The sequence below is a fragment of the Stenotrophomonas sp. 2694 genome (assembly GCF_040548715.1).
Classification (GTDB): domain Bacteria; phylum Pseudomonadota; class Gammaproteobacteria; order Xanthomonadales; family Xanthomonadaceae; genus Stenotrophomonas; species Stenotrophomonas indicatrix.
Genome location: NZ_JBEPSG010000022.1, coordinates 1 through 57,671, shown reverse-complemented (window position 1 = coordinate 57,671; position 57,671 = coordinate 1). Strand labels below are relative to the sequence as shown.

48 protein-coding genes and 1 tRNA gene (1 of these 49 running past the window's edge) are annotated in these 57,671 nt (G+C 65.0%); 20 read left to right on the top strand and 29 right to left on the bottom strand.

Annotated elements, in window-relative coordinates; all coding sequences use genetic code 11:
- Positions 1–815 carry the 3' portion of an outer membrane protein assembly factor BamD gene (locus tag ABIA73_RS18455; protein ID WP_025874301.1) on the top strand. Its footprint begins 70 nt before the window's first position, so the window shows 815 of its 885 coding nt (coding positions 71–885); the start codon falls outside the window, past its left edge; its stop codon occupies positions 813–815.
- 154 nt (positions 816–969) lie between these two features.
- Positions 970–2,169 carry a lipase family protein gene (locus tag ABIA73_RS18450; RefSeq protein ID WP_354276142.1) on the top strand — a complete coding sequence of 400 codons (1,200 nt, stop codon included), beginning with the start codon at positions 970–972 and terminating at the stop codon, positions 2,167–2,169.
- 110 nt (positions 2,170–2,279) lie between these two features.
- Here ABIA73_RS18450 and ABIA73_RS18445 read toward each other — a convergent pair whose 3' ends face one another.
- From ABIA73_RS18445 to sucC, 3 genes are all read right to left on the bottom strand, one after another.
- The gene (locus ABIA73_RS18445) at positions 2,280–3,914 is read right to left on the bottom strand and encodes an NAD+ synthase (RefSeq protein WP_033832222.1); all 1,635 of its coding nucleotides are present in this window, start codon (positions 3,912–3,914) and stop codon (positions 2,280–2,282) included.
- Between the two features lie 218 nt (positions 3,915–4,132).
- Complete coding sequence (gene sucD, locus ABIA73_RS18440; RefSeq protein WP_017356169.1) at positions 4,133–5,008, bottom strand: succinate--CoA ligase subunit alpha; 876 nt, start codon at positions 5,006–5,008, stop codon at positions 4,133–4,135.
- A 21-nt stretch (positions 5,009–5,029) separates the two neighbouring features.
- Positions 5,030–6,199 carry an ADP-forming succinate--CoA ligase subunit beta gene (gene sucC / locus ABIA73_RS18435; RefSeq protein WP_025874298.1) on the bottom strand — a complete coding sequence of 390 codons (1,170 nt, stop codon included), beginning with the start codon at positions 6,197–6,199 and terminating at the stop codon, positions 5,030–5,032.
- 376 nt (positions 6,200–6,575) lie between these two features.
- Between sucC and ABIA73_RS18430 the strand changes: the two genes are divergently transcribed.
- A complete protein-coding gene (locus ABIA73_RS18430) occupies positions 6,576–8,189 on the top strand; it encodes a sensor histidine kinase (RefSeq protein WP_354276141.1) in 1,614 nt (537 codons plus the stop codon).
- 54 nt (positions 8,190–8,243) lie between these two features.
- Positions 8,244–9,617, top strand: a complete 1,374-nt coding sequence (locus tag ABIA73_RS18425) for a sigma-54-dependent transcriptional regulator (RefSeq protein WP_025874296.1) — start codon at positions 8,244–8,246, stop codon at positions 9,615–9,617.
- 232 nt (positions 9,618–9,849) lie between these two features.
- Here ABIA73_RS18425 and pilB read toward each other — a convergent pair whose 3' ends face one another.
- Positions 9,850–11,577 (bottom strand): type IV-A pilus assembly ATPase PilB, encoded by a 1,728-nt coding sequence (pilB, locus tag ABIA73_RS18420; protein ID WP_354276140.1) that lies wholly within the window; start codon positions 11,575–11,577, stop codon positions 9,850–9,852.
- A 17-nt stretch (positions 11,578–11,594) separates the two neighbouring features.
- Positions 11,595–14,648: a fused MFS/spermidine synthase gene (locus ABIA73_RS18415; protein ID WP_354276139.1), complete on the bottom strand. Its 3,054-nt coding sequence runs from the start codon at positions 14,646–14,648 to the stop codon at positions 11,595–11,597.
- 517 nt (positions 14,649–15,165) lie between these two features.
- Here ABIA73_RS18415 and ABIA73_RS18410 point away from each other — a divergent pair.
- The 3 genes from ABIA73_RS18410 (at position 15,166) to ABIA73_RS18400 (ending at position 18,504) form a co-directional block, all read left to right on the top strand.
- The gene (locus ABIA73_RS18410) at positions 15,166–16,038 is read left to right on the top strand and encodes a glycosyltransferase family 2 protein (RefSeq protein ID WP_032975170.1); all 873 of its coding nucleotides are present in this window, start codon (positions 15,166–15,168) and stop codon (positions 16,036–16,038) included.
- 101 nt (positions 16,039–16,139) lie between these two features.
- Positions 16,140–17,264 (top strand): glycosyltransferase, encoded by a 1,125-nt coding sequence (locus ABIA73_RS18405; RefSeq protein WP_354276138.1) that lies wholly within the window; start codon positions 16,140–16,142, stop codon positions 17,262–17,264.
- Positions 17,254–18,504: a lipopolysaccharide biosynthesis protein gene (locus tag ABIA73_RS18400; protein ID WP_354276137.1), complete on the top strand. Its 1,251-nt coding sequence runs from the start codon at positions 17,254–17,256 to the stop codon at positions 18,502–18,504. Before ABIA73_RS18405 ends, ABIA73_RS18400 begins: the two co-directional genes overlap by 11 nt.
- Here ABIA73_RS18400 and ABIA73_RS18395 read toward each other — a convergent pair.
- On the bottom strand, positions 18,467–19,582 hold the full coding sequence (locus ABIA73_RS18395; RefSeq protein ID WP_032975173.1) for a glycosyltransferase: 1,116 nt from the start codon (positions 19,580–19,582) through the stop codon (positions 18,467–18,469). The two genes, ABIA73_RS18400 and ABIA73_RS18395, sit on opposite strands and share 38 nt — an antisense overlap.
- Positions 19,579–20,466 (bottom strand): FkbM family methyltransferase, encoded by an 888-nt coding sequence (locus tag ABIA73_RS18390; RefSeq protein ID WP_051584899.1) that lies wholly within the window; start codon positions 20,464–20,466, stop codon positions 19,579–19,581. The genes ABIA73_RS18395 and ABIA73_RS18390 overlap by 4 nt, the downstream gene beginning before the upstream one ends.
- An 81-nt stretch (positions 20,467–20,547) precedes the next feature.
- Here ABIA73_RS18390 and ABIA73_RS18385 point away from each other — a divergent pair, with 81 nt between their 5' ends.
- Positions 20,548–21,660: a glycosyltransferase family 4 protein gene (locus ABIA73_RS18385; RefSeq protein ID WP_354276136.1), complete on the top strand. Its 1,113-nt coding sequence runs from the start codon at positions 20,548–20,550 to the stop codon at positions 21,658–21,660.
- Here the strand turns inward: ABIA73_RS18385 and ABIA73_RS18380 are convergent.
- The 3 genes from ABIA73_RS18380 to ABIA73_RS18370 all read right to left on the bottom strand — a co-directional run bounded on the left by ABIA73_RS18380 (position 21,654) and on the right by ABIA73_RS18370 (position 24,469).
- On the bottom strand, positions 21,654–23,558 hold the full coding sequence (locus ABIA73_RS18380) for a hypothetical protein (RefSeq protein ID WP_354276135.1): 1,905 nt from the start codon (positions 23,556–23,558) through the stop codon (positions 21,654–21,656). The genes ABIA73_RS18385 and ABIA73_RS18380 overlap by 7 nt on opposite strands.
- Positions 23,558–23,962, bottom strand: a complete 405-nt coding sequence (locus ABIA73_RS18375) for a pilin (RefSeq protein ID WP_032975176.1) — start codon at positions 23,960–23,962, stop codon at positions 23,558–23,560. Before ABIA73_RS18375 ends, ABIA73_RS18380 begins: the two co-directional genes overlap by 1 nt.
- 93 nt (positions 23,963–24,055) lie before the next feature.
- Positions 24,056–24,469, bottom strand: coding sequence for a pilin (locus ABIA73_RS18370; RefSeq protein ID WP_032975177.1), 414 nt, complete (start codon positions 24,467–24,469; stop codon positions 24,056–24,058).
- A 351-nt stretch (positions 24,470–24,820) separates the two neighbouring features.
- Between ABIA73_RS18370 and ABIA73_RS18365 the strand changes: the two genes are divergently transcribed.
- The 3 genes from ABIA73_RS18365 to coaE are packed head-to-tail and all read left to right on the top strand — an operon-like array spanning position 24,821 to position 27,574.
- Positions 24,821–26,080 (top strand): type II secretion system F family protein, encoded by a 1,260-nt coding sequence (locus tag ABIA73_RS18365; protein ID WP_032975227.1) that lies wholly within the window; start codon positions 24,821–24,823, stop codon positions 26,078–26,080.
- Positions 26,081–26,087: 7 nt separating this feature from the next.
- A complete protein-coding gene (locus tag ABIA73_RS18360; RefSeq protein ID WP_025874291.1) occupies positions 26,088–26,951 on the top strand; it encodes a prepilin peptidase in 864 nt (287 codons plus the stop codon).
- Between the two features lie 11 nt (positions 26,952–26,962).
- Positions 26,963–27,574: a dephospho-CoA kinase gene (gene coaE, locus ABIA73_RS18355; protein ID WP_354276134.1), complete on the top strand. Its 612-nt coding sequence runs from the start codon at positions 26,963–26,965 to the stop codon at positions 27,572–27,574.
- A gap of 51 nt (positions 27,575–27,625) precedes the next feature.
- Here the strand turns inward: coaE and ABIA73_RS18350 are convergent, their stop codons facing one another.
- The 7 genes from ABIA73_RS18350 to ABIA73_RS18320 all read right to left on the bottom strand — a co-directional run bounded on the left by ABIA73_RS18350 (position 27,626) and on the right by ABIA73_RS18320 (position 33,054).
- Positions 27,626–28,012, bottom strand: a complete 387-nt coding sequence (locus ABIA73_RS18350) for a hypothetical protein (protein WP_025874288.1) — start codon at positions 28,010–28,012, stop codon at positions 27,626–27,628.
- Between the two features lie 513 nt (positions 28,013–28,525).
- Entirely contained in the window at positions 28,526–29,896 is a 1,371-nt protein-coding gene (locus ABIA73_RS18345; protein ID WP_080150572.1) for a sensor histidine kinase, read from the bottom strand.
- The gene (locus ABIA73_RS18340; protein WP_025874286.1) at positions 29,859–30,536 is read right to left on the bottom strand and encodes a response regulator transcription factor; all 678 of its coding nucleotides are present in this window, start codon (positions 30,534–30,536) and stop codon (positions 29,859–29,861) included. Before ABIA73_RS18340 ends, ABIA73_RS18345 begins: the two co-directional genes overlap by 38 nt.
- Before the next feature lie 8 nt (positions 30,537–30,544).
- Positions 30,545–31,018, bottom strand: coding sequence for a hypothetical protein (locus tag ABIA73_RS18335; protein ID WP_025874285.1), 474 nt, complete (start codon positions 31,016–31,018; stop codon positions 30,545–30,547).
- 89 nt (positions 31,019–31,107) lie between these two features.
- Positions 31,108–31,584 carry a hypothetical protein gene (locus ABIA73_RS18330; RefSeq protein WP_025874284.1) on the bottom strand — a complete coding sequence of 159 codons (477 nt, stop codon included), beginning with the start codon at positions 31,582–31,584 and terminating at the stop codon, positions 31,108–31,110.
- Between the two features lie 255 nt (positions 31,585–31,839).
- Complete coding sequence (gene rimK / locus ABIA73_RS18325; RefSeq protein WP_093818761.1) at positions 31,840–32,718, bottom strand: 30S ribosomal protein S6--L-glutamate ligase; 879 nt, start codon at positions 32,716–32,718, stop codon at positions 31,840–31,842.
- A 93-nt stretch (positions 32,719–32,811) separates the two neighbouring features.
- Positions 32,812–33,054 (bottom strand): hypothetical protein, encoded by a 243-nt coding sequence (locus ABIA73_RS18320; protein ID WP_025874282.1) that lies wholly within the window; start codon positions 33,052–33,054, stop codon positions 32,812–32,814.
- Between the two features lie 406 nt (positions 33,055–33,460).
- Here ABIA73_RS18320 and ABIA73_RS18315 point away from each other — a divergent pair, with 406 nt between their 5' ends.
- Complete coding sequence (locus tag ABIA73_RS18315) at positions 33,461–33,913, top strand: hypothetical protein (RefSeq protein ID WP_051562351.1); 453 nt, start codon at positions 33,461–33,463, stop codon at positions 33,911–33,913.
- 438 nt (positions 33,914–34,351) lie between these two features.
- Here ABIA73_RS18315 and ABIA73_RS18310 read toward each other — a convergent pair.
- Both ABIA73_RS18310 and ABIA73_RS18305 read right to left on the bottom strand, forming a co-directional pair.
- Positions 34,352–34,425 (bottom strand) — tRNA-Gly (locus ABIA73_RS18310).
- A gap of 106 nt (positions 34,426–34,531) precedes the next feature.
- Positions 34,532–36,364 (bottom strand): autotransporter domain-containing esterase, encoded by a 1,833-nt coding sequence (locus ABIA73_RS18305; protein WP_025874280.1) that lies wholly within the window; start codon positions 36,362–36,364, stop codon positions 34,532–34,534.
- A 207-nt stretch (positions 36,365–36,571) separates the two neighbouring features.
- Between ABIA73_RS18305 and thiS the strand changes: the two genes are divergently transcribed.
- From thiS to ABIA73_RS18285, 4 genes are all read left to right on the top strand, one after another.
- The gene (gene thiS / locus ABIA73_RS18300; protein WP_093818795.1) at positions 36,572–36,772 is read left to right on the top strand and encodes a sulfur carrier protein ThiS; all 201 of its coding nucleotides are present in this window, start codon (positions 36,572–36,574) and stop codon (positions 36,770–36,772) included.
- A gap of 132 nt (positions 36,773–36,904) precedes the next feature.
- The gene (locus ABIA73_RS18295) at positions 36,905–37,699 is read left to right on the top strand and encodes a thiazole synthase (RefSeq protein WP_032975186.1); all 795 of its coding nucleotides are present in this window, start codon (positions 36,905–36,907) and stop codon (positions 37,697–37,699) included.
- Positions 37,699–38,433 (top strand): tRNA (guanosine(46)-N7)-methyltransferase TrmB, encoded by a 735-nt coding sequence (gene trmB, locus ABIA73_RS18290; RefSeq protein WP_025874277.1) that lies wholly within the window; start codon positions 37,699–37,701, stop codon positions 38,431–38,433. The genes ABIA73_RS18295 and trmB overlap by 1 nt, the downstream gene beginning before the upstream one ends.
- A gap of 27 nt (positions 38,434–38,460) precedes the next feature.
- Positions 38,461–40,308 (top strand): SLC13 family permease, encoded by a 1,848-nt coding sequence (locus ABIA73_RS18285; RefSeq protein WP_354276133.1) that lies wholly within the window; start codon positions 38,461–38,463, stop codon positions 40,306–40,308.
- A 398-nt stretch (positions 40,309–40,706) separates the two neighbouring features.
- On the opposite strand, the gene ABIA73_RS18280 is transcribed toward ABIA73_RS18285, so the two are convergent.
- Positions 40,707–41,042, bottom strand: coding sequence for a Rieske (2Fe-2S) protein (locus ABIA73_RS18280; protein WP_049469607.1), 336 nt, complete (start codon positions 41,040–41,042; stop codon positions 40,707–40,709).
- A 178-nt stretch (positions 41,043–41,220) separates the two neighbouring features.
- Between ABIA73_RS18280 and ABIA73_RS18275 the strand changes: the two genes are divergently transcribed.
- From ABIA73_RS18275 to ABIA73_RS18260, 4 genes are all read left to right on the top strand, one after another.
- On the top strand, positions 41,221–41,502 hold the full coding sequence (locus tag ABIA73_RS18275) for a hypothetical protein (RefSeq protein ID WP_025874274.1): 282 nt from the start codon (positions 41,221–41,223) through the stop codon (positions 41,500–41,502).
- 70 nt (positions 41,503–41,572) lie between these two features.
- Entirely contained in the window at positions 41,573–42,289 is a 717-nt protein-coding gene (locus ABIA73_RS18270; RefSeq protein WP_025874273.1) for a fumarylacetoacetate hydrolase family protein, read from the top strand.
- A gap of 59 nt (positions 42,290–42,348) precedes the next feature.
- Positions 42,349–42,753 (top strand): large-conductance mechanosensitive channel protein MscL, encoded by a 405-nt coding sequence (mscL, locus tag ABIA73_RS18265; RefSeq protein WP_033831860.1) that lies wholly within the window; start codon positions 42,349–42,351, stop codon positions 42,751–42,753.
- A 224-nt stretch (positions 42,754–42,977) separates the two neighbouring features.
- Complete coding sequence (locus ABIA73_RS18260; protein WP_025874271.1) at positions 42,978–44,399, top strand: M28 family peptidase; 1,422 nt, start codon at positions 42,978–42,980, stop codon at positions 44,397–44,399.
- 78 nt (positions 44,400–44,477) lie between these two features.
- Here ABIA73_RS18260 and ABIA73_RS18255 read toward each other — a convergent pair whose 3' ends face one another.
- From ABIA73_RS18255 to ABIA73_RS18215, 9 genes are all read right to left on the bottom strand, one after another.
- Positions 44,478–45,929, bottom strand: a complete 1,452-nt coding sequence (locus ABIA73_RS18255) for an alanine/glycine:cation symporter family protein (protein ID WP_309911692.1) — start codon at positions 45,927–45,929, stop codon at positions 44,478–44,480.
- A 13-nt stretch (positions 45,930–45,942) separates the two neighbouring features.
- Positions 45,943–46,935 carry a hypothetical protein gene (locus tag ABIA73_RS18250; protein WP_025874269.1) on the bottom strand — a complete coding sequence of 331 codons (993 nt, stop codon included), beginning with the start codon at positions 46,933–46,935 and terminating at the stop codon, positions 45,943–45,945.
- A gap of 209 nt (positions 46,936–47,144) precedes the next feature.
- Positions 47,145–47,978 carry a TrmH family RNA methyltransferase gene (locus ABIA73_RS18245; RefSeq protein WP_354276132.1) on the bottom strand — a complete coding sequence of 278 codons (834 nt, stop codon included), beginning with the start codon at positions 47,976–47,978 and terminating at the stop codon, positions 47,145–47,147.
- The gene (locus ABIA73_RS18240) at positions 47,971–49,488 is read right to left on the bottom strand and encodes an alanine/glycine:cation symporter family protein (protein WP_025874267.1); all 1,518 of its coding nucleotides are present in this window, start codon (positions 49,486–49,488) and stop codon (positions 47,971–47,973) included. Before ABIA73_RS18240 ends, ABIA73_RS18245 begins: the two co-directional genes overlap by 8 nt.
- 236 nt (positions 49,489–49,724) lie before the next feature.
- A complete protein-coding gene (locus tag ABIA73_RS18235) occupies positions 49,725–50,264 on the bottom strand; it encodes a GNAT family N-acetyltransferase (RefSeq protein ID WP_025874266.1) in 540 nt (179 codons plus the stop codon).
- Positions 50,257–53,382 carry an efflux RND transporter permease subunit gene (locus ABIA73_RS18230; RefSeq protein ID WP_025874265.1) on the bottom strand — a complete coding sequence of 1,042 codons (3,126 nt, stop codon included), beginning with the start codon at positions 53,380–53,382 and terminating at the stop codon, positions 50,257–50,259. The genes ABIA73_RS18235 and ABIA73_RS18230 overlap by 8 nt, the downstream gene beginning before the upstream one ends.
- A complete protein-coding gene (locus tag ABIA73_RS18225; protein ID WP_313283563.1) occupies positions 53,379–54,485 on the bottom strand; it encodes an efflux RND transporter periplasmic adaptor subunit in 1,107 nt (368 codons plus the stop codon). Before ABIA73_RS18225 ends, ABIA73_RS18230 begins: the two co-directional genes overlap by 4 nt.
- Before the next feature lie 317 nt (positions 54,486–54,802).
- Complete coding sequence (locus tag ABIA73_RS18220) at positions 54,803–56,866, bottom strand: TonB-dependent copper receptor (RefSeq protein ID WP_354276131.1); 2,064 nt, start codon at positions 56,864–56,866, stop codon at positions 54,803–54,805.
- 72 nt (positions 56,867–56,938) lie between these two features.
- Positions 56,939–57,391 (bottom strand): DUF2946 family protein, encoded by a 453-nt coding sequence (locus tag ABIA73_RS18215; protein WP_425603228.1) that lies wholly within the window; start codon positions 57,389–57,391, stop codon positions 56,939–56,941.
- Positions 57,392–57,671 lie beyond the last annotated feature (280 nt).

The window sequence follows — 57,671 nt, the reverse complement described above, 5'->3', positions numbered from 1 at the left end:
TCGCCACTGGCTGCAACCGCGGCACCAAGGGCGATCGCCCTGATGAAGGCACCCCGGTCGAACAGCTCTACGAAAAGAGCCACAAGCTGATGCAAGGCGGCAACTGGAGTGGCGCTGAAGCCAGCTTCCGTCGCCTGGTGGCACAGTATCCCTACGGCCCGTACACCGAGCAGGCGATGATCGAATCGGCCTATGCCCAGTACAAGGCCGGCAAGCACGATGACGCGGTGTCCAGCATCGACCGCTTCATCCGTACCTACCCGACGCACCGCAACATCGCGTACCTGTACTACCTGCGCGGCCTGGCCAACTCCAACCGCAATACGGTTTTCCTGCGTCGCGTATGGTCGTTGGACGCAAGCCGCCGCGATCTGTCCACGCCGCATCAGGCGTATTCAGACTTCAACATCGTGGTCGATCGCTACCCCAACAGCCGCTACGCCGCCGATGCGCGCCAGCGGATGCTGGTGCTGCGTGACGTATTCGCCCAGCATGAGCTCGACAATGCCCTGTACTACGTGCGTCGCGGCGCCTGGGTCTCGGCTGCCGGCCGCGCCAACTACCTGCTGGAAAACTACCCGCAGAGCGCATTCCAGAACGATGCCGTGGCGGTGCTGGCCGAGTCCTACACCCACCTGGGCAACAAGACCCTGGCCGACGACGCCCGCCGCGTCCTGCAGTTGAACCAGCCGGATCACCCGTGGCTGGAAGGCAAGTGGCCGAAGTACCCGTGGATGATCCGCAAGCTGAACCCGTTTGCCGGCGAGAAGTCCGCCGCCACCGGCCAGCGCAACGCGCGAATGGAAAAGAAGTAAGAAAAGAGGCCCCGCACGGGGCCTTTTTTTTTGCCTGGCGTCACCGCTAGGAATGCTACGAACCGGCGATCACTGCGACTTCCATCGCAGTCGGCGCGCAGGACAGCTCCCAGAATGCGGCGCAAAGGCCATCCCGGCCTGCATGGAGCGCCACATGTCCTCATCGTCCCTGCGGTTCCGACCCCGCCCGACCCTGCTGGTCACTGCCCTGCTCGCGCTGGCCGCCAGTCCCCTTGTCGCGCTGGCGGCGGAGCCGGGTGACCTGCTCTCGGCCGCGCCCTACCGCGCCAGCTGGGTGCCCTCCAAGGCCGCCCAGGCCTACAAGCTGGCCTACCGCACCCCCGATCATCACGGACGCCTGGCCGAGGCGACCGGGCTGGTCTACCTGCCCGCCGGGCCTGCGCCGGCAGGTGGCTGGCCGGTCGTATCCTGGGCCCACGGCACCCAGGGCATCGCCGACCACTGCGCGCCTTCGGTATCCGGCCCCTATCAGCCCGAGCGCGATGGCCGCTTCCTCGACCAGTTCCTGGCACAGGGCTATGCCGTTCTCGCCGCCGACTACCAAGGCCTGGGCAGCCCGGGTGATCACGCCTACCTGCACGTGCGCACCTCCGCGCGCAACGCCATCGACCTCATCAAGGCCAGCCGCCATTTCCTCGGCAATGCCACGCTGTCACCGCGTTGGGTATCGGTGGGCCATTCGCAGGGCGGCGCTGCCGCGCTCACTGCCGGCCATCTGGCACCGTCCTATGGACCCTCGCTGCAGTACCGCGGCAGCTTCACCACCGGCACACCCACGGCCGTCGAACTGACTGCGCTGGTGATGAAGCCGGACAGCCGCACGCCGAATCCGGGCGCGCTCAATGCCTATCACGCCTACCTGCTCGATGGCCTGCTGCAGGTGGAGCCGCGTATCGCACGCGTGCTCAGCGATGAGGGCCATGCACGGGTCGCGCTGGCGCGCCAGCAGTGCCTGGGCCCGCTGGCAGCCACCCTGGAAGGGGCGAACACGGGAGAAATGTTCAGCGCACCGTTGACCTCGGTGCCGGGCATCTGGGCGCTGCTGCATGACTATCTGGGCGTGCCACGGCGGGGCTTCAGCCAACCGTTGATGCTGGGCCACGGCAGCGAGGATCGAGACGTGCCCTATCTCACCACCCTGCTGTATGCCGTCGGTCTGGCCCTGCGCGGCGAACCGGTGGCATTCCGCCGATACCCGGTCGACCATCGCGGCACGCTGGACGCAGCGGCGGCCGATGGCCTGGCATTCGTGCGTGCGCGGCTGGGGCACAGCCAATTTGACGAGGCCGCCGAAACCGCCAGCCTGGAGCAACTGCTCAACGAAGCCCGGTAGATCCACGCCATGCGTGGATGGGCGGTACACCCGGTTGCCGGCCAGCGGCCGGCACTACCGATGGATCCATCGAACATCGGTAGCGCCGGGCCATGCCCGGCGACCGGTCCTCAGCTCTTGTAGCCGTTGCTGATCGGGTAGCGGCGCTCACGCCCGAACGCGCGGCGCGAGACCTTCGGGCCCGGCGCGGCCTGGTGGCGCTTCCACTCGCTGATCCGCACCAGCCGCAGCACACGATCCACCACCGCCGCGTCATAGCCTGCAGCGACGATCTCCGTGCGCGACTGCTCTTGGTCGATGTAGCGGTACAGGATGCCGTCCAGCACGTCGTAGGCCGGCAGCGAATCCTGGTCGGTCTGGTTTTCGCGCAGTTCGGCCGAGGGCGGGCGGCTGATCACCGCCGGCGGGATCACCGGCGCACCGCCAACGGTGTTGCGCCACTTGGACAGGCCGAACACCTCGGTCTTGTACAGGTCCTTCAGCGGCGCGTACCCCCCGCACATGTCGCCATAGATGGTGGCGTAGCCGACTGCGTACTCGCTCTTGTTGCCGGTGGTCAGCAGCAGGCCGCCGAACTTGTTGGCCAATGCCATCAGGATCACGCCACGGCTGCGCGACTGCAGATTCTCCTCGGTCACATCCGGCGTGGTGCCCTCGAACATCGGCGCCAGCGCCTGCATCAGGCCCTGGAACGCCGGCTCGATGGAAACGGCTTCCAGCTTCACGCCCAGCGCCTCGCACTGCTCGGCGGCCAGGTCGTTGGACATGCCGGCGGTATAGCGCGACGGCAGGCGCACCGCCGTCACGTTCTCCGCGCCCAGTGCATCGACCGCCATGGCGAGCACGATCGCCGAGTCGATGCCACCGGACAGACCCAGCCACACCTTCTTGAAACCGTTCTTGCTGCAGTAGTCCTGGATGCCGCGGGTGACCGCGCGCCAGGCCAGCGCATCCATGCTCTCGTCGCCGTCGTCCATCCATACCTGCGGCAGGAAGCGGCGGGTAGCGCCGTCGTAGTCCACCACCAGCCACTGGTCGACGAAGGCCGCCGCGGCCGGGTGCACCGTGCCATCGCCATCGGCCACCACCGATGCACCATCGAACACCAGCGCGTCCTGGCCGCCCACCACGTTGAGGTAGGCGATCGCCGCGCCGCTTTCGCGGGTACGTGCAGCCAGCACGGCGTCACGCTGGGCATGCTTGCCACGCTCGTACGGCGAGGCATTGGGCACCACCACCAGCTGCGCGCCGGCACGCACCGTATCGGCCAGCGGCTCGGCGAACCACAGGTCCTCGCAGATCAGCAGGCCGACTGGGATGCCGTCGACCTCGAATACGCAGCTGCCACCGTCCGGGTCGACATCGAAGTAGCGGCGCTCGTCGAACACCGCGTAATTGGGCAGTTCGCGCTTGCGGTAGGTCTGCTCCACCAGGCCATCGCGCAGCACGCTGGCCGCGTTGTAGACCACCGCACCGGCGGCCTGTGGCCAGCCCACTACAGCGGTGATGCCACGGCACGCAGCAGCAATGCGGGTCATCGCCTGCTCGCACTCGTACAGGAAGCCCGGGCGCAGCAGCAGGTCCTCCGGCGGATAGCCGCTGACTGCCAGTTCGGGGAACATCACCAGCCCGGCGCCGTACTCATCGCGCGCCTGGCCGATCATCTCGATGATGCGCTCGGTGTTGCCGGCGACATCGCCAACCGGGAAGTCGAACTGCGCCATCGCGATGCGGATCGAAGCCATGAGGGTCCAGCCTGTGGTTGCAATGCGCACATTGTAGCGCCGCGACATGCGCTCGCCGGGCATGGCCCGGCGCTATCGCATGGACCATTCTGGTAGCGCCGGGCCATGCCCGGCGGGTGCCCAGACGCAGAAAGGCCGCCCTGAGGCGGCCTTTCTGTTTCAAGCAGCCGGCCAACGGCTCGGCTCTACAAACACGTAGCCGCTGCGCGGCTGCGGTCTTATTTCACCAGCTTGGCGATGGCAGCGCCCAGGTCGCCCGGCGAACGCACGGTGACGACGCCAGCAGCTTCCATGGCAGCAAACTTGCCTTCGGCAGTGCCCTTGCCGCCCGATGCGATCGCACCGGCGTGGCCCATGCGCTTGCCGGCCGGAGCCGAAGCACCCGCGATGAAACCGACGACCGGCTTCTTCACGTGGTTCTTGATGTACTCGGCACCGGCTTCTTCAGCGTCGCCGCCGATTTCGCCGACCATGATGATGCCTTCGGTCTGCGGGTCTTCGTTGAACAGCTTCAGGCAGTCGACGAAGTTCAGGCCGTTGATCGGGTCACCACCGATGCCGATGCAGGTGGACTGGCCCAGGCCGACTTCGGTGGTCTGCTTGACCGCTTCATAGGTCAGGGTGCCCGAACGCGACACGATGCCGATCTTGCCCGGCTTGTGGATGTGGCCCGGCATGATGCCGATCTTGCACTCACCCGGGGTGATGACGCCCGGGCAGTTCGGCCCGATCAGCACGGTGTCCGGATGCGAACGGGTCAGCACGTTCTTGACGCGCAGCATGTCCAGCACCGGGATGCCTTCGGTGATGCAGACAATGACCTTGATGCCGGCAGCAGCGGCTTCCAGGATCGCGTCAGCCGCGTACGGCGGCGGCACGTAGATGACCGAAGCGTTGGCGCCGGTGCTCTGCACGGCGTCGGCAACGGTGTTGAAGACCGGCAGGTCGATATGGGTGGTGCCACCCTTGCCCGGGGTCACGCCGCCAACAACCTGGGTGCCGTACTCGATCATCTGAGTGGCGTGGAAGGTGCCCTGCTGGCCGGTGAAGCCCTGCACGATCACCTTGGTGTTCTTATTGATCAAAACTGACATTGGATTTCCTTCGGTGTCGGATCAGGCGGCGTTCTTGACAGCTTCGACGACCTTCTTGGCACCGTCGTTGATGTTGTCGGCCGGGATGATGGCCATGCCGCTGTCACGCAGCAGCTGCTTGCCTTCTTCCACGTTGGTGCCTTCCAGACGCACCACGACCGGAACCTTGACGCCCACTTCCTTCACGGCGGCAATGATGCCTTCGGCAATCATGTCGCAGCGGACGATGCCGCCGAAGATGTTGACGAAGATGCCTTCGACCTTGTCCGAGGACAGGATCAGCTTGAACGCTTCGATGACGCGCTGCTTGTTGGCGCCGCCGCCCACGTCCAGGAAGTTCGCCGGCTCGCCGCCGTTGAGCTTGATGACGTCCATGGTGGCCATGGCCAGGCCTGCGCCGTTGACCATGCAGCCGATGTTGCCGTCCATGGTGACGTAGTTGATGTCCAGCTCCGAAGCGATCACTTCGGTCGGATCTTCCTGGGTCTTGTCGCGCATGGCGACCAGGGCCTTCTGGCGGAACGCGGCGTTGTCGTCGCTGTCGAACTTGCCGTCCAGCGCGTACAGGTTGCCGTCGTCCAGGATGGCCAGCGGGTTGATTTCAACCAGCGCCAGGTCCTTTTCGTTGAACAGGCGGTACAGGTTCACCATGATGTTGGCGAACTGGCCGGCCTGCTTGGCGGTCAGGCCCAGCTTGAAGCCGAAATCACGACCGTGGTAACCCTGCACGCCTTCGACGAAGTCGACGTTCAGCGAGTGGATCAGCTCCGGGGTTTCAGCGGCGACCTGCTCGATCTCCACGCCGCCTTCCGAAGAAGCGATGTAGGTGATGGTCTTGGTGCCACGGTCAACCAGCACCGACAGGTACAGTTCCTTGACGATCTCGCCAGCGGTGGTCACCAGCACCAGGTTGACCGGCAGTTCAACGCCAGCGGTCTGGTAGGTGGCCATCTTGGTGCCGAGCATCTTGGCCGCAGCGGCCTTCACGTCGTCGGTGGTCTTGCAGAACTTGACGCCGCCAGCCTTGCCGCGGCCGCCAGCGTGGATCTGCGCCTTGACCATCCAGGGGCCCTGGCCCAGGGAGTTGGCAGCGGCAACAGCTTCGTCCGGGGTCGCAGCGACCTTGCCGGCCGGGACCGGGATGCCGTACTCGGCAAGCAGTTGTTTTGACTGGTATTCGTGGAAATTCATGCGTCACCGTGGGAATAGGAACGACCGCACGCAATTCCTCAGGGCCCCGGCGGGGCGCCGGCATGGACCGCGGCGGGCCCACTATTGTGGCCGAGCCGGCGCCGGGGCGCAAAGAAGTATGGACAAAAGGCCGGAACCGGCCAGATTTCCATGGTCATTCAGGCAGTTGCGGCACGGGCTGGATCACGCCGCAAACGCCCGCCCGGGCCGACTGCGCAGCCCAGCCCGGTACAGGCGCCCTATACTGGCCCGGTAAATTCGACCCACGGTGCCGGCAACCGGGCAGCGAGCAGGTCCGACGATCGGGGGACGTCGGGCAGGTTCGGCCCACCGCCGTCATGACCCAGTTCCAGGCAGCCAGAAGGGGAGTTCCGGCGTGTCACCCAGTGCTTCATTGATCGACCGCATCGAATCGATACCGCGGCGTGAGCTGTATTTCTTCGCCCTGTACCGGGTGCTGATCGCCTCGGTCATCGCCGCCCTGCTGTACAGCCCGTTGTCGGCCATGGTCGGCGAAGCCCACCACCCGCGCCTGGCCTATTCGGTCGGCGCCACCTATCTGCTGCTGTCGCTGCTGCTGCTGGTAATCGGCCGCAACGAGCGCTGGCTGCGACCCATCGTGGTCGGCGGCGTGCTGTTGGACATCGTCGCCGCCAGCCTGCTGGCGCACGCCCTGCCCGGTGCCAGCGCCGGCATCTCGATGTCGCTGCTGTTCAACATCGCCGCCGCCGCCACCCTGCTGCCGCTCAGCTGGGGCCTGGTGCTGGCGCTGGCCGCCAGCGTCGCCACCGCCGCCGAATACCTGTGGAAGGTGCTGGAAGGCGGCGATCCCACCCGCACCCTGGCCGAACTGGCGATGTTCGCCACCAGCTACCTGGCCCTGGCCTTCATCAGCTACCAGGTCGGCAACCGTGCACGCCGCAACCAGCAGCTGGCCAACCAGCGTGGCGACGAAGTGGCCAACCTGTTCCAGATCAACGAACTGATCATCCGCCGCATGCGCACCGGCGTGGTGGTGGTGGATGCCGACAACCGCATCACCCTGGCCAACGAAGCTGCCTCGATCCTGCTGGGCGACCGCGATGGCAACAGTGATTCGGGCCGCCTCGACCTGGCCAGTGTCGCCCCCGAACTTGCCCGGCGTCTGCAACGCTGGCGCAACGGCTGGGCACAGGATGAAATGCCGCTGCAGCTCAACCCCGACCAGCCGGAAGTGCAACCGCGCTTCGCCCGCCTGCTGGCCGGCAGCGACCTGGTGCTGGTGTTCCTGGACGACTCCAGCGTGGTCTCGCGCCGCGCCGAATCGCTCACCCTGTCGGCGATGGGGCGCTTCTCGGCCAGCCTCGCGCACGAGATCCGCAACCCGCTGGCGGCCATCAACTACGCCGTGCAGCTGCTGGAGGAAGGCACCGGCTTCAACGAAAGCGACCGCCGCCTGCTGCAGATCATCCACCAGCAGTGCCAGCGCACCAACGGCATCGTTGAAAGCGTGCTGGGCCTGGCCCGACGCGAACGCGCCAACCCGGAAAACGTCGACCTGGCCGCCTTCGTGCGCCGCTTCGTGCTGGAGTACAAGCAGGGCCAGACGCTGGAAACCGACAGCATCGAACCGATCATCAACGACACCTCGGTGCCGGCCCAGGTCGACCCGCGCCACCTGTACCAGGTGCTGACCGTGCTGGTGCACAACGCCCTCAAGTACGGCCGCATCGGCGAGCAGCCCGCGCGCGTGCGGCTGCGCGTGGCCCAGCACGAGCGAAGTGCGGTGATCGACGTGATGGACCGTGGCCCCGGCATCCCCGAGACCGTCGCCGCGCAGCTGTTCCGCCCCTTCTTCACCACCTCCGAGCACGGCACCGGCCTGGGCCTGTATATCGCCCGCGAGCTGTGCAGGGCCAACCAGGCGCGGCTGGATTACATCCCCGTCCCCGCCGGCGGCTCCTGCTTCCGCCTGGTACTGCCCGGCCCGCACACCCTGCTTCCGCACTGATTCGGTGCGTCAAACATTTGTCGCCTTCCACACCCTCGGCTATCTTTCCCACCCATGAACGAAACCCGCAGCGCCCTCGTCGTCGACGATGAACGCGATATCCGCGAACTGCTGGTGTTGACCCTCGGCCGCATGGGCCTGCGCATCAGCACCGCCGCCAACCTCGCCGAAGCCCGCGAACTGCTGGCCAGCAATCCCTATGACCTGTGCATCACCGACATGCGCCTGCCCGATGGCAATGGCATCGAACTGGTCAGCGAGATCGCCCAGCACTACCCGCGCACGCCGGTGGCGATGATCACCGCCTTCGGCAGCATGGACCTGGCCGTGGAAGCGCTGAAAGCCGGTGCCTTCGATTTCGTCAGCAAGCCGGTGGACATCACCGTGCTGCGCGGCCTGGTCAAGCATGCGCTGGAACTCAACAACAGCGAACGCCCCGTTGCCGGCCCCGCCGCCGAACAGGCCGCACGCCTGCTCGGCGAATCGCCGGCGATGGACGTGCTGCGCGCCACCATCGGCAAGGTTGCGCGCAGCCAGGCGCCGGTCTACATCCTGGGAGAATCCGGGGTGGGCAAGGAACTGGTTGCACGCACCATCCATGCACAGGGTGCACGCGCCGCTGGGCCGTTCGTGCCGGTCAACTGTGGCGCCATTCCCACCGAGTTGATGGAGAGCGAGTTCTTCGGCCATCGCAAGGGCAGCTTCACCGGCGCCCATGCCGACAAGCCGGGACTGTTCCAGGCCGCACACGGCGGCACCCTGTTCCTGGATGAGGTGGCCGAGCTGCCGCTGCAGATGCAGGTGAAGCTGCTGCGTGCGATCCAGGAAAAATCGGTGCGCGCGGTGGGCGCCCCCAGCGAAGAACCGGTGGACGTGCGCATCCTCTCGGCCACCCACAAGGATCTGGCCGAGCTGGTCGAAGACGGGCGCTTCCGCCACGACCTCTACTACCGCATCAACGTCATCGAACTGCGCGTGCCGCCGCTGCGCGAGCGTCGCCAGGACCTGCCCGCGCTGGCCGCGTCGATCCTGGCGCGGCTGGCCCGCAGCCACGGCCGCGCCACCCCGCTGCTGGCGCCGTCGGCGCTGGACGCGTTGGCCCAGTACGGCTTCCCCGGCAACGTACGCGAGCTGGAGAACATCCTGGAACGCGCGCTGGCGCTGGCCGAGGAAGACCGTATCGGCGCCGACGACCTGCGCCTGCCGCAGCATGCCCCTCGCTCACCGGGCAGCGCTGCGCACGCTGAAGCCGTGGTCGATCTGCACCCGGGCAGTGCCGCCCTGCCCTCGTATATCGAACAGCTCGAGCGCAGTGCCATCCAGCGCGCGCTGGAAGAAAACCGCTGGAACAAGACCCGCACTGCCGCGCAGCTGGGCATCACCTTCCGTGCGCTGCGCTACAAGCTGAAGAAGCTGGGGATGGAATAAGGCTACCCCGTGGTGGTGCCGGCCGCTGGCCGGCGACCTCGTGCACCGCGCCATCCACGCATGGCGTGGATCTACTGGTTGCCCATCCACGCATGGCGTGGATCTACTGAGCGCTGACCGCCATCCAGGCACGGCCTGGATCAACCTGCCGTTCTGCGTCGAAATGGTAGTGCCGGCCGCTGGCCGGCAACCCCGTGCACCGCCCATCCACGCATGGCGTGGATCTACGGCATCAATCCTTGGTGACGCGATTGATCTCGGCCAAGCTGGTCACGCCCGCGGCCGCCTTCTTCAACGCCGACTGCCGCAGGTCATTCACGCCGATCGCCTGCGCGGCCTCGGCAATCTGCAGCGCGTTGCCGCCCGCCAGCACGATGGTCGCGATCTCGTCGGTCATCGGCATCACCTGGTAGAGGCCGGTACGGCCCTTGTAGCCCTCGGTGCATTCGTCGCAACCCACCGCCTCATACAGTTCGATGCCTGCATCCAGCTGCGCCTGGGTGAAGCCCTCGGCCAGCAGCGCATGCTCCGGCAGATTGGCCGGGCGCTTGCAGTTCGAACACAGGCGGCGCGCCAGGCGCTGGGCAATCACCAGCGTCACCGAGCTGGTGATGTTGTACGGCGCGATACCCATGTTCATAAGGCGCGCGATGGTCTGCGGCGCATCGTTGGTATGCAGCGTGGACAGCACCATGTGACCGGTCTGCGCAGCCTTGATCGCAATTTCCGCCGTTTCCAGATCGCGGATTTCGCCCACCATGATGATGTCCGGATCCTGTCGCAGGAACGAACGCAGCGCCGCGGCAAAGGTCATGCCACGCTTGTTGTTCTGCTGCACCTGGTTCACGCCCGGCAGGCGGATTTCCACCGGATCTTCCGCGGTGGAGATGTTGCGGGTCTCGTCGTTGAGGATGCCCAGCGCGGTATACAGCGACACCGTCTTGCCCGAACCGGTCGGGCCGGTCACCAGCACCATGCCGTACGGCTTGTGGATTGCCTCCAGGAACAGCTTCTGCTGGTCCGGCTCGTAACCCAGCTTGTCGATGCCCAGCTTGGCCGCGCTGCCATCGAGGATACGCAGCACCACCTTCTCACCGAACAGCGTAGGCAGCGTGCTGACGCGGAAGTCGATCTGCCGGGTCTTGGACAGGTTGAGCTTGATGCGCCCGTCCTGCGGCACACGCTTTTCGGCGATATCCAGCTGCGCCATCACCTTCAGGCGCGCGGCGATGCGCTGGTTGAGCTTGTTCGGCGCGCGCGCGACCATCTTCAGCAGGCCGTCGATGCGCAAACGCACGCGGTAGTCGTCTTCGTAGGGCTCGAAGTGGATGTCCGACGCGCCCTTGCGGATCGCGTCGACCAACACCTTATTCACGAACTTGACCACCGGGGTGTCGTCGCCCTTGGCGTCGATACCGCTGTCGGTGCTGGCCATGTCGTCGTCGCCACCGCCAACATCGAGGTTGGACATGCCATCGTCATCACCACCCAATGCATCACCGATGGTGTCGTGGCTTGCATGCCACTGCTCCAACGTGCGGCGAATCTGATCCTCATCCACCAGGATCGGCTCCACCACCAGATTGGTGTGGAACTTGATCTCGTCCAGAGAATGGGTGGGGTTGCTGGTGCCGACGAACAGCTTGCCGCCGCGTTTGAACAGCGGCAGCACGTTGTGCTTGCGCAGCAGCTCCTCGCTGACCAGGCTCATCGCGTTCTGGCTGCTGTCGAACGTGGAAACGTCAAACAGCGGCATGCCGAACTCGAGCGAATTGGCGGCAGCCAGTTGGGCAGCGCCGACAACCTTGTTCTGGGCGAACCAGGTCGGTAGTGGCTGGCGCGCAGCGGTGGCCTTGGCCATGGCATCACGGGCAGCGGCTTCGTCCAGCGCGCCATCCTGGACCAGGCGGCGGGCCAGCCCAGTGATGCCGACGAGGTTGGCAGTGATAACGGCGTTCATCTCAGCTACTCCAACTATTATTTGCTTCCAGACCGCAAGCTTACGCTCTCAGTCGGATCGGTTCCCATACCTGGGGCCGGACTCGCCGCTGGGGCTTCCTGCATCGAAAGGCGCGCGAGCAGCTGCAGGATCGGGTCACTTGAAGCGATAGGTGGCAGGTGCGGGGTATACGTCGAGTGAAGGATCTTCGCCAGTTCCGGCTGCTGCGTCGCCAGGGCCGCATAATGCAGGCTTCCCAGTACGTAATGGCTTGCGATTTCACTACTCAATACACCGCGCGCGCCCGGGCCGCCCAGCATCCGCTGCCCGATTGCCAGGACGGCTTCTTGGTCATCCTGCGAGGCTGCCGCAACCAAGGCGAAAGCATCCGCTACTGCAGAATCCTTTGGGGCACATTTGACCCACGTCGGCTTCTGCCACAAGTCCACCTGATCCCCAGCCGCCATGAACGGCACGGTTTCAATCGCAAGCGAATAGATCATGTCGGCAGAACCCACCGGATCCTTATCCAACGAGCAAGCCTCTGCACGCGACCGAAGCACCTCTGCATTCAGCGCATCGCTAGGCGTCACGTTGACCGTCAAGTTCCCCTTGCCATCAACGATAGCTCGGCGAAGCTCACGCGCAGCCCGATTCTTGGAGACAACACGTAATGGCAGCCCACTTCCGCCAGTCGCTTCATCATTGATCGGCCTCCTGGAATGACCGGCAAGAAGCTTCGTAATCGGCCACGGAGCAACGCTGATTCCACCGAAGTCGGCAACTTGGTCGTTGCGGAATCTGGCTTCAGGCGCCTTCAGTTGCAGGAGCGGGAAGTAGTCGGAGTTGGCGCGTGCGGGGTATTGCTGAGTGAAGGCAATCAAACCACGACGGTCCATCACGAAGCTGTCCTGAAGGTCGTGCAGCGTCTTCACTCCAACTCGAGCCAGGTCTGCCTGCAGGAGTTCGCTATTGAATGCATCGGCACCCAATGCCGGAATCCTGCCTTTCGGCGAAGCCACCAGGATCAGATCACTTTCATTGGCCAGATAGGCCCTTACGTCCGAAAAATTTGCCAGCATTCCAGTGATCACCGAGCTCACGAGCTGCGGGTTGATCTCGTACAGCTGTAGCCACTGAACGAACAAGCCGCCGGAATTCAGTTGTCCCGGGACGAATGAATAGAATTCCCTGCTGAAAAGGGACGCCGTCCCCCCCATCCACGGGTTGGAGGGTTCTGACACGATCAGATCGTATTTCGTCGGCGACGCGGAGAAATATGCCTTCGCATCATCAATGACGATGTTGGAACGAGGGTCTTCGTAGGCGCGCGCCACCTTGCTCCCGAAGTGACGGGCAGCCTCCACCATCGCCGGTTCGATTTCCACTGTATCCACACGGCCAACATTGCGACTGCCCAGCAACGAGTGGGTTGTCATGCCTGAGCCGAATCCAATGACACCAACATGTGGATACTCTGCTTTGAGCGAGAGAGGCAATGCAGCCAACAGGACCATGGTGGACTCGTCAATCGCAGGCGGCGCCGACGGATTGATCGTCAAGCCCGCGTCGACCTTTCCGTTAGTAGAAATCGAACGTGAGATCGCACCATCACCACGAGCGGGCTCCTCGTATACCGCTACCGTGGCCGTCTTGCCGTCCTTGGAGAAGATCACCTTGGTGCCCTCTGCCAGCATGGACCGACCATGTCTGTATACGGAAGAATTCAACATAAGCGGATCGAAGTGCACAAACATGAGGGCGCACGAAATGCCCGCTGCGGACAAGCCTGCCGCCCAAGCGATCTCCCTGCGCGCGCCAAACCCGGAAATCGAATAGCGCTTCAACAGAAGCATGCCCAACAGCAGATCAATCGCGGCCGCAACAGCCAGCGCCAGCTTGAGGCCCAAGCCAGGCAGCAGAAGGTGAGCCGCGAGAAGAATACCCACGATCGCGCCCAATGTATTGAAGGCGTACACCTGCCCGATTGCGCGCTCACCATGTCCCTGCCGCAGCAGCGCGAGGGTCAGCAATGGCAGCGTCATGCCGGCGAAGAACGCTGCGGGGAACATCACCAGTAGCGAGATGATTCCGCTGGCAACATTGTAGAGACCGTAGCCTTCACTGCCACGGACGATGACGCGCATGAGCCAGCCGACCCACTCGAACGAGTGGGCGTAGACGAACATGGACGCCAGTGCGGCCAGGCCCATCCACACCTGGACCCAGCCTGCAGTGCGCAGGGGAGAATCGAGGCTGTCCGCACGGGATCGCAGCCACAATCCGCCCATGGCGATGCCCGCGATGAACGCAGCCAGCATCAGTTCAAATGCATGGATGGTCGTGCCCAGGGCCAGCGAAAGCATGCGGACCCAGGTGATTTCGTACACGAATGACGACGCACCGGTCAGGGCGGCAACCAGCAGGACGAACATTGGCAGGCGACGCCTTCTGCTGCCCTGCGCTCCATGCGAGGTCGCAACAATTGCCGGCGATTCCGATTTCGTCAGCGGATAGATGAAGATCGCAATGAGGACATTGAGCAATCCAGCCGTCATCATCGCGCCGGGCAGGCCTACGCCGGGCAGGAGCAGATAAGTGGCCACCAGCGCACCCGCAGCAGCACCGATGCTGTTGGAGAAGTACAGACCGGAGAGCACCTCCCCCTGCGCCCCCTCCTTGATGCGGATGAAGCCCGCGCTCATCAGCGGGAATGTAGCCCCCAGCAGTATGCATTGCGGCAGCACTAGAGCAGTTGCCAGGCTCCAGCGCACAAGCTGGACACCTTCAACGCCTATCCCCGGGAAGACGCTCGTGTACGCCCAGCGGGTCAACGCACCGTAGGCTGGATCAAAGGCAAGCCCGAACAGACCGATGATCAGCTCAATAGCCGCATATGCCAGCAAGGGGCGGGCAAGCAGCTCACTGCGCCGGCTGACAAGCCAGGCGCCGCATGCCATGCCGCCCATGAAAAGCAACAGGACGAGAGATTGCGCGTAGGAGGAATGTCCGAGGAACAGTCCCAGGTAGTGGGTCCAGATTGACTGGTATACGAGGCCTGAAAAGCCCGAAAGGACGAACAGCCACAACAACAGCACGCCACTAGGCGACGACGAAGATCTCAAGCCGTTCTCCCCGAATATCGTTGAATATAGGGCGCCCATATCCCCACAGGCACCCTGGTGACATCGTAACAGTTGCGTGCACTACCAGCGGCAGACCTTTTAAGTGGCCCTAGCCAGACCCCGCCCCCATACACAGTGCGTGTCAGCCCTGCCGATGTATCGATGCCCCTTGAAGGCAACGAAATGGATCAACATCGGGGGAGTAAGGCTGCTTGACGGCGGCACCATCCAAGGACCATGCACCTTCAGCATTGCTGCGCAGTAGCAGCTCCTTGCCCACGCACACTCCGGCCCGGGGTCGCCCACCGCTTCCAGTCCGACAGGCACACTGTGGGCTCCCCCTGAGGTGATCGCTCTCCCAAGCCCCCCCCGGCCTGATCCGCGCACATGACGGCAATCAGCGACCGCATGAACTGCAACCGCCAGCAGCCCATTCAGGCACCATGGCGGAGTAAGATTGGACAGGGGAAAACGGGGACACGCATTGAATCAGCTCAGTATCATCCTGCCAGCAAAAAACGAAGCCGAAGGTCTTCTTCGCACGCTTCCGGCACTCCGGCAACTGTACGCTCACGCCGAGATCATCGTCGTGGATGACGGCTCCACTGACGCCACGGCAACCATAGCCCACGAGCAAGGCGCGCGGGTGCTTTCCAGCCCCTATTCCATGGGCAACGGCGCCTCGATCAAGCGAGGCGCGCGCATGGCCACCGGGGACATTTTGGTGTTCATGGATGCCGACGGGCAGCATAGCCCGAGCCACGTCGCCGTCCTGCTGGAAAAGCTGGAAGAGGGCTATGACATGGTCGTCGGTGCCCGCGACAGCAGCGGCCAGGCCAACGTGCACCGTGGCTTGGCCAACCGGTTCTACAACTGGCTAGCGAGCCACATGACGGGTTTTGAGGTCATGGATCTCACCTCCGGCTTCCGGGCCGTACGGGCAGGGCGTTTCCGCGAATTCCTGCACCTGTTGCCGAATGGGTTCAGCTACCCGACCACCAGCACGATGGCCTTCTTCCGCAGCGCCTACCCGGTAGCTTACGTCCCCATCCCCGTGGGCAAGCGAGTGGGCAATGGCAGCCACATCCGCCCCATCAAGGACGGCATCCGCTTTCTGCTGATCATCTTCAAGATCGCCACGCTCTATTCACCGCTCAAGCTGTTCGCACCCGTCGCAGCGGCGTTCTTCCTGCTGGGGCTGGGCTACTACGGCTATACCTTTACGACCATGCACCGCTTCACCAACATGAGCACTTTACTGTTCAGTGCGTCAGTGATCATCTTCCTGATCGGCCTGATCTCGGAACAGATCACCGGCCTGACTTACCTCGCGTCGCGCAAGGACTCCCAACCGTGACAGCAGGGGGCGGGGCCACTGCAGCCCTTCCAAAACTCCTGGTCGTGGCGTCCACCTATCCGCGCTGGCGAGGCGACCCGGAACCTGGATTCGTCCACGCCTTGAGCCGGGACCTGACCGCCCACTTCCAGGTCACAGTGTTATGCCCGCATGCCCCCGGTGCAGCCCACCGGGAGCATCTGGACGACGTACAAGTCATCCGCTACCGCTACGCACCCGAAGCGCTGGAACAGTTGGTCAACGGCGGAGGTATCGTTTCCAACCTGCGGCGGCGCCCGTGGACGCTGGCGCTGGTACCCAGCTTCCTGTTTGGCCAGTGGTGGGCCGTGCGACGCGAACTGCAGCGGCATCGCCACCACGCCCTCCACGTCCACTGGATCGTGCCACAGGGCTTGACCAGCGCCCTGCTTCCGAAACGGCTGCGGCCGCCGATGCTGGTCACTTCCCATGGCGGCGACCTGTTCTCGCTGCATGGCCGAATGTTCCAAGCGTTGAAGCGCTTCGCGCTTGCCCGCGCACAGGCGGCCAGCGTGGTCAGCGAAGCAATGATCGCGCCGATGCAAGCGCTGGCGCCGCACCTACCCCTGTTGGTCTCCCCAATGGGCGTGGATCTGCAGCATCACTTCACGCACTCCACGGCTGCACGCGCAAGCAATGAACTGCTTTTCGTCGGCCGCCTGGTCGAGAAGAAGGGCCTGGTCTATTTGCTGGACGCGCTGCCCACAGTTCTCGCCCACCACCCTTGCACAACACTTACCGTCATTGGGGATGGCCCGGAACGCGAGGCACGGCAATCCCAGGTGGAAGCCCTAGGACTGCAGGACCATGTGCACTTCCTTGGCGCCCTGTCGCAGAACGCTCTGCCGGCGCACTATCAGCGCGCAAGTGCTCTGGTCGCCCCTTTCGTGCAGGCCCGCAATGGCGACCAAGAAGGGCTGGGGCTGGTCTCCGTCGAGGCTCTCGGCTGCGGCTGCCCGGTGGTAACCACTGACGTCCCTGCGGTACGCGATGCGTTCCCGACCGCCCCCCCGCGCTATCTGGCCCCGCAGCGCGATGCTGAGGCCCTTGCGAGCGTGCTGGTGCAGTTGTTGGATGCGCCGGAAGAGGCCGAAGCTTGGGCCCGAGCTCAGCGCCCTGCCCTACTGGCGCGATTCGATCACGCCGAAGTCGCCGCCAGGTATGCCCGGCAATTGCAGACCATCATGGAGGCAGCGAGTGCCCCTTGAATTGCCGCGTCTTGGCAAGCTGGCCAGAACCTCGATCTTGGTGATGTTCTGGCAGAGCGTCCGCATGGTCTGCCTGGCCGCCTGGATCCTCGTCGGTGCGCGCGTGCTGGGCGCGGACAACTATGGCCTTTTCTCCGGCACGGTCGGAACCGCGTCGGCCCTAGCTGGTCTGGTGGGGCTGGGCGGCGGCATGCTGATGTACCAGTACGCTGCTGCAGACCGCGCACGCTTTGCCCGTTACTGGAAACAGTGCCTGCTGCTCTGCCTGATGAGCGCGCCACCCCTTTCCCTCGTCTTCTGCCTGCTCAGTGCCGGGCTACTGTCATGGCCTGCGCTCTGCCTGGTCGCGCTTTCGGAAATCGTCGCGTTTCCCTTCGTGACCAATGCCGCGTTCGCCTTCTCCGCAAATGATCGGATGGGATGGTCAGCCGCGCTGCCTGCGCTGAATGCAATGCTACGGCTGGCCGCGATCTGCATCTTCAGTGCCCTGCCATCGTCCGCAGCCCTGACCGGTTATCTTCTGCTGCATCTGGCATCGGCCGCCTGCAGCGCATTATTCGCATTGCTGGCGGTGCGCCACCTACTGAAGCCAGGACCGGCGCAGCTGCAGATCAACCGTAGCGACCTGATCCATGGCACCGGCCATGCCGCCGCATGGAGCTCATCCGTGGGGGTAACCACCCTGGACAAATCCTTCGTGCTGCACACCAGCGGCAGCATGATTGCTGGCCAGTATTCGGCCGCCTACCGCATCGCCATGGTCCTGGCGATGCCACTAGATGCCATGGTGATGTCCGCCATGCCGCGTCTGTTCCGCGCCCAGCAGGACAATGTCCGTTACCGCCGTCTGGTCACCTCGATGGTACTGGCAGCGCTTGGTTACGGCGCCATCGCCAGCCTGGTTCTGGCCTATTGCGCCCACCTGCTGCCGCATCTGCTCGGCGGCGAGTTCACTGCCGCCATACCGGCCCTGCAATGGATGGGGCTGTTCGTCGCCGGCTACAGCCTGCGGCAGATCGGCTGCAACACGCTTGTAGGTCGAGGCTGGAAGATGCGCAGGTTCCTCATCGAAGCCCTCGGACTGATGCTGATGGCGGTGCTTTCGGCTCTATGGATACCGGCACATGGACTGCAGGGCGCAGTATGGATGATCATCACCGCCGAAGCCGTGATGGCCTCCCTTGCATGGCTGACCGTCCCCTTCAGCCCCGCGCCTGCATACGCACACGCGCAGCACTGAACAGGTCAAGGTACGCGCGGCAGGCGGCGTCGATGGAAAAAGCACTGCTGTGTGCCCGCAGTACCTCCGCAGGAACCTCACAGCGCCCGTCGACAACATTGCGCAGTGCCTGGGTCAGTGCAAACACATCCCCTACCGGCACCAGTTGCCCGTACTTTCCTGCACCGAGCACCTCGGCCGGGCCATGCGGACAGTCGGTGGACACCACCTGGACGCCGCAGTGCATGGCCTCAACCAAAACGTTGCCAAAGCCTTCGTAATCCGAACACAGCACCAGCGCCCTGCCTCGCGCTATCCACGGCAGTACGTCCGCTACACGCCCGGGCATCGCGACGTCCTTCTGCAAGGTGCTGGCCGCCACCCAAGCTGAAAGATGACGCCCCTCCTCGCCCTGCCCCAGTACCAGCAGGCGTGCCCGATGAGTCTGTCGCAACCGCGTGAACGCCTCCCACAACAGGTCCAGGCGCTTTTCCGCTGACAGACGCCCGGCATAGATCAACACCGGAACGCCATCATCGGGGAACGGCCACAGCTGCTTGGGCAAGGCTTGAGCGCGGCGAGATGCGCGCGTGATCGGATTGTGGATGACCTGCACCCTGGAAGCAGGAACGCCAAGCTCCCCTTCCATATCCCTGGCCAAGGCGGCGGAAACCGCGATCATTCCCTGTGCGGCTGGCATTACGATGCGCATCAGCCAGCGGATGATCTCCCGCTTGCAACGCGCGTAGCCACGCGCCGCCTTCCGCGGAGCGGACAGTGAAAGATGCTGGGCAATCACCACGGCTGTTGTGGGATACAGTAGTCGGCGCCAGAAAACGACCCAGATGGCCACATCATTGGCAGTGGTGACGACGACGAGGGGACGCTGCTTGCGAATCAGCCACGGCAGCCGCAGCAGCAGCTGCCAGGCACCGGCAGGTGCGATGAAGTCAACCTCGCCAGCATCTCCCGGCCCACCCAGATCGCGGCCCGCAATGATGCGCGCCGCCTCCCCTTGCTTCTTGAAGCCACGCAGCAGATTCAGCTGCACTCGCTCCAAGCCACCAGGCTCCCAGCGGCTGGCCAACAACCAGATCATGCCGCTTCGACCGCTCTGAGCGGCCCAGCGATACAGATGACATCCTGGTAGTCACGCAGGTCTGCAATTTCGATCCTGACCAATCGACCTTGGGCTTCCAGCCGGTGGAAGCGATATCCCAACGGCTGCAGAAACGTGAGGATGTCCCGGCTCTGATAACCCGCTGCCACGCAGGCCTGTTCCTGTACCTCAACGGCAATGACCGGGAGAAACCGACGCACGATGTTCAACCCACCCTGCAGGCACGGGAGCTCACCGCCTTCGATATCGATCTTCAGCAAATCCAGACGGGTCAGCCCGACGCGATGGGCGACGTCCTCCAGCGTAGTAATGTCGGCCACACCGACACAGCGATCCACGCTGGCATTTCCATACAGGCTGCCAAGGCCCTGGTTGAACTCCACTCCGTCGGTCTGCCCACAGGATGCGTATATCGGCAACTGACCAGCCTGGGCCGCGAGTCCTTGCCGGTGAACCTGTACTGTTTCCTGCAGACCATTGATCTGTACGTTGCGCTGCAACTGATCAGCGATCCCGGCGATGGGCTCGATGGCTATCACGCAGCCGCTTGGCCCCACGCGATTTGCGCAAACCAGGCTTATCTCGCCGATGTTGGCTCCGACATCGATCACGGTCATGCCAGGTTCGAGAATTCGATCCAGGAGTGAGACCAGGTGGATGTTGTAGTAGCCCATCCAGAACATGCGCCGTTGCATGTGCTCGGCAAGATCCAGTGACACGGTAAACCGGCCGTCGAAGTCATCAATGATCTGCCGCCCGCGCAAATGCCGGAACAGCCTGCGCAACGCACTCTGGGCCACGCCGGGCCGCTCGCCAACGCGCAGGCTGTTGCCCATCTGCCGAAGCACCGTCATCAGCCCCATCGCTTTTCCCCAAGGTGACTTTCCACCTGCAACTGCCCATCATGAGGTACTGCCCGCAAGAATAGCCCTACAGGTCCGTCCATGCATGTCCTCATGCTCTGCAAACGGCAGTACACCGGAAGGGATCTGCTTGATGACCAATACGGAAGGCTGTACGAACTGCCGGAGGGTCTAGCCCGCCATGGTTTCGCGGTCAGCGGCGTCACCCTGAGCTATCGCCCCCGGGCAGAACGGGAGCATCGATCCCCAGCGGGTGTGCATTGGAAATCGCTCAACGTCAGGCCCAAGGGTCTTCTTGCCCTGCCTGCTTCCATTCGGGACATCCACCGACGCAGACCCGTGGATGTCGTGCTGGCAGGCTCGGACGCCCCCTGCTGTATTCTCGGCAGTAAGATCGCAGAACGTCTCGGCGTGCCCTATGTGCTTGATCTGTACGACAACTACGAGAGCTTCGGACTGAGCCGTATCCCCGGCGTCACCACCGCCTTCAGGAACGCATGCGCATCGGCAGACGGGATCAGCGCCGTCACTCACACGCTGGCCGCCTACCTCCGCACCATCGTCAACCCATGGTTGCCCATTGAGGTGATTGGAAATGCGGTGCGAACCGATATCTTTCGCGCGCTCGACAAACAGGAATGCCGCAAGGCGATGGGCCTGCCAGCGCACGCGCGCTTGATCGGTTGTGCTGGTGCCATTGATGAAAGCCGGGGCATCGCCGACTTGTTCCAGGCATTCCAACAGCTGGCGGAACACGATCCCGACCTCCACCTGGTGGTTGCCGGGCCCGGGGACGGAACAGCCGTGCGCTTCGCGCACCCCCGCCTGCTGGATCTGGGTGTACTGGACTGGAAGCGCGTACCGATCCTTCTCAATGCGCTGGACGTAGCCATCACCTGCAATCGGGACTCGGCCTTCGGTCGGTACTGCTACCCGCTCAAGCTCGCCGAGAGCCTGGCGTGCCGGACGCCGGTGGTCGCCGCCGCTATAGGAGACGCCGGCGCACTGGTGGACAATGCGCCCGCCTGTCTCTATACGCCCGGAGATACCCGTGGCCTGGCTGGGGCCATCAGCGATCAATTGTTCAGCCCAAAGTACCCCGACTCAGTAGAAATATACGACTGGAGTCATCGGGCAACGGCACTGGCGGACCTACTCATCCGAGCAGTGGCGACGACAGGCACCGCTCACTGAGGAGGCTTCGCGGGAGAAGCCACCGGCGGAGCAGTTTCGATTCCCAGCTGCTTCGCGGTCTGTCTGGCCACTGCGGCCTGCTGAAGGTGGCCTTGGCGTTCCATCGTAGAGATCATCTTCTGCACATAATCAGGCGAACCCAAGCTTTGCTCTACTGCCTTGGCGAACGCCCAATCGGCCATTGCTGGATTACCAGCACGGGTCAGGGCGTAGTCACCGAACTGAGCGTAACTGCTGGGCGGCAACGTGGTGCGATCAAACAATACACCAAAGGCTTCCATCAGTCGGCCATCATCCAATTCAAAACCTTCGTAACGACTGTTCATGAGCGAAAACAGTGCGCCTCTTACTTCTGGGGCAATAGGCTGTCGTCGCAACTTGCCAATCAGGCGCTGCCACCAGGCATCCGGGACCGGACGCCTCGCCTGGGTGGCCGCGAGGATCAATCCCTGGTCGCTGATGACCGAGCTCCCCGGCAGAGCGGCAGAGCGCTCGAACTGGCTGATGGCCAAGTCTACAAACGGAGAATCCAGATATCCGTCAGACATCTCCAGATAGATCGCACCCAGGTCGTTGGCCGCACGCGCCGAGCGCGGATTCTCCACCGCAAGGTCAGAAGCAAGCAGCAGAGGATCGCCCCATATGCTGGAACGGATCAACGATGCGCCTGACAGCAGTACGACAATCGCAGCCACGACCGCCCGGCGAACGAGAGGCGATCCAACACGGATGTTGACCATGATCGCCGCCACAGCCCAGAGGATACCCAACAGCGCAAGATAGTTGCGATGCTCGAAAATCAACTCAAGACCGATGACATTGCTGGTCAACAGATGGGAAACAAAGAACCAGAGCACCCCCAGACAGAGCAGTGGCGCCCTGCGTCTCAAAACAGAAACTCCCAGCACAAGCGTCAACAACACCAGGCCGGAGAGCAGGGTCGAAGCCGGATGCAACCAATCATGCGAGGGCTGGAAGTCGTCGTAATAGAAAGTCAGCGAGGTCGGTAGCGGCAGGAGTACTTGGGTCAGGTACATGCACAGGACGCGCAGCTGACTCAGCAGGCGCTCATAGGTTCCGAAATCGCGCCCGGGGTAATTGTCAACCCAGTAGGTCGGGACCACGACGAAGAGGAACCCCACTATCGCCACGATCAAGGCAACAGCGCAGAGCGACTTCCAAAAACGGATCACGTGCGGCGAGCGCGCCCTGAAATGCAGTACTCCCCACTCCAACAACACGCCATAGGCAGCGACCAGAACGCCCGATTCCTTGGCGAGCACCCCCAGCAAAGCGAGCGGCAGACATGCAACGAACCAAGGCCATGCGCGGCGCTCCTGCATCTGCTGAGTACGTGCCTGCAGGTAGCACAGCAGCGTACCGAGCATGAAGGTCGCCGCAAGCGTCTCCATCCGCTGCACGACATACAGCACGCTCGAGATCTGCAGGGGGTGAATGGCCCATATGAATGCCACGACAAAACTGATGCGCAGCGCCACAGTCGGCGTTGCGGTCTCCAGGAGGATCAGTATCCGGCGGGTCAGCAGCAGCACGAGCACAACGTTGACCAGGTGCACTAGCACGCCGATCAGTTTGTAACCCCAAGGGTCCAGCCCTCCCAAAGCGTGATTCAGCGCGAAGCCAGCCATCGACAGCGGCCGGGCGCCCAACAGACCGCCGGGCTCGAACGAGGTTGCCGCCTGCAGGATCGCCTGCCATGTCAACGAATCTGCATGGATAGCCCTGTTTTCAACGATGGTGCCGAAATCGTCAAAGAGGAAGGGGCCACGCATGCCGGGCCAGTAGATGCCGGCAACCAGCAGCAGGACAACCGCCAACCACAGGTAAGACGATGCGAACAGGCGCTTCGCGCGTGTGTCATTCGGAGGCAGCGCCATCAGTTGCAGTCGCGAGGCCGGGCGTAGGAGGGTATATCCGCATCGACCTTGCACTGCCAGACGCCTGACGAATTGCGTGCAATCTGCACCGTCTTGCCATTGATGATCGGATTGCCCTTGAGGCGGCAGCGGATGCTGCCGGTCTCCGACGAATCCATGCTCATGGTGCAGCGTGCGGTGCTGGACTGAAGGCCGATATCAGACAACTGAAAAGTGGTGATGTTATTGGCAAGTATCTGTGATTCGAACATGGTACGGCCGCCGGCCACCTCGGCCAGCCCCGCAGTTACCTGCGATTTCGCCACGAACATCTGGTACGCAGGCACGGCAATGGCCGCCAGAACCGCAATGATCGCAACCACGATCATCAGCTCAATCAACGTAAAACCACGCTCCCCAAGCATGGCGCCTCCCCTTGGATACTCTTGATTTTCCATGATGAAAAACGAAGAAGGGGGCGAATTCGCCCCCTTCTTCAAACACCTGCGAGCCCGCTATCAGCAGCCGGCCGGCTTGTAATCAGCCAGCTTGGCCGATGCGGTGCAGTTCCAGGCACCGGAAGCGTTGCGGGTGAGGGTGACGGTCTCGCCGACGACCTTCGGGTTACCCTTCAGGGTGCAGACGATCTTCTGGCCAGAAGCATCGCTCCAAGCGCCGCTCGGGGCAATGCCGCAACGCGGGGTGTTGGAGTTCAGACCAAGGTCAGCAGCCACCGGGCTACCAGTTTTGGTGCCCGACTGGATGCCTTCTTCGAAGGCAGTCACGCCGCCGCGGATGTCGGCCAGGCCGGCAGTGACCTGCGACTTGGCGACGTAGTTCTGGTAAGCCGGCAGCGCAATGGCGGCCAGGATCGCGATGATCGCGACGACGATCATCAGTTCGATAAGGGTGAAGCCCTTCTGGTTCTTCATAGTCGTACATCCCCAAGATAGTGGTGGTTGAGTCAGTGCACAGGATCGGTCCGACCTTCGGCCGGCTGAGCGGGTCCTGCACCTGCGGGTGGATCAACGCAGGTTGCGTGCCAACCCCGGCACGCCTCCCCCTGGATTTCCCCGCGCCCATGATGGCAGCAATTTCGTGGATGGGAACCCCCCGTATGCGAATCTGCGATGGACGCGGCAATGTGACGCAGTGCGTCACCTTTGGTCGGCGGCCGGCACGAAATTGCATTCCGGCCCGCTCGGCAACTGCCCAGACGGCAATGAACCCGCTACCATCGGCAACTGGATGCCCGTCTGGGGATGGCGGGCCGGGGAGCCAACATGTCTGTCAGTCGCAGTGCGATCAAGAAAGAACCGGTGGCGCGCGCCACCATGGAGCTGCAGCCGTTTGTCTGGGAGGGGACCGACAAGCGGGGCGTGAAGATGAAGGGCGAGCAGCTGGCCAAGAATGCCAACCTGCTTAGGGCCGAACTACGCCGCCAAGGCATCAATCCGGGAACGGTGAAAACGAAGCCGAAGCCATTGTTCGGCGCCGCTGGTAGTGCGATCAAGCCCAAGGACATCGCCTTCTTCAGCCGTCAGATGGCGACAATGATGAAATCCGGTGTGCCCATTGTTGGCGCCTTGGACATCATCGCGAGCGGGCATAAGAACCCGCGCATGAAAAAAATGGTTGACTCCGTGCGTACCGACATCGAGGGCGGATCCTCCTTGTATGAGGCGGTCAGCAAGCATCCGGTGCAGTTCGACGAGCTCTACCGCAACTTGGTGCGGGCGGGCGAAGGGGCGGGTGTACTTGAAACGGTGCTGGACACCGTTGCTACTTACAAAGAGAACATCGAAGCCCTGAAAGGCAAGATTCGCAAGGCACTCTTCTATCCCGTCATGGTGATGGCAGTAGCGCTCTTGGTCAGCAGCATTCTGCTCGTTTGGGTGGTCCCGCAGTTCGAAGATGTATTTAAGGGCTTCGGCGCCGAACTGCCTGCCTTCACTCAGATGATTGTCAACCTATCCAGATTTATGGTGTCTTGGTGGTGGTTGATACTGATCGCTTTAGTTGGAGGCATTGTTGGGCTGATCGCCGCCTACAAGCGCTCACCAAAGATGCAGCACGGAATGGATCGCCTGATCCTGAAGGTGCCAGTGATCGGCCAGATCATGCACAACAGCGCCATTGCGCGCTTCGCCCGCACCACGGCAGTGACCTTCAAGGCCGGTGTACCGCTAGTGGAGGCGCTCGGCATCGTGGCTGGCGCTACCGGCAACACTGTGTACGAAGAGGCGGTGCTGCGGATGCGCGATGACGTGTCTGTCGGCTATCCGGTCAACGTATCCATGAAGCAGACCAACCTGTTCCCGCACATGGTCATCCAGATGACCGGTATCGGCGAAGAGGCTGGCGCCCTGGACGCCATGCTGTTCAAAGTGGCTGAATACTATGAACAGGAGGTCAACAATGCTGTTGACGCCCTGAGCAGTCTGCTGGAACCGATGATCATGGTATTCATTGGTACCATCGTCGGCGGCATGGTCATCGGCATGTACCTGCCGATTTTCAAGCTCGCTTCCGTCGTCGGATAAAACATACATGGCATTTCTTGACCAGCATCCCGGCCTCGGCTATCCCGCCGCGGCCGGCCTGGGACTGCTTCTGGGCAGCTTCCTGAACGTCGTCATCCTGCGCCTGCCCAAGCGGCTGGAATGGCAGTGGAAGCGCGATGCGCGCGAGGTTCTGGAGGAGCCGGACTTCTACGAGCCGCCCCCACCGGGCATCGTGGTCGAGCCTTCGCACTGCCCGCACTGCAAGCACAAGCTGGCCTGGTACGAGAACATCCCGCTGTTCAGCTGGATGATCCAGGGCGGCAAGTGCCGCCACTGCAAGGCGCCCATCTCCATCCAGTACCCGCTGGTGGAGGCCCTGACCGCGGTGATGGTGCTGGCCTGTGTGTGGCAGTTCGGCTTCGGCTGGCAGGGCTTCGGTGCGATCGTGCTGACCTGCTTCCTGATCGCCCTGTCCGGCATCGACCTGCGCACCCAACTGCTCCCGGACCAATTGACCCTGCCGCTGATGTGGCTGGGGTTGATCGGTAGCATCGACAACCTGTACATGCCGGCCAAGCCTGCCCTGCTGGGGGCTCTGCTGGGCTACCTGTCGCTGTGGTCGGTGTGGTGGCTGTTCAAGCAGCTGACCGGCAAGGAGGGCATGGGCCACGGCGACTTCAAGCTGCTGGCCGCGCTGGGCGCGTGGTGCGGCATGAAGGGCATCCTGCCGATCATCCTGATGTCGTCGGTGCTGGGCGCCCTCATCGGCTCGATCTGGCTGTACAGCCGCGGCCGTGACCGGGCGACACCGATTCCGTTCGGCCCCTACCTGGCACTGGCCGGCTGGCTGTTCTTCATGTGGGGCGAGCCCCTGCTGAACCAGTATCTGGTGATGAGCGGGCTGCGCTGAGGGGAGTCCCCATGAGCCAGTATGTGGTGGGTCTGACCGGCGGCATTGCCTCGGGCAAGAGTGAGGTAACCCGGCGCTTCGAGGCGCTGGGTATTGTCGTGGCCGACGCCGACCTGGCCGCGCGCGCGGTGGTGGCGGTGGGCAGCCCTGCCCTCGCCCTGATTGCCGAGCGCTTCGGTGCAGACATGCTGCTCACCGACGGCGCCCTGGACCGGGCGCGCCTGCGTGCCCACATCTTTGCCGACCCGGCCGAGCGGACGGCGCTGGAAGCAATCACCCACCCGGCCATCCGCCGGCTGATGCAGCAGCAGTGCGAGCAGGCCGCCAGCCCCTATGCGCTGGCGGCGATCCCGCTGCTGACCGAAGTGGGCGGTCGCCAGGCCTATCCGTGGCTGGACCGGGTGCTGCTGGTGGATGCCCCGGAAGCCGTGCAGCACGCCCGGCTGATGCAGCGCGACGGCATCGACGCCGCGCTGGCGGACCAGATGATCGCCGCCCAGGCCACCCGCGCGCAGCGCCTGGCGCTGGCTGATGACGTGGTCGTCAATGATGGCCATCCGGATGACCTGCAGGCGCAGGTCGAGCAGTTGCACGCGCGGTACCTGGTGTTGGCGGCAGGGTAATCCTGCAGGTCTATCGGCACCGCGCGAACGCGCATCCACGCATGCGTGGATCTACTCCAGCTGCTGGCGGGCGTAGCGCGCCAGTTCGCGGGCGGCCAGCAACAGACCTTCCACTACATCCGGCGGCAGTTGCTGGCCTGCGCTGCCCTGCACGCGTGCCGCTTCGGCGGCGTGCAGCATCTGGATCAGCGCATTGAGACCGGCCAGGGTACGGCTGAGGCTGGCCAGGGTTACGGCCTGCGACGGACTAAGACCGGTGCCCTTCCGGGTCTGGCCATCGGCGTTGTCGCGGCCATCCATGCGTGCCATCAGCGCGGGCAGCAGGTCGCTGGGTTCGGCCAGTACGTCTTCGATGCGTTCGGCGATGTCGGCCGGCAACTGATCGGCGGATTCGCCAACCAGGCGGCGCAGGTTCGGATAGGTAGTGCGTGCAGACATGGCAATGCTCCTCGCAGACGGCAAGGCCACCCGCGGATGCGGGGTGGCGGACGGTGCGGGTTGGCGTACCGGAGACCCAACAACTCGAAAGCAAGGAAAAAGACTCCAGCGGACTCTTGCGAGTCCCCACGCACCGCCCGCCGAAGCAGAAGGCATGCGATGCATTTTCCACGATGGCCAAAGCGCATCTGGAGCTTTCAAGTTGTCGGGTTTATTCAGGACGCCAATCCCGGCCGGGGCGATGACCCCGACCGTGCCATCTCGCCAGCTGCATGCATTGCGGTCATGAGGCGAAAACGCCATGCGGGCCAACCGTCTGCGGAACCGTGCGGTGCGACACGCGCAGGGCGCGGAATGCATCACGCAGGTGTCGTACTGGACCAGATACGCCGCACCTTCGCGGAAGCTGCATTGGCGTTGCATGCGACATTTCGCGCCGAGTGGGAGATTTTGGCGACGAATGGATTCGTGCCGACCAAGGTCGGCACCCAGCAAAGCAGCAGCCAGAATGGGTTACAGCGGCTTCGGCGAGAACGTCAGCGTGGCGATCACGCCGCGGGCGCCGCCCGGGCGCACGCTCACCTGCCAGCCGTACAGATCGCACAGGCGACTGACGATCGACAGGCCGATACCGCCACCCTGCGAGTGGCCGGCATGGGTACCGCGGTAGCCGCGCTGGAACAGCTTGGCGGCATCTTCCTCGCTCAGGCCTGGCCCGCTGTCGGTCACCGACACAGCGTTGGTGCCCACATGTACGCGCACCTCGCCATCCTGCGAGTACTTCACCGCATTGCCGATCAGGTTGCCCAGCGCCACCGACAACGCCGCTTCGGGGGCATCGATGACCAGATCGCGTTCGCCATCCAGGTGCAGCTCCAGCGGCTTGCCACCCAACTGGGCGCGGTGCGCGTCCAGCAGCTGTTCGGCCACCCGGGCTACATTGCTGCTGCCCTGCCCGCGTTCGTTGCGCGACAGCAGCAGCAGCGCGCCGATCAGATCGCTGCACTGCTGCTCGGCGCGCTGGATGCGCTGCAGGCGCTGCAGCACCTTTTCGTCCAGGCCGGGGCGGGTCAGCAGAAGCTCGGTGGCGCCACGGATCACCGCCAACGGCGTGCGCAGCTCGTGGCTGACATCGGCATTGAACTCACGGTCGCGCTGCACCACTTCGGTCAGCCGCGAGGAATAGTCATCCAACGCCTGTGCCAACTGGCCCACTTCGTCATCCGGGAAGCGCGGCGCCAACGGCTCGGGCTCACTGGTACCGCCACGGTACGCACGCAGGCGCGCGGCCAGATCCGAGACCGGCTTCATCACCTTGGAGGCCGACCACCAGCCCAGCACCAGCGACAGCAGGCTGAATACCAGCACCGACAGGAACAGCGCGCGGTTGAGCTGCTGCCCACCGCGGACGCTGTCGGTCATGTCGTAGGCCAGGAACGCCCAGGCATCGGGAGTCTTGCGCACGGCCAGCTTGTAGGAATAGCGCTCGCCGCGCTCGTCCACACCGCCCATGTTGTACAGGCCGTCCTTGAACTCGTACCAGTCCGGCTCCTCCTCGCGCAGGGCTTCGAACTTGTCCGGCTTGATCAGGCGCGCGCGCATCTGCTGCACCGGCAGGTCGGGGTTGCGGTCCGGGCTTTCGTAATAACGCCGCACGTACTCGCTGATGTTGCGGTTCATCACGTCTTCCACCAGCTGGTTTTCCACCCGCATGCGGGCCCAGTTGGTGGCGAACGCGAACAGTGTCGTCAGGCAGAAGCCCAACAACACGAACGAGACGATGATGCGGCTGCGCAGGCGCCGCCGATAAGGCGTGCGCCGGCGCTCCCCCTTGCTTGCCACAGAATCAGGCTTCCGGCGTAGCGATGCGGTATCCGATGCCATGGCGGGTCTGGATCATCGGCACTTCAAAGGGCTTGTCCACCACGGCGCGCAGGCCGTGGATGTGCACGCGCAGCGAATCGGAGTCCGGCAGCTCTTCGCCCCAGACACGGGTTTCCAGCTCCTGCCGGGTGACCACGGCCGGGGCCGCTTCCATCAGCGCCTGCAGGATCTTCAATGCGGTCGGGTTGAGCTGCAGCAGCTTGCCCTGGCGGCGCACTTCCAGCGTGTCCAGGTTGTATTCCAGGTCACCGGTTTCCAGCACGCGGGTCTGCACGCCCTTGCCGCGACGCGACAGGGCGTTCAGACGCACTTCCACTTCCTGCAGCGCGAACGGCTTGATCAGGTAGTCGTCAGCACCGGAATCGAAGCCGGCCAGCTTGTTGTCCAGCGAATCGCGCGCGGTCAGCATCAGCACCGGGGTCTGCTTGCGCGCTTCATTGCGAAGCTTGCGGCAGACTTCGATGCCGTCCATGCCGGGCAGGTTGAGGTCCAGGACAATCGCGTCGAACTCGTGCACGACAGCCAGATGCAACCCGGTCACTCCGTCGGCAGCGAAGTCCACGGTGTGGCCCCGGTCCTCCAGGTAGTCGCCCAGATTGGCCGCAATGTCGCTGTTGTCTTCGATTACCAGGATTCTCACTGTCACCTCTAATTGACGAATTTACCGACGCGCTGGGCCTGGCCCATGTCGCGCTGTGCCTTGTCCTTCTGCCGAGCACGCTCGGCGACGGTCATGCATTGCGTGGACGACATGTTGGAACCAATGGTCTTCTCACGTCGGCATATTAGACGACTATCTTCACGCGCCTGTGTCAAAACGGTGTTCACGACCTGCTGATCGTTGAAGACCTCAGTTCGTACCGATTCAGGCATCGCGTCCTTGGTCGGGTACTGCTCGGCGGCGGCACGGATGCGAACCAGGGTCTCGCGGACCTTGCCGCGCTCTTCCTGACGCAGCTCGGAATAGGTTTCGCCATCGTTGAGCTCGATCTCGATGCGCTCTACCTGCTGCAGCAGCGGCTTGCCCGGCAGGAATACCTCTTCGGCACTCTTGGCCCCTGCCGAGGCAGCGACCAGGGCCAACGCCGAAACCAGAACCGCTGATATCACTGGATGCTTCATGACAAACGAATCCCTGTCTGAGGTGAACGCCGACTGTATGCGGATGCCCGCTCTGCCAGCAAGTGCTGGCCGGCAGGGTGCAGGCGGCCTTAAAGCTTGGAGTCCGGGTTCAAGTTGCTGTAGGTGCGCTGGTCGTTGAGCAGGGCCTTGCCCTTCTCTTCGATGCGGCGCCGTTCGGCCACGGTCATGCAACGGCTCTTGGGCATGTTGCTGCCCGTGGTGCGCTGGTACGAGCAGATCTGGCGGCTGTCGTCGTGGGCGCGCGTCAGGATGCTGTTGACCCGCTCCTGATCGTTGAAGACGTCGTTCTGCACCTGCGGTGGCAGCTCCTGGACGGTCTGCCGGTCGCCCATCCGCTGGGTGATCCGCGCCAATGCCTGCTGGACCTGACTGCGGTCCTCGGCGGAGATTTCGTTGTAGTCGCCCTGCTGCAGGGCTTTTTCGACCTGGCGGACCTGCTCGGCCACCGGGGTCTGGCGGTCCATCTGCACAGCCGCCTTTTCCGGCTTGGCCAGTGCAACGCCAGGCAGGCACAGCAACAGCACGATCATCGTGGTGCGGTACATCGCCAACCTCCCGATCCTTCGGAACGAAGGCCCAACTCTACGAGTGTCCCCACGTGCCCACAAGGGCCCCTTGGCAGGGGGACACAGGGCATAAAAAAGACCCAGGCGGTGCACCCGCCTGGGCCTGAAGTTGTATCCCGATACCGATCCTGCTGAGAGGCAGAGCTGCGGTTCGTTGAAGGCTACGCCCGGGGCGATTAAAGCAGTGTTAAACCCGCCAACCTCGCCTGAATTTAATTTCAAGCCACTGAAATATCAGGTTTTTTTGATCTTCTCGACATGTTCGATGATGCGTGCGGCCACATCCACCCCGCAGGCGGCCTCGATCCCTTCCAGGCCCGGGGTGGAGTTCACCTCCAGCACCAGCGGGCCGCGCTCGGAGCGGATCAGGTCCACCCCGCAGACGCCCAGCCCCAGCGCCTTGGCCGAACGCACCGCCACCTGCTGTTCGGCCCGGCTGGCCTTGGACGCCACCGCCGTGCCGCCGGCATGCAGGTTCGAGCGGAAATCCCCCTCCGGCGCCTGGCGCTGCATCGACGCCACCACCTGATCGCCGACCACGAAGCAACGCAGGTCGGCGCCCTTGGCCTCGCCGATGAACTCCTGCATCAGGAAGTTGGCATACAGGCCACGCAGGGCTTCGACGATGCCGCGCGAGGCGCTGGCCTTCTCGGTGAGGATCACGCCACGGCCCTGGGTGCCTTCATTGAGCTTCACCACATGCGGCGGCGGGCCGAGCATGGACAACAGGTCGACGGTGTCATCCGGGTTGTCACCAAAGACGGTGACCGGCATGTCGATGCCCTTGGCCGCCAGCAGCTGGTGCGCCCGCAGCTTGTCGCGCGAGCGCAGGATCGCGTCGGACGGATTGGGCGTGCGTGCGCCCATCAGTTCGAACTGGCGCAGCACGGCGGTGCCATAGCGGGTGACCGAAGCACCGATGCGCGGGATGACCGCATCCACGCCGGTCATCGGCCGCCCCTTGTAGTGCATGGAAAAGCCGTCCGCGGCGATGCGCATGTAGCAGCGCAGCGGATCCAGGATGCGCACGGTATGGCCGCGCGCGCGCGCGGCCTCGACCAGCCGACGGGTGGAGTACAGCCGGGTGTTGCGGGACAGGATGGCGAGCTTCATCGCAGTGGGATCGGTCGGCAGGCGCGAAGCATAGCGTGGCAGCGTTGCGTCTGGATGATGCTGCCTGGCCCGCGCGCAGCCGCGCTGCCCAGTTCACTCCGTGCCTGGCAACACCGGTGGACAGGTGCGTGCCGCTTCGCCCAGCGCGGCGATGCAGGCCATCTGGATGGCCGACCCACTGAAGGCGTCCTGGTAGATCTGCCCGATCAACCGCGCCGCCTCCGGGCCACCGGCACGCCCGAGTGCTCGAACCGCTTCGACCTGTTTGGCCGAGCCGATGCCGGCCGAAAGAAAGATCCTGTGCAGCCGTGTGACAACGTCATCCCTGCTTTCCACGCGCATGTTTCCACTTGAAAGGAGTCTGGACGCTACCGCGCACTGCCTGCACGGGAAATGCGGATTGTTGGAAACGAACGCCCCGCGCTCGGCCTGAATCAGGCCCGACAGAATCTAGCCGATGCGAACGAAGCGGGCCCATCTGAATCGCTCGCCCAAGCGACTTTTGAGTGTGCGAGGTCAGGAGGGCGCTCCAGCCAGCTCGACGCCGTAGGGCGCCGTAGGGCAATGCCGCGACAGCACTTGGCCATTCCCCTACCCAGCATCTTGCACGCATGGAAAGGCCACCGTTCACCTTCGCCGACTGGAATTACCTGCAATAGACGGGGAGTTACCTGACTTCAAACGACGCGATCATTGTTGATAACCTCGGACGCAGGGGATCCATCAGCAAAGGAGGTGCATGATGCCTGTTACGCAACGTGGGAGATTGGCTTGTATCGTCGCAGGGCTGGCACTTTCTGTAGCACTCGCCGCCAATGCAAGCACGCAACAAATACAGCCTCAGCAGCAACAGCGACTTCCCTCTGTGGCGGAAAGCATGTCGATTTTCCGACAGCTGGAGCCTGAACTGCAGCGTTTTGTGGATCAGCAGACGCGGCTACCGGGCCAAGAAGAGCATGTACTTGTCCGGATCACTCCTGAGCCGTCTACAGGCATAGTCTGGATTGATCTGGATTCAGGCTATTTGCCTAAAGGGGCGACGGAGCTGAGTGAGAGTTTCGGCGAAAAGATCGGCGAGATCGAGGCGGAGCTTTACGAGTACCTCTCCGGAACTGTCGGATTCAAGTACGTTATTGCACGAATCGGGGGTAAAACGATCAATGAAATCCTTCCCCCAGGGCGTCCAAGGTTGTGACCTGCGCTCCGGATTACCGCTGCAGCCAGAGTTGCCGCCAGTGCATAACTCCAAACAGTACGGCAGGTGCGCTGAGTGTAGTTGCCAACAAGGTCACCTGAAGTTGAGGCAGGCCACTCATCTTTCCACGTGATTCGCTACACCCGACCGAAGACCTGCAAGAACCTGCCGAACGAGCAGCGAAGACTCACAACTCGCGGCCGATCGCGAATGAAGCGAGTCTTCCCTTGAAGGGCGCGCATCGCGCTGAGGATTCGATAAGACCCGCGAGGCGGCGGACATTCACGAGGCGCTGGCCCAGCCGAGCATCCATCAGTCACCACGACCGGGATCCACGCGCGAAAGAAAAGAGAGTCCAAAACCACTTCGGCGCAGTGAATTGCGAAGCGCTTCGGTTATTGCGGAGCGCCTCGATCTGGCGCAAACCGCTGGAAGACATGGAGCGGGCGAAGGGAATCGAACCCTCGTCAGTAGCTTGGGAAGCTACAGCTCTACCATTGAGCTACGCCCGCGTTGCCCGACAAGTCTATGCGGGGCACGTGTTCAAACGCAACGGGCAGGCCCTTGCAGCCTGCCCGTGGCGGTGACGGCAGGCCCGCAGGCCTGCCGTCGTTTGCATCAGAAGCTGCCGCTGAAGCTGGCAAACAGCGTCGCGTCCTGCGCACGCTTCTGCAGGGTGGTGGCGCTCAGGCCGATGTTGCTCTGCAGGCCGAACAGCTCCATGCGCGCGCCCAGGATGGCGGTTGCATAGTTCTTGTCGAAGTCCATGCCCGGCACGCGGTACATGCCGACGTCCGGCAGGCTCTGCACCCAGGCGCTGGCCTGCTTGGTGTCTTCGAACTCGTGGTCGTAGGTCACCTGCACGTACGGCTTGACGGTGCCGCCGTCGAAGCGGGCCTGCCAACCGATACGGCCGACGGTGGAATCGACATCCTGCTTGCCGTAACCCAGCGCGGTGGCCAGGGTGCCGGCATCGGCGCTTTCGGTGTAACCGTCGATCTTGACCTGCTGCCAGATCACCGAGGCGATCGGGCCGTGGCGGAAGCCACCTTCGGTGCCGAACTCGTAACCGGCGTTCAGGGCGGCGGTCAGGTTGCTGCCGTCCGGCGAGCCACCGTGTTCGCGGGTGGCCGGGCCGAGCTGGACCTTGCGGTTCACGTCATAGGACAGCCAGGTGTAGCTGACCTGGCCATTGACCCAGATGCGGTCGCCGTACCAGCCGGCGAACAGACCGGCCGTGGTGTCCTTCTGGGTGAAATCGCCACGGCTGTTGCCGAAGTCGGCATTCAGGCGGCCAAAGCCGGCGAAGCCGCCGAAGACCATGCCGTCACGTGCCCAGTCGACACCGAACAGGCCGGCCGGGGCCAGGCCGTCGTACAGATCGGCGTGGTCGTAGCGCTGCATGTCACCGCGCACGCCGCCCCACCAGGACATCCCGTCGGCCGGACGGCCGGCCTGGTGCAGGCTGACCTGGTCGGCACGCGAGCGGCCGATGGTCTGCGCCGAGTGGCTCAGCACCTGCTGCAGGCGCGGGCCTTCCAGGATCGAGATGGCGTACTGGCCCAGCATCTGGTGCGCGGCCGTGGTCGGGTGCACGTCATCGGCGAACAGGTAGGTACTTGCCGCATCCGGACGCACATAGGCCAAGGGGCTGCAGGTCAGCGACGACGGCACGGTGCAGGCCCGGCCGGTGACGTTGCTGAAGCCGTACATGCCCGGGCTGGCGATGATTTCGCGCAGCAGCGTGTAGGTGTCCAGCGGAATGAAATCGATGCCGGCCTGCTTGAGACCGCCATAAAGCGCGCTGTTGTAGGCGTTGGACAGCGCCGTCCCCTGCACGCGCGCGGCAGCGCCGCGATCGATGAAGCCCGGAGTGGAGCCGATATCGGGCAGGTTCGGAACCAGCACGTACTCGGCACCGGCCTGCTTCAGGCTGGCCACGATACCGATCTGGTCAGTGACCGCCGAGCCGATGACTGCCGGCGCCTGGGCCGGGTTGGTGATCTGGAACAGGTCGTTTGCGCCACCCCAGACGGTGTACAGCGCGCGCGGATCCGCCTTGCCACCGTTGGCGGCCAGGTAGTTGGCGGTCTGCGTCTTCAACGACGGCACCAGCACGTTGCCCAGCTGCGGGTTGCGGAAGTCGGTGCCGACCCGGGCGCCGCCGACAGCGTAGTTGTCGCCGGTCTGGCCGTTGCCGTTCGGGCTGGCGTTGGTGCCGTAGTAATCGGCCACCCACTGTGCCCACTCCCAACCGGGGTTGGTGGTGGACTGGCCGGTGACCGGACGCACGTCGGCCGGCAGCAGCGGACGGAAGTAGCCGCTGTCGGTCAGGCTGTCACCGATGAACACGGTGCGGGTGAACGGGGATTCGCCTGCCATGGCCGGCAGCGCGGCCAGCGCGATCGCGGCCGCCATGAGGGAGCGGATCGGGCGTTTGCTGAGCAGCATGTAAAAACTCCTGTGGGGATATCGTTTGAGGATCCGACGCACGTACGCCGGCGCACGGTGAATGGTTTCACTGCGCCGCCAATTGCTCACGCTGCGCCGCCGCATGGATTGTCGCCCGAGCCAGGCCTGGCGGGCTTTGCCGGTGCGGGCGTAGCGCACAACTTGCAACGGTTCCGATGCGAACCGGCGATCAGCGACAATGGCCCCATGAACATCCAGCTCAATGGCGAACCCCGCACCCTGCCCGCTTCGGCGACCCTCCTGGACCTGCTTGCGGCCGAGCAGTTGCTGCAACGCCGGGTGGCGGTGGAGGTGAACGGCGAGATCGTCAGTCGCAGCCTCCATGCCGAGCATGTGCTGGCCGAGGGCGATGTGGTGGAGATCGTGCATGCCCTGGGTGGCGGCTGAAGCATCCCGCGCTCCGCGCTCGCCGGGCATGGCCCGGCGCTACCCTGCGCATACGTTCCGGTAGCGCCGGGCCATGCCCGGCGGCGTCGAAGTGACGACCCCATCTTCGGGCGGATAAGCGATAATCGCGTCATGAACGCTCATGTCTCCCCCGATTCGCTGGTGATCGCCGGCAAGACCTACAGCTCGCGGCTGCTTACCGGCACCGGCAAGTTCAAGGATCTGGAAGAAACCCGCCTGGCCACCGAGGCCGCGGGCGCCCGGATCGTCACCGTGGCCATCCGCCGTACCAACATCGGCCAGAACCCGGGCGAACCGAACCTGCTCGACGTGCTGCCGCCGGACCGTTACACCATCCTGCCCAACACCGCCGGCTGCTACACCGCCGAGGATGCCGTGCGCACCTGCCGCCTGGCCCGCGAACTGCTGGACGGCCACAACCTGACCAAGCTGGAAGTACTGGGCGACCAGAAGTCGCTGTACCCGGACGTGGTGCAGACCCTCAAGGCCGCCGAGCAGCTGGTCAAGGACGGTTTCGAGGTGATGGTCTATACCTCCGACGACCCGATCCTGGCCAAGCGCCTGGAAGAGATCGGCTGCGCTGCGGTGATGCCGCTGGCCGCGCCGATCGGCTCGGGCCTGGGCATCCAGAACAAGTACAACCTGCTGCAGATCATCGAAGACGCCAAGGTGCCGATCATCGTCGACGCCGGCGTGGGCACCGCGTCGGATGCGGCGATCGCGATGGAGCTGGGCTGCGACGGCGTGCTGATGAACACCGCCATCGCCGGCGCGCGCAACCCGGTGTTGATGGCCAGCGCCATGCGCAAGGCCGTGGAAGCCGGCCGCGAGGCGTTCCTGGCTGGCCGCATTCCGCGCAAGCGCTATGCCAGTGCGTCCTCGCCGATCGATGGGTTGATCGGCTGATGACCAATCCATTCGACAGCGCCGGTTCGAAGGCACCGCCCAAGCCGTTCACGGTCAACGAAGGCCGCCGTGAAGTGCGCAGCTTCGTGCTGCGTCAGGGCCGTTTCACCCCGGCCCAGCAGCGCGCGTTCGACGAGCGCTGGCCGCGTTTCGGCCTGGATTTCAGCGGTGAACCGCGTGATCTGGATGCCACCTTCGGCCGCGATGCGCACAAGGTGCTGGAAATCGGCTTCGGCAACGGCGCCGCGCTGCGCTTCGCCGCGCAGCAGGACCCCAGCCGCGACTACATCGGCCTGGAAGTGCACGCGCCCGGCGTGGGCCGCCTGCTGAACGCGCTGGCCGACGACAACGCCGACCACGTGCGCCTGTACCACCACGACGCAGTGGAAGTGCTGGAAAAGGAAATCGCCGATGGCGCGCTGGACGAAGTGCGCATCTACTTCCCCGACCCGTGGCACAAGAAGCGCCACAACAAGCGTCGCCTGATCCAGCCGGGTTTTGCCGAGCTGCTGGTGCGCAAGCTGCGCCCCGGTGGCCGCCTGCACTGTGCCACCGACTGGGAGGATTACGCCGAGCAGATGTGGGACGTGCTCGATGCCACCCCCGGCCTGGTCAACCGTGCCGGTCCGCGTGGCAGCGTGCCGCGCCCGGACTGGCGCCCGCAGACCCACTTCGAGACCCGCGGCCAGAAGCTCGGCCATGGCGTCTGGGACCTGTTGTACGACCGCACCTGATGAACGCCTGAGGACGCCGCGCCCCACATGGATACCGCGCTGACGCTGACCACTGACATGAAGCTCGTGCTCGGGCTGGTCGGCTTCACAATGGCGATGTTCCTGTTCGAGCGCATCCGCGCCGACGTGGTCGCGCTGGTGGTGCTGGTGGTGCTGGGCGTGACCGGCCTGATCGCGCCGGAGGAGATCTTCGGCGGCTTCTCCGGCAACGCGGTGATGAGCATCATCGCCACCACCATCCTCGGCGCGGGCCTGGACCGCACCGGTGCCTTGAACCGGCTCGCGGCCTGGCTGCTGCGGCGCGGCCATGGCGTGGAGCAGCGGCTGCTGATGATGACCACGGCCATCGCCGGCCTGAACTCGTCCTTCATGCAGAACCCGTCGGTGATGGCGCTGTACCTGCCGGTTGCCTCGCGTCTGGCCGCGCGCACCGGGCTGACCATGCAACGCCTGCTGCTGCCGATCTCGGCGGCGATCGTGATGGGTGGCGCGCTGACCATGGTCGGCAACTCGCCGCTGATCCTGCTGAACGATCTGCTGGCCTCGGCCAACAACAACCTGCCCTCCGGCCTGGCCACCATCGAGCCGCTGCGCATGTTCGCGCCGCTGCCGATCGGCATCGCCCTGCTGATCGCCTCGCTGCTGTATTTCCGCTACTACGGCGACCGCAAGCTGGTGGAAGAGGAAAGCCTGGTCAACGACGGCACCACGCCGGCCCGCACCGAGAGCTACTTCGCCAAGACCTACGGCATCGAAGGCGACGTGTTCGAGCTGGTGGTCACCGCCGAGAGCCCGCTGGTCGGCATGACCCTGGGCGAGGCCGAGAACCTGCATGACGCGCCGCTGCTGCTGGCACTGAAGACTGGCAATGACACCCGCCTGGCACCGCCGGCGGAAATGCGCATCTGGGTGGGCAGCGTGCTCGGCGCGATGGGACCGCGCCAGCAGATCCACGATTTCGCGCAGAACCAGTTCCTGCGCATGTCCTTGCGCCTGAAACACCTGGGCGACTTGTTCAATCCCAGCCGCGCTGGCATTTCCGAGGCGGTGGTGCCGCCGACCTCCGGCGTCATCGGCAAGACCGCAGGCGAGCTGCGCCTGCGCAAGGAACGCGGCATCAGCCTGCTGGCGATCAACCGCGACAAGCAGGTGATCCGCGAGGATGTGCGCGATGTGCAGCTGCGCGCCGGCGACATGCTGGTCTTCCACAGCATCTGGACCGACCTCGCGCAGGCCGCCAAGAGCCGCGACTTCGTGGTGGTCACCGATTACCCCACCGGCGAGCAGCGCCCGCACAAGTTCAAGATTGCCATGGCGATCTTCGCCCTGACCATCCTGATCGCGCTGACCAGCAAACTGCCGGTGGCGCTGACGCTGATGACCGGTGTGGCCGGAATGCTGTTGACCGGCGTGCTGCGCATGGACGAGGCCTATGCCTCGATCAACTGGAAGACGGTGTTCATGATGGCCGGGCTGATTCCGCTCGGCTGGGCGATGGATTCCAGCGGCGCAGCGGCATGGGTGGCCGGCCATACCATCGACAAGCTGCCCACCGGCATTCCGATCTGGGTGCTGGAACTGGCGCTGGCGCTGCTGACCACGGTGTTCTCGCTGGTGATCAGCCATGTGGGCGCGACCATCGTGATGGTGCCGATCGCGGTGAACCTGGCGCTGGCGGCCGGCGGCAATCCCACGGCATTCGCGCTGATCGTGGCGCTGTCGGCGTCCAACAACCTGATGACGGCGTCGAACCCGGTGATTTCGATGATCACCGGCCCGGCCAACTACACCCCGCGCGAGATGTGGCGGGTCGGCGGCCCGCTGTCGCTGATCTACACCTGCGTGGTGGTGGTGATGATCAACCTGATGTTCTGAGGGTTGGGTTTGTTGGCAGGGCTGCGCCCTGCACCCGCAGAGGCAACGACAACGGCACGGCAACGGCAACGGCAACGGCAATGGCAACAGCCTGCATTCCTTGGGATGGCGGGGTGGGTCCGGTTGCGGGGGACGCTGCAAGTACATCCATGTAAGCTCGGTCGCCGCATCCATGCGGCTCACGCCCCCGCAACCGGACCCACCCCGCCTTCGACAGATTTCCGCGCGCTGTGGAAACGGCGTTCTGTGCTGCTGTTGGTAGGTGTCGACCTTAGTCGGCACGGTAGATCCACGCCATGCGTGGATGGATTCCTGGATGTTTCGCTGATGTGGTGGGTTCTGAACTTGGTGGGTTCTGAACTCGGTGGGTGCGGACCGTTGGTCCGCACACCGATGCCTCAGGCCAGGTAGACCTGTCCATCCCGCACATCCACCGGCACTGCGCGCAGGCGGTCGCCCTTGCAGGGGCCGGCGATGCAGTCGCCACTGTCCAGCGCGAACGAGGCGCCGTGGGCGGCGCAGACCAGATGGCCTTCGCGGCTCTTCAGGAACTGGCCGGGCGCCCAATCTAGGCGGCGGCCCGCGTGCGGGCAGATGTTCAGGAACGCGCGCACCTGTTCACCGTCGCGGTACAGCAGCAGCGACTCGGCATCGCCATCGACCACCGCTTCAACCTCGGCAAACGCACCATCGGCAATGGCATCCAGGGTGATCAGGGCAACAGCGGCAGTCATGGCGAAGGCTCGGACGGAATCGCGCATTGTCGCACGCCTGGTCATGTGACTAGCTGCGACATGAACACAAGTCATTGATCCGTAATAAGCCAAGGCTATATTTAACGAGTTTTTCACTCAATGACAGTGGCACCTGCCGATACTCATGGCTCGCTGATTTCCAGCCTATCGAGCCACCATGTTCAATCGCGATTTCGCCTTCAACCAGTTCCGCACCCTGTTTGCCCCGCGCAAGCCGCGCCATCCGCTGGTGCGCGTTGCCGTGGGCCTGCTCGGCCTGGCGATCCTGGCCGCGATGGTGTTCATCGGCGTATTCGTCGGTGCAGCCATGATCCTGGTGGGCCTGGCGTGGAAGCTGCTGGCTTCGCGCAAGCCCGGCCCGAGCCGCCCGGTCGACCCGAACGTGGTCGAGGGCGAGTACCACGTGGTGCGCAAGTCGGCGCTGCCGTCGTCGCGCTGATCGACGCTGCCCGCTGACGGCGGGCCTTGCTGCGTTCTAGACTGCGGGCACTCCCTTCCTGGATGCCCGCATGTCCGATGTCTCCGATGTGATCCCTGCTGCAGCCACGCCGCGTGTACCGGTGGTTGGTGGCGGCAGCTTTCCCGTGCACCGCATCTACTGCGTCGGCCGCAACTTCGCCGACCACGCGCGTGAGATGGGTGCTGCCGTGCCCGCAGCAGATGATCGCGGCCGCCCGATGTTCTTCACCAAGCCGGCCGACGCCATCGTGGTCGGCCACGACGATGTGATCCCCTACCCGCCTGCCACCAGCAACCTGCATCACGAGGTGGAACTGGTGGTGGCGATCGGCCGTGACGCGCCCACCGGCGTGCTGGCCGTGGCCGACGCCGAGGCCCTGGTCTATGGCTATGCCGTGGGCCTGGACCTGACCCGCCGCGACCTGCAGGCGGCCGCCAAGGAGAAGGGCCACCCGTGGGATTCGGCCAAGGGTTTCGATGCCTCTGCACCGATCAGCGAGATCGTGCACGCCGGTGAAGTCGGCGATCTGGCCGCGCTCAATCTGTCGCTGGAGATCAATGGCGAAGTCCGCCAGCAGTCCCTGCTCGACCAGATGATCTGGAACGTGCCGGAGATCCTGCACGAGCTGTCCAAGCTGTGGCAGCTGCGCGCCGGCGACCTGGTGTTCATGGGCACGCCGTCCGGCGTGGCCGCGCTGAAGCCCGGCGACCGTTTCAGTGCACGCCTTGAGAACGTGGCCGAACGCCACGGCGTGATCGCCGGCTGACATCACCTGCGCTACCCTTCGCGCTGCCCCCCCCCCTCGCCCTCAGGAGAAAAACAACAATGGGAATGCTCACCGAGTTCAAGGAATTCGCGATGCGCGGCAACGTCATCGACCTCGCCGTCGGCGTGGTGATTGGCGCTGCCTTCGGCAAGATCGTCACCGCGCTGGTGGAGAAGATCATCATGCCGCCGCTGGGCTACCTGATTGGCCGGGTGGATTTCTCGCACCTGGCGTGGACGCTGTCGCCGGCCAGCATCGGGCCTGATGGCAAGGAAATCCCGGCCGTGGTGATCGGCTACGGTGATTTCATCAACACGCTGATCCAGTTCGTGATCGTGGCGTTCGCCATCTTCCTGGTGATCAAGGTGATCAACCGCCTGTCGCGCAAGAAGGAAGCGGCACCGGCAGCGCCGGCCGAGGAAGTGGTGCTGCTGCGCGAGATCCGCGACAGCCTGAAGAAATAAGGTGGGTGGCGCCGGGCCATGCCTGGCGGAACGCCATCTTGCCGCTGCGCTCGCCGGGCATGCCCGGCGCTACCGCAGAGGCATGCGAAAGCCCCGCTCCGGCGGGGCTTTCGCTTTGCTGCATCTGGCGGAAAACAGCATCCGCGCCGGCCATGACCTCCCGCCCATGCGCGGCGCTGAACGACTGTTAAGCTCCAAGGCTTACACCCTTCCCGGAGCTGTCCATGCGTCGCCGCGTCCTTGCCATCGCATCCTCCCTCGCCCTGCTGGCCGCGCCGGCCTTCGCGGCGCCGCGTGCCACCACCCTGCCGCCGGCTTCGCTGGCCACCGCCGCGCAGCTGCGCGACCAGGCGCTGGCCGATGACACCGGCTGGAAGGTGGTCGAATCGTTGACCACCGAGATCGGCCCTCGCATCGCCGGCAGCGAGGCCGACGCCCGTGCCGTGGCCTGGGCCGAAGCCAAGTTCAAGGCACTGGGTTTTGACAAGGTGTGGAAGGAACCGGTGACCTTCCCGAAATGGGAGCGCCGCAGTGAACACGCCGCCGTGACCGGCAGGAACCCGCAACCGCTGCAGATCACCGCGCTGGGTGGCAGCCCGGGCGGTACGGTCGAAGCCGAGGTAGTGCGGTTTGCCGATCTGGCCGCGCTGCAGGCCGCACCGGCGGGTTCGCTGAAGGGCAAGATCGCCTTCGTCGATTACCAGATGCTGCCGTTCCGCGATGGCCGCGACTATGGCCGTGGCGGCGCGATCCGCAGCAAGGGCCCGTCCGAGGCCATCCGCAAGGGCGCGATCGGTTTCCTGATGCGCTCGGCCGGTACCGATTCGCACCGCGTGCCGCACACCGGCATCACCCGCTTTGATGACGGCCTGACCCCGGTGCCGTCGGCGGCGCTGTCGGTGCCCGACGCCGACCAGCTGGCGCGCCTGCTTGCCCGTGGCGCAACCACGGTGAAGGTCGCACTGGACTGCGGTTGGGATGGCACGGCGACTTCGTACAACGTGATCGGTGAGATCACCGGCCGCACGCTGCCGAAGGAAGTGGTGGTGATCGGTGGACACCTGGACTCGTGGGACCTGGGCACCGGCGCGGTCGATGACGGCGCAGGCGTGGGCATCACCATGGCCGCCGGTCATCTGATCGGCCAGCTGAAGCAGGCGCCGAAGCGCACCATCCGCGTGGTCGCCTTCGCCAACGAAGAACAGGGCCTGTATGGCGGCAAGGCCTACGCCGAGGCGCACGCCAAGGACGTAGCCCTGCACCAGCTGGCCGCCGAGAGCGATTTCGGTGCTGGCCGCATCTACGCCTTCAACACCGGTTCGCCGAACCCGGAAGGCTCGCGCGAGGCAACCAGGCAGATTGCCGAGGTGATGAAGCCGCTGGGCATCGAGTACGCCGCCGACAAGGGCGGCCCGGGGCCCGATGTCGGTCCGCTGGCCGCCAAGGGTGGCGCATGGGCGTGGCTGGCGCAGGATGGCTCGGATTACTTCCACCTGCACCACACCGCCGACGACACCCTCGACAAGATCGATCCGAAGGCGCTGGCGCAGAACGTGGCGGCCTATACCGTGTTTGCCTACCTGGCGGCCGAGGCCGATGGCAACTTCGGTAGCGAAGCCAAGGCAACCACGCCGCCCAACGAGTGAGTCCACTTCCACGCTGTGCGTGGAGTGACTCATGACCGGGTAGCGCCGGGCCATGCCCGGCGCTACCGGCCTGGGTGCTTACTGCGCCCACACGCTGGTATTGCGAACCCCCAGCAGCTTCGGGTTGAACAACGGGTCACGCCCGTGACGCCGGTGATCTTCGTAGTCGCGCAACGCGGCCAGCGCGGGCCTCTGCAGCAGCAGGATGGCGATGATGTTCAGCCAGCTCATCATGCCTACGCCGATGTCGCCCAGCGCCCACGCCACTGTCGCACTGTTCATCGCCGAGTAGCCCGTAGCGGCCAGGAACAGCAGCTGGAAGGTGCCCATCACCCATCCTCGGGGACGATCGCGGCAGAGATAACTGACGTTGGTTTCGGCCATGTAGTACAGGGCCAGGATGGTGGTGAACGCGAATGGCAGGATCGCCAGCGCGACGAACGACTTGCCGAAGCCGGGCAAGGCCGACTCCACCGCGTGCTGTACGAAGCGTGGCCCTGCTTCCACGCCGGGAAGGTTGCCCAGCAGCAGGCGCGCCTCGTCCGGTACACCGTTCACCGACGGGTCGTAGACGTTGTAGAGCCCGGTGGAGAGAATCAGGAAGGCCGTCGCGCTGCACACGACCATGGTGTCGATGTACACCGAGAACGACTGCACCAGCCCCTGCTTCACCGGGTGCGACACTTCTGCTGCAGCGGCAGGATGCGCGCCACTGCCCATGCCAGCTTCGTTGGACAGCACGCCACGACGCACCCCCCATTGGATCGCGGTCCCGATCATCGCGCCGAATGCGGCGTCAACACCGAAGGCGCTGCGCAGCACCAGGGCGATGACCTCAGGCACGCGCTCGACGTTGAGTACCATCACCACCGCAGTGACCAGCAGATAGGCCACGGCCATCACCGGCACCACCCATTCGGCGACGCGCGCGATGCGACGCACGCCGCCGAGCAGAATCGCCGCCAACACCACCAGCAGCACACCGGTGGTGACCATCACCGGAACATCCCACGCTTCGTTCACCGCACTGGTGATGGCGTTGGACTGCGTGCCCGCCAGCATCGCCCCCGCCAGCACCGTGACCAGCGCGAACAGCACGGCGTACCAGCGCTGGCCCAGCCCCTTCTCGATGTAGTACGCCGGGCCACCGCGATACTGCCCCTTGGCGTCGCGATCCTTGTAGATCTGCGCCAGGGTGGACTCGATGAACGCGCTGGAGGCACCGAGGAAGGCGACGATCCACATCCAGAAGATCGCGCCCGGACCGCCGAAGGCAATGGCCATGGCGACACCGGCGATGTTGCCCACGCCCACCCGGCTGGACAGCGACAGTGACAACGCCTGGAACGGCGAGACACCGGCATCGGAGCGCTCGTGACGGAACATCAGGCGCAGCATGTCCGGCAGCGCGCGCAACTGCACGAAGCGGGTACGCACGCTGAAGTACAGGCCCGTTGCCAGGCACAGCACTACCAGGTACGGGCTCCAGACAACGGCAAGCACGGCATTGACGATCGATTCGACATTCATCGCAGGGCCCCCATCAGAAGAACATGCCCAGGGCGACCTGGGGACTGATGATGCGGCCGGTATTGCGGCCGGCAACGGTGAATTCGACGCCGGCGATCAGCCCCAGCGACGGGCTGAAGTGGTACTCGACAGCGGGCGCGAAGGTCAGGTTGCGACTGGCCGGGCGGTGTTCGTTGATGGGCCGGACGCCACCTGCAGCGTCGGGCGCGAAACCGGTCAGGCGCTGGCCGGTCTCGCGGCTGGCGGCAACTTCCATCACGCCGACCCAGCGTTCGTTGAAGCTGTATTCGGCGCCCACGGAAAGACCCAGTACCGAGCCCCGCGCGATATGGCCCTGGAAGCCGTCCTCGGTGCCGTACACGCTGGTGCCGGAGATGGCCGTTCGCGATGGCGCCGGCCCCGCGCTGAACTGCGCCCGCCAGCGCAGCGGCCGATCGTTGCCCAGCCACAGCACCTGCTGCACGGCCAACGCGGCGACGGTGCGCTGCACGCCATCACCCTGCGCATCCAGCGGATTGCCGGTGATGCGGTCGTGGCTGCCGGTGCTGAAGCGCTGTACCAGGGCAATCGACACCGCCGGCGTGGTGCCATCGGCGCTGGGGGCCTGCAACAGGTATTGCAGGCGCGCGGTGGTATCACCGGCGCGGAAGCCTCGGCTGCGTGCGTTGCCGGATTCGGCGCGTGATGCACTCAGGTTGACCTGGCCGGTCACCCGTTCGCTGAAGCCGTATGCGATGGGCACCACCATCGCCCACGCGCCGCTGCGTTCGCTGCTGCGCTGGCGGTCGCCGTTGTGGTCGAAGGACGAGGAACTGTCGACCCGCACCAGATAGGGTTCGACGTACCAGTGACCCGCCGGCATGCCGGCAGGATTGGGCGTGATCAGCGGGCCGGTGAAGTTGACGCCGTCGAGCGTGCGCTCGTTGGCCTGCGCGGAAACGGCGGCAAGCGCACTGAGTGCCAGTACCAGGCAGACACGCACCGCACTGCGAGGAGGATGATGCATGGGAACCGCTCCTGTACGACGTTGGATGGACTTCCACCCTGCGTCGCCGGGAACGGCACACCAATAAGGAAACTTTCAATTCGTCATGCCTGCTTTGCGCATGGCACTGCCAGGAAAACCGCCAGACGTTGCCCGGCTGCCGGGAAGTCCCGTTCGGCCTGGAACTGCGCTGTGCGGGCACCGGTTTGCGGTGCCCGCAGACACGCCCATCAGCCGCGCTGGCTGACCCACTGCGCCAGCAACACGGCCGTGGCGGAAGCGACATTCAGGCTTTCAACCGCGCCACTGCCGGGAATCGACAGCTGCTGGTCACACTGGCTGGCCAGGCCGCGATCCATGCCTTCGCTTTCCGCGCCCATCACGTAGACCAGGCGGGCCGGCAACGAGGCGCGGAACACGTCATCGCCACCCTCGACCAGGGTCGCGGCGAGGCCGAAACCGGCCGCGCGCAGCTGCGCCATCGCTTCTGCATCCTCAGGCAACTGCACCAGCGGCACCGACTCTGCGCCGCCCTCGGCCACGCGTGCGGCCGCGCCGGACAACGCCAGCGTACTGCTGGCCGGCAGCAGCAGCGCCTTGGCGCCGAAGTGCGCGGCAGAGCGCAGGATCGCACCGAAGTTGTGCGGATTACCGACGCCATCCAGCCACAGTGCCAGCGCCCGGCCTTCGCCCAGTTCGGCCAGCCACTGCGCCAGCGGCAACACCGGCGCGCGCAGCACGTCGGCCACCAGGCCTTCATGGTGGGTGGTGGCAGCCAGCTTGTTGAGGTCGCCCTCCTCCACCACGCGATAGCCCACGCGGTTGGCCACGCACCACTTCAGCACCGGCTGCATGCGCGGAATCAGCGATTCCACCAGGTACAGCTTGCGCAGCGCCTGCGGACGCTTGGCGAACAACGCCTGCACCGCGTTCCATCCGTACAGGCGAAGTTCGTCGTTGCCCCGCCCCGGCGGTGGCGGGGTGCCGCCCTCACGCGGTGGCAGCGGGGTGGCCCGCGGCGGTCGCGACGACGGGCGGCGGGCATTCTTCCAGGGATCATTCACTACGGGACAACTCCAGCTTGCGTTGACGCCAGAAATCGGCGTTCTTGATGCCCAGGGCATCGGGGTCGAAGATCGGGTCGAGACCGAGCTTCTTCTGTCGTTCGTAATCGCGCAGGGCCAGCATGGCCGGCTTCTGCACGATGAGGATGGCGATGATGTTCAGCCAGGCCATCAGGCCCACGCCGATATCACCCAGCGCCCAGGCCAGGGTGGCGTTGTGGAAGGCACCGAACACCACCATGCCGATGATGCCCAGGCGCAGCAGCAGCACGGTGAGCGGCCGGCGCTTGTTGTGGTTGACGTAGGTCAGGTTGGTTTCGGCCATGTAGTAATAGGCCATGATCGTGGTGAAGGCGAAGAAGAAGATCGCCACCGACACGAAGGCCGAGCCCCAGCCCGGCAGCACCGCTTCCACACCCGCCTGCGCGTAGCCCGCACCTTCGGGAATGCCGGCCAGGCCCTGGAAGATCGGCGCAGCGCCGGCGACCGGCGAATACACGTTGTAGGTGCCGCTGGCCAGGATCAGGAAGGCGGTGGCAGTGCACACCATCATGGTGTCGAAGTAGATGGCGAACGCCTGCACATAGCCCTGCTTGGCCGGGTGCGAGACCTCCGAGGCCGCCGCAGCGTGCGGACCCGAGCCCTGGCCCGCCTCGTTGGCGTAGATGCCGCGCTTGATGCCCCACTCCACCGCCAGGCCCATCATCGCGCCGAACGCGGCGTGGGTACCGAAGGCGCTCTTGAAGATGATGCCGAACATTTCCGGCACGCGATCGTAGTTGATGATCATGATGACGATGGCCATCAGGATGAAGCCGGCGGCCATGAACGGCACCACCACTTCGGCGAAGTTGGCGATGCGCTTGACGCCACCGAAGATCACCACGCCCAGCAGCAGGGCGACGACGATGCCGATGCCCAGCTTCAGCGCCTGCGCCGATTCCATGCCGAAGGCCTGGCCATCGAGCGGACCGCACAGCGCGGTACCACGGCAGGCGTTGATGACGCTGTCGGCGATCGCATTGGCCTGCACGCCGGGCATCAGGAAGCCGGCGGCGATGATCGTGGCGATGGCGAAGGCCATGGCATACCACTTCAGGCCCATCGCCTTTTCGATGTAGTAGGCCGGGCCACCGCGGTAGCGGCCTTCGGCATCCTTGGTCTTGTAGATCTGCGCCAGGGTGCATTCCACATACGAGGTGGAGGCGCCGAGGAAGCCCATCACCCACATCCAGAAGATCGCGCCGGGGCCGCCGAAGGCGATGGCGGTGGCCACGCCGGCAATGTTGCCGATGCCCATGCGGCCGGCCATCGACATGGCCAGGGCCTGGAACGAGGACACGCCGGCGTCGGACTTCTCACCGGACACGGTGAGGCGGCACATCTCGACGAAACCACGGATCTGCATGAAGCGGGTGCGCAGGCTGAAGAACAGGCCGGCGGCCAGGCACATGAAGATCAGCGCCTTGCTCCAGATGATGCTGTTGATGAAATGTACGGTAGCTTCCACGCGCGCTCTCTCCAGTCGGCGGGTTGTGAGGACGTCCCGTCGGCTGGAAGGGACCGGTCGATTCTCCCTGATCGAAGGTCGCTGCGATAGCGCCGGATGTGGGGGCGTGTTCTCCGCCGGGCATGGCCCGGCGCTACCGGGTATGCCGGCCGCACCACGGGTAGCGCCGGGCCATGCCCGTCGACCGGCAATGACCGTGCCCCCCACGGTAGCGCCGGGCCGTGCCTGGCGGCCTGTTACGGAAGCTGCCTGCGTACCCGGGCGAAGCGGCGCAGGTCATGCAGGACGCCGCGCTTGTAGACGGCGCAGCGCTCCACGCCCTCCTCCTGGAAACCGTTCTTTTCCAGTACCCGGGCCGAGCCCAGGTTGAAGTCGACCACCGTGGCCTGCAGCCTGAACAGGCCAAGCTCATCCATCACCCAGGGCGCGAACAGGCCGACCACAGCGGTCATCAGGCCCTGCCCCCAGTGGGCCTGGCCGAGCCAGTAGCCCAGTTCCGCGGTATGCCCGCGCTCGGCCACGCCCTGCTGGGCGCCAACGCTGCCACAGGCCTGGCCCTCTATCTCGATGGCCAGGTTCAGCGTGCCTGGCGCCAGTACGCGCCCGCCCAGGAAAGCTTCGCCATCCTCGCGGGTGTACGGATACGGGAAGCGGTCACGCAGCCCACGCGAGACGTCCGCGTCGTTGGCGTGATGCAGCAGCGACTGCAGGTCATCACTGCGCCAGGGGCGCAGCAGGAAGCCTGCGCCGTGCAGGATCCGCGCCGGCTCAGGCATGACCACCCACCGACGGCGAGTCGGCCTCCTGCTTCTCCAGCTCGCGCTTCACCGCCTCCGGCGAGCGGGTGTACGGGGCCAGCCGCGCGTAGAACGCCGGCACCACGAACAGCGACAGGAAGGTGGACAGGGTGACGCCGAAGATGATCACGATGCCGATGGTGCCACGGCTGGCCGAGCCCGGGCCACCGGCCACCACCAGCGGGATGGCGCCGACCACGGTGGCGATCGAAGTCATCAGAATCGGACGCAGGCGCACCATCGCCGATTCGATGATCGCTTCGCGCACGCTGCGGCCATCGTCGCGCAGCTGGTTGGCGAATTCGACGATCAGGATGCCGTTCTTGGCCGCCAGGCCGACCAGCATGACGATGCCGATCTGGCTGAACAGGTTCACCGTGCCGCCACTCAGCCACAGGCCAACCAGCGCACCAAGCACGCCCAGCGGCACGGTCAGCATGATCGTCAGCGGGTGGATGAAGCTCTCGAACTGCGCGGCCAGCACCAGGTACACCACCAGCAGGGCCATGGCGAAGGTCAGCAGCACCGCGCCGCCCGCACTCTGGTACTCGCGCGATTCGCCCTTCCAGTTCACCTGCGCGTACTGCGGCAGCTCTTCGCCGGTCACCTGCTGGGCCCAGGCGATGGCCTCGCCCAGCGGATAACCCGGTGCCAGGCCGGCACTGATGGTGATCGAGCGCAGGCGGTTGAAGCGGTTCAGGGTTCCGGCCTCGGCCACTTCGCTCAGCGTGACCAGGTTGGACAATGGCACCAGCTCGCCAGAGGTCGCACGCACGCGGATCGCGGCCAGATCGGCGGGGCTGGCGCGGCCATCACGGCCGGCCTGCACCAGCACGTCGTACTCCTCGCCGTTGTCGACGAAGGTGGTGACGCGGCGCGAGCCCATCATCGTTTCCAGCGCCGAACCAATCGCGGTGACAGGCACGCCGAGGTCGGCGGCACGCTGGCGGTCGATGTTCACCCGCATCTGCGGACGGGTTTCCTTGTAGTCCGAGTCCGGGCCGACCAGGCCGGGGTTGTCGGCCATGCGCAGCAGGATGCGGTCGCGCCACTGCGCGATCTCGGCGTATTCCGGGCCACCCAGCACGATCTGGAACGGCTGCCCGCCACTGCGCACCAGGCCGCCACCGACCTGGGTACGGACGCGCACGCCACGGATGGTGTCCAGTTCCTTCTGCAGTTCGTTGGCGACTTCCGGCGTGCCTTCGCTGCGCTGACGCCACGGCTGCAGGAACACGCTGACGCGGCCAGTGTGCATTTCCTCGCTGGCGCCGAAGCCGCCGGGCACGCGCGGGTTGGCGCGCACGATCGGCTTGTCCGCGCCCACATGCGGTGCCAGCAGCGCTTCGACCTGCTGCACCTGCTGCACGGTGTAGTCGTAGCCGGCGCCTTCCGGGCCGTCGATCATGATCTGGAACGAACCACGGTCTTCGGCCGGGGCCAGTTCCGAAGGCAGCACTTTGATCAGCAGCCAGCTGGCCGCCAACGCAGCGGCCATCACCAGCAGGTAGATCCACGTGCGATCGACATGATGATCGAGCACGCGGCCGTAGGCGCCGGCCAGGCGTTCCAGATTGCGGTTGATGAAGCCGTGCAGCCCGCGCGGTGCCTGCCCGGTATGCGGCTTGAGCAGCTTGGAGGCCATCATCGGCGTCAGCGTCAGCGCGACGAACGCCGACAGCGCGACAGCGGCGGCCAGGGCTACCGCCAGTTCACGGAACAGGCGCCCGGTATTGCCTTCCAGGAAGCCGACCGGCAGGAATACCGCCACCAGCACGGCGGTGGTGGCGATCACCGCGAACGCCACCTGCGCGGTACCCCGCTTGGACGCCACCAGCGGCGGTTCGCCCAGGTCGATGCGGCGCTGCACGTTTTCCACCACCACGATCGCGTCATCCACCACCAGGCCGATGCACAGCACCAGCGCGAGCAGGGTCAGCAGGTTGATCGAGAAATCGAACGCGTACAGCGCGATGAATGCCGCCACCAGGCATACCGGCACGGTGACCGCAGGAATCAACGCCGCGCGGAAGCTGCCGAGGAACAGCCAGATCACCGCCAGCACCAGGATCATCGCCTCCACCAGGGTGGCGTACACGCGGTCGACGGCAGCCTCGATGAAGGTGGTGTTGTCGAAGGCAACGAAGATCTGCGTGCCCTTGGGCAGGGTCAGCGCGACACGTTCGGCCTCGGCGCGCGCGGTGCGCGCCACATCCAGCGAATTGGCAGTGGAGGTCTTGACGATGCCCAGGCCGATGCCGGGCTCGCCGTTGCTGCGGTAGTAGGCGCGACGCTCGGCCGAGGCCAGCTCGATCTTCGCCACATCGCCCATGCGCACCACATAGCCATCACTGCCCTTGCCCAGCGGGATGGTCGCGAAGTCTTCCGGCTTGATGTAGTTGCGCTCCACGCGCAGGGTGAAATCGCGGTCGGTGGATTCGATGCGGCCGGCCGGCAGTTCCACGTTCTCGTTGCGCAACGCGGTTTCCACATCGCCGGTGGTCAGCCCACGTGCGGCCAGCTGGTCGCGGTCCAGCCAGATGCGCATGGCATAGCGCTGGCGGCCACCGATGCGGACCTGGGCCACGCCATCGAGGCTGGAGAAGCGGTCGACCACGTAGCGGTCGGCGTAGTCGCTCAGTTCCAGCGTATCCATGGTCGAGGAGACCATGTTGAACCAGATGATCGGGTCGGCATCGCTCTCGACCTTGGCGATCTCCGGTGGCCGTGCCTCCTCGGGCATGCGGTCGGCCACGCGGCTGACCGCGTCGCGCACGTCGTTGGCCGCCGCTTCGATATCACGGTTGGAGGTGAATTCGATGCTGACCTGCGAGCGGCCGTTGGTGCTGCGCGCGTTGATCGTATCGATGCCTTCGATGCCGGCCAGCGCGTCTTCCAGCACCTGGGTGATGCGGCTCTCGATGACCGCTGCCGAGGCGCCGGTGTAATCCACCGAGACCGAAACGATCGGTGGGTCGATGGCCGGCAGTTCGCGCAGCGTCAACCGGGTGAAGGACATCACGCCCAGCACCAGCAGCAACAGGCTCATCACCACGGCAAACACCGGCCGCTGGATGGAGATGTCGGACAGCTTCATCCGCCGTGACCCTCGGCGGCTGCAGGTGCTTCAACCGTCGTCGGCTGCGCGCCGCTGGCGGGCGCGGCGTCGGAGGCTGCCACCTTCAGGCCCGCCCGCAGCTTGCCGGTGCCGTCCACCACGATGCGCTGGCCTGCCTGCAGGCCCTGCTTGATCTCGACCACGCCGGCGCGGCGTGCACCGGTGACCACGTCCACGCGTTCGACGGTGTCATCGGCCTTGATGCGGTACATGAAGCTGTCGCGACCGACCTGCACCACCGCGATTTCCGGCACCACCAGGGCCGGTCGATCAGGATGGAACAGGCGCACGTCGAGCAGCATGCCCGGCCGCAGCGCATGGTCGCCATTGGCGAAGTCGGCACGCACGGTCACCGCACGAGTGGCCGGGTCGATGCGTGCATCGATGGTGCTGACCTCGCCCTCGAAGGTGCGGCCCGGCCAGGCCACGCTGGTGGCCTGCACCTTGTCGCCGGTGGTCAGCGACGCCAGTTCCACTTCCGGCACCTGGAAATCGACGTGCATGCGCTCGACGTCGTCGAGGGTGGCGATCACCGTGGTCGGCGTCAGCAGCGTGCCCGGGCTGATCTGGCGGATGCCGAGGACGCCGGCGAACGGCGCGCGCACGCGACGGTCGCCGATGTCCGACTGCATCTGTGCCACCCGCGCTTCGGCTGCGTCGCGGATCGACTTCTGCGTGTCCAGGGTCGCACTGGATACCAACCGCTGCGCCGCCAGTTCGCGCTGGCGCTTGTACAGCTGATCGGCTTCGCGGAAGGTCGCCTGCGCCTGCACCAATGCGGCCTCCTGGGCCTGCCCGCGCAGTGTCACGAGGGGCGCACCGGCGGCGACCTGCTGGCCACTTTCAAAGTGCACGCGCTCGACGATCTCGCTCACCTTGGCGGTCACGCTGATCGACTCGCGCGCCTTGGCCGTACCCAGCGCCTGCAGCGTGTCGTTCCACTGCACCGCCTGCACGACCTGCGCGGTGACCGGCACGGCTTCGCCCTGCCGACGCGCGGCGGCCTCCTGTTTGCCTGCGCACCCGGCCAGCACGGCCAGGCTGAGGCCAAGGGCCAGGGTCGAAGCGATACGAGCCAACATGAAGCGTCCTGAGTGGTACACGGCCGCCGAGTGTAGGCAAGGCCCCGCAAAAGCGGTATGTGCCAAGCGTTTACCGGCGTGGAACGGGGGCTGCGATAGCGCCGTGTGCCCATTCCATGCAGGGGGCACCGACGCAGTGTCGGCGTATGTCGGGATGTATCAGGCCATCCCGCCAGGGGCGATGCCGTCGTACAGTCGAGGGGCCTGGCCGAGGGCGCCGGGCGGGGTCGGAACCTGGCGGGGATCCGACCCCGTTTTCTTTGGACGCAGGCCTTCTGTGCGCGGCGCACCGGTAGCGCCGGGCCATGCCCGGCGGATCAATACCGGTAGTTCACCTTCATCCACAGGCTGCGGCCGGGCTCGTTGATGCGCACAGGGTCAGCGGGGAAGCCGAAGTCGGCGCTGCCGGCCAGGTTCAGATGCTCGCTGTAGGCACGGTCGAACAGGTTGTCGACACCGGCGCTGAGCTGCAGCTGCGAACTGAAACGATAGGCCGCGTTGAGCGCCAGCGTGGCAAAGCCGCTGCTCGGCCCGAGGTCCTGCGCGACCACGTTGCCCTGCCCGTCCGCGACCCGATGCTGATGGGTGACCGCGCGCACCAGCGCACCGGCACTCCAGCGCTGGCCTTCCCAGTCAGCGCTCAAGCGTGCTTCCAGCGGCGGCATCTGCGGCAACGGTCGATGCTGATCGCGGTTCTCGCCCCAGGCATAGGCCAGGGTGCCCCCCAGCTTCCATTGCTCGTCCAGCCGCAGCTGCAGGCCGGCCTCGGCACCGGCGATGCGCGCCTGCACATTGTCAGCCTGGCTCATGCCCATCATGCCGCTGCCGCGATAGGTGAACAGGATGTAGTCCTGGATCTGCCCCGCATAGGCCGAGACCCAGGCCTGCACGCGCGGGCCCTTGTATTGCAGGCCGACGTCAAGCTGGGTGGTGCGCTCGGGCTGGATGCCAGCGAACGCGTTCACCGCACCTGCCGGCCCCTGATCGGGCGAGAACAGTTCCCAGTAGTCGGGCATGCGCTGGCTGTGGCCCAGCCCGGCATACCAGGTCAGGCCGTCGGCAAGGTCCTGTTCGTAGCGCAGGAAACCACTGCCCAGCCATTCCCTGCGGCGCTGGCCGGCGGTGGGATTGGGCATGGCCATCATCATGCCGCCGATGTCGGCACGCGCATCGCGCACGCTGGCACGATCGATGCGCAGCCCGCCGATCCAACGCTGCCCGGTGTCCACGCCGAGGGTCAGTTCGGTGAATGCACCGTAGCGGCGGAAATCGGCGTCGGTGTTCCAGTCCGCCTGCTTGTAGGTATCGCGCCCCATGCCCATGCGGCCGCGATGCCGGCTGTCTTCGCCGTCGATGCCGGCCACCAGCTGCACGTCCTGCCAGCGCCATTCGGCGCTGATGCGCCCGCCCTGCGTGCGGCGAACCACGTTCGACGCCATCGGCATCGGCATCATGCTGTGTGGGTTCGGCGTACGCAGCGTGTAGTTGTCCATCACGTGGTCGGCTTCGTTGTAGTACACGTTCGCCTGCAGCGTGTCCCACGCCCCGGGCAGATTGCGCTTCTCGAAGCGTGCGGCGTAACTGGTGCGTTCGAACGCGGCACCATCCATGCCGCGCCCCGCGTAGCGCGCGATCGCATCGCCGGCACCGGCGGAGACCTCCAACAGGGTATCGGCGTCAGGCGTCCAACCCACCGCTACGTCGCCATTCCACTTGCGCCATTTCGACGGAACCACATCGCCGTTGCCGTCCTTGTAGTCATCGGCTTCGGAGCGATTGCCGCTGGCACGCACGTAGCCCGTTGGATTGCCCAGGGTCAGGTTCAGCACCTGGTCGTTGCGATTGCGTGAGCCGACCAGCGCACTGGCATCGGCACGCAGCCCGGGCGCATCGAAACGCGGGGTATCACGCTCGAAACGCACGGTGCCCGCAGAGGCACCCGCACCCCAGCGCACGCTCTGCGGGCCCTTGATGATGGTCAGCCGGTCAAAGCTCTCCGGCGATATGTAGGACAGCGGGTTGTCCATGCGAGAGGGACACGCGCCAATCAGATTGCCATCGTTGCTGAGGATGTTCAGGCGCGAACCGAACATGCCACGCAGCACCGGGTCGCCGTTGGTGCCGCCGTTGCGGATGGCGGAGAAGCCGGGAACGGTCTTCAGGTAATCGGCGCCATCGCTGGCTGGCACAGGCTGCCGCGGCAGGCGCGGATCGGTCACCCAATGCAGCGGCGAGGACGGCGCGGCGGCGGTGACCACCAGCGTATCCAGCGTCCGCGCTTCTTCGGCGGGCGCGGCATGGGCGAAGGGGGCAGCCAGGGCAGCACCAAGCGCAAACGGCAGGCGCGCACGGGCGCCCGCAGCGGGGAAAGTCATTTTCATGGAAACAGCTCCAAGGTACGCACGCGCGCACGACGCCCTTGCAGGCCTCGTGCGGCGGATTCGATAGGAAAATCAGCGGACGCTGGAGATCAGCGGCGGTCCACGCGCGGCATGTGCCGGCCAATGCAGCAGCGGCAGTCGCGGCTGCGACCATGGGAACATCGGCTTCGGCCGCCACAGCAAGGGCAGCAGAAGCACCAGCACGGCCAGCCACGGCAGCAGGCGCATGGCCAGCACGCAGTACTCGCAGGCCTCCCCGTGCATGGCGTGCGGATCGGCGGGCGGGGTCGGATCCCTTTGCCCCGGCAAAGGGCTCTGACCCTCAGCCATGTCGCCGTGATGCATGTGGGCATGGTCCATGCCGCCATGCATTGTGGATGGGGTCAGAGCCCTTCCCTGTGGTGAGGGGATCTGACCCTGCGGCGCCTGCAGCGCACGGCTGACCAGCGGCGCAAGCACCATCAACAGCGTCGCGATGAAGGCGAGCTGGAGCAGGGTTCGACGCAGGCAGCCGGTACGGATCACCGCGCTAGTGTAGAGGTGCCTCCAGAAGGCACCGTGCGACGAACCGTCGCAGGAGGGGGTTTATCGGCAGGGCTGCGCCCTGCACCCGCTACTAGCTGGAGCAACAGCAACAGCAACAGCAGAAGCGGGCTTTCTGGAGGATGACGGAGTGAGTCCGGTTGCGGGGGACGCCGTGAATCCGTCCATGGAGCAACTGTGTGCTGGAGGAGCGCCAGCCCTTCCGGTAAACGGGCACGGTAGTGCCGGCCGCTGGCCGGCAGCCTCAGGAGCAACGCCCTCT

Coding starts and splice junctions, on each gene's coding strand:
- ABIA73_RS18230 (WP_025874265.1), bottom strand. CDS start 53,382: ATGAAGCTGTCCGACATCTCCATCCAGCGGCCGGTGTTTGCCGTGGTG.
- ABIA73_RS18220 (WP_354276131.1), bottom strand. CDS start 56,866: ATGAAAATGACTTTCCCCGCTGCGGGCGCCCGTGCGCGCCTGCCGTTT.
- ABIA73_RS18285 (WP_354276133.1), top strand. CDS start 38,461: ATGGATACCGCGCTGACGCTGACCACTGACATGAAGCTCGTGCTCGGG.
- sucC (WP_025874298.1), bottom strand. CDS start 6,199: ATGAATTTCCACGAATACCAGTCAAAACAACTGCTTGCCGAGTACGGC.
- ABIA73_RS18335 (WP_025874285.1), bottom strand. CDS start 31,018: ATGAAGCATCCAGTGATATCAGCGGTTCTGGTTTCGGCGTTGGCCCTG.
- ABIA73_RS18395 (WP_032975173.1), bottom strand. CDS start 19,582: ATGATCTGGTTGTTGGCCAGCCGCTGGGAGCCTGGTGGCTTGGAGCGA.
- ABIA73_RS18350 (WP_025874288.1), bottom strand. CDS start 28,012: ATGTCTGCACGCACTACCTATCCGAACCTGCGCCGCCTGGTTGGCGAA.
- ABIA73_RS18225 (WP_313283563.1), bottom strand. CDS start 54,485: ATGTTGGCTCGTATCGCTTCGACCCTGGCCCTTGGCCTCAGCCTGGCC.
- ABIA73_RS18385 (WP_354276136.1), top strand. CDS start 20,548: ATGCATGTCCTCATGCTCTGCAAACGGCAGTACACCGGAAGGGATCTG.
- mscL (WP_033831860.1), top strand. CDS start 42,349: ATGGGAATGCTCACCGAGTTCAAGGAATTCGCGATGCGCGGCAACGTC.
- ABIA73_RS18315 (WP_051562351.1), top strand. CDS start 33,461: ATGCCTGTTACGCAACGTGGGAGATTGGCTTGTATCGTCGCAGGGCTG.
- ABIA73_RS18250 (WP_025874269.1), bottom strand. CDS start 46,935: ATGCATCATCCTCCTCGCAGTGCGGTGCGTGTCTGCCTGGTACTGGCA.
- ABIA73_RS18280 (WP_049469607.1), bottom strand. CDS start 41,042: ATGACTGCCGCTGTTGCCCTGATCACCCTGGATGCCATTGCCGATGGT.
- ABIA73_RS18295 (WP_032975186.1), top strand. CDS start 36,905: ATGAACGCTCATGTCTCCCCCGATTCGCTGGTGATCGCCGGCAAGACC.
- coaE (WP_354276134.1), top strand. CDS start 26,963: ATGAGCCAGTATGTGGTGGGTCTGACCGGCGGCATTGCCTCGGGCAAG.
- ABIA73_RS18345 (WP_080150572.1), bottom strand. CDS start 29,896: ATGGCATCGGATACCGCATCGCTACGCCGGAAGCCTGATTCTGTGGCA.
- ABIA73_RS18270 (WP_025874273.1), top strand. CDS start 41,573: ATGTCCGATGTCTCCGATGTGATCCCTGCTGCAGCCACGCCGCGTGTA.
- ABIA73_RS18425 (WP_025874296.1), top strand. CDS start 8,244: ATGAACGAAACCCGCAGCGCCCTCGTCGTCGACGATGAACGCGATATC.
- ABIA73_RS18235 (WP_025874266.1), bottom strand. CDS start 50,264: ATGCCTGAGCCGGCGCGGATCCTGCACGGCGCAGGCTTCCTGCTGCGC.
- ABIA73_RS18305 (WP_025874280.1), bottom strand. CDS start 36,364: ATGCTGCTCAGCAAACGCCCGATCCGCTCCCTCATGGCGGCCGCGATC.
- sucD (WP_017356169.1), bottom strand. CDS start 5,008: ATGTCAGTTTTGATCAATAAGAACACCAAGGTGATCGTGCAGGGCTTC.
- ABIA73_RS18275 (WP_025874274.1), top strand. CDS start 41,221: ATGTTCAATCGCGATTTCGCCTTCAACCAGTTCCGCACCCTGTTTGCC.
- ABIA73_RS18375 (WP_032975176.1), bottom strand. CDS start 23,962: ATGCTTGGGGAGCGTGGTTTTACGTTGATTGAGCTGATGATCGTGGTT.
- ABIA73_RS18255 (WP_309911692.1), bottom strand. CDS start 45,929: ATGAATGTCGAATCGATCGTCAATGCCGTGCTTGCCGTTGTCTGGAGC.
- ABIA73_RS18260 (WP_025874271.1), top strand. CDS start 42,978: ATGCGTCGCCGCGTCCTTGCCATCGCATCCTCCCTCGCCCTGCTGGCC.
- ABIA73_RS18360 (WP_025874291.1), top strand. CDS start 26,088: ATGGCATTTCTTGACCAGCATCCCGGCCTCGGCTATCCCGCCGCGGCC.
- trmB (WP_025874277.1), top strand. CDS start 37,699: ATGACCAATCCATTCGACAGCGCCGGTTCGAAGGCACCGCCCAAGCCG.
- thiS (WP_093818795.1), top strand. CDS start 36,572: ATGAACATCCAGCTCAATGGCGAACCCCGCACCCTGCCCGCTTCGGCG.
- ABIA73_RS18390 (WP_051584899.1), bottom strand. CDS start 20,466: ATGGGGCTGATGACGGTGCTTCGGCAGATGGGCAACAGCCTGCGCGTT.
- rimK (WP_093818761.1), bottom strand. CDS start 32,718: ATGAAGCTCGCCATCCTGTCCCGCAACACCCGGCTGTACTCCACCCGT.
- ABIA73_RS18365 (WP_032975227.1), top strand. CDS start 24,821: ATGTCTGTCAGTCGCAGTGCGATCAAGAAAGAACCGGTGGCGCGCGCC.
- ABIA73_RS18450 (WP_354276142.1), top strand. CDS start 970: ATGTCCTCATCGTCCCTGCGGTTCCGACCCCGCCCGACCCTGCTGGTC.
- ABIA73_RS18380 (WP_354276135.1), bottom strand. CDS start 23,558: ATGGCGCTGCCTCCGAATGACACACGCGCGAAGCGCCTGTTCGCATCG.
- ABIA73_RS18330 (WP_025874284.1), bottom strand. CDS start 31,584: ATGTACCGCACCACGATGATCGTGCTGTTGCTGTGCCTGCCTGGCGTT.
- pilB (WP_354276140.1), bottom strand. CDS start 11,577: ATGAACGCCGTTATCACTGCCAACCTCGTCGGCATCACTGGGCTGGCC.
- ABIA73_RS18445 (WP_033832222.1), bottom strand. CDS start 3,914: ATGGCTTCGATCCGCATCGCGATGGCGCAGTTCGACTTCCCGGTTGGC.
- ABIA73_RS18370 (WP_032975177.1), bottom strand. CDS start 24,469: ATGAAGAACCAGAAGGGCTTCACCCTTATCGAACTGATGATCGTCGTC.